The organism is Pseudoalteromonas sp. CF6-2 (assembly GCF_021729425.1).
GTDB classification, from domain to species: domain Bacteria; phylum Pseudomonadota; class Gammaproteobacteria; order Enterobacterales; family Alteromonadaceae; genus Pseudoalteromonas; species Pseudoalteromonas arabiensis.
This window is the reverse complement of record NZ_CP091442.1, coordinates 132,501-190,171: the sequence shown is the minus strand read 5'-3', so window position 1 is coordinate 190,171 and position 57,671 is coordinate 132,501. Positions and strand designations below refer to the sequence as shown.

Annotated in this window: 52 protein-coding genes, 3 tRNA genes and 2 rRNA genes (2 of these 57 cut by a window edge); 18 read left to right on the top strand and 39 right to left on the bottom strand. The window is 41.9% G+C overall.

What is annotated here, in order from left to right:
- The 3 genes from acnA to L3Q70_RS00940 all read left to right on the top strand — a co-directional run.
- Window positions 1-358, top strand: the 3' end of a protein-coding gene (gene acnA / locus L3Q70_RS00950; RefSeq protein ID WP_237114705.1) for an aconitate hydratase AcnA. It extends 2,393 nt beyond the left edge of the window; the window shows 358 of its 2,751 coding nt (coding positions 2,394-2,751); its start codon lies off the left edge, out of view; the stop codon is at window positions 356-358.
- A 188-nt stretch (window positions 359-546) separates the two neighbouring features.
- Complete coding sequence (locus L3Q70_RS00945) at window positions 547-1,434, top strand: DUF4097 domain-containing protein (protein ID WP_237114704.1); 888 nt, start codon at window positions 547-549, stop codon at window positions 1,432-1,434.
- Between the two features lie 81 nt (window positions 1,435-1,515).
- Window positions 1,516-1,761 (top strand): hypothetical protein, encoded by a 246-nt coding sequence (locus tag L3Q70_RS00940; RefSeq protein ID WP_062568212.1) that lies wholly within the window; start codon window positions 1,516-1,518, stop codon window positions 1,759-1,761.
- On the opposite strand, the gene L3Q70_RS00935 is transcribed toward L3Q70_RS00940, so the two are convergent.
- From L3Q70_RS00935 to L3Q70_RS00910, 6 genes are all read right to left on the bottom strand, one after another.
- Window positions 1,758-2,297 (bottom strand): DUF4124 domain-containing protein, encoded by a 540-nt coding sequence (locus L3Q70_RS00935; RefSeq protein ID WP_062568211.1) that lies wholly within the window; start codon window positions 2,295-2,297, stop codon window positions 1,758-1,760. The two genes, L3Q70_RS00940 and L3Q70_RS00935, sit on opposite strands and share 4 nt — an antisense overlap.
- Before the next feature lie 15 nt (window positions 2,298-2,312).
- The gene (locus L3Q70_RS00930; RefSeq protein WP_237114703.1) at window positions 2,313-3,035 is read right to left on the bottom strand and encodes an ABC transporter substrate-binding protein; all 723 of its coding nucleotides are present in this window, start codon (window positions 3,033-3,035) and stop codon (window positions 2,313-2,315) included.
- A gap of 102 nt (window positions 3,036-3,137) precedes the next feature.
- On the bottom strand, window positions 3,138-3,878 hold the full coding sequence (locus tag L3Q70_RS00925; RefSeq protein WP_062568209.1) for a phosphoadenylyl-sulfate reductase: 741 nt from the start codon (window positions 3,876-3,878) through the stop codon (window positions 3,138-3,140).
- Between the two features lie 38 nt (window positions 3,879-3,916).
- Window positions 3,917-5,614 (bottom strand): assimilatory sulfite reductase (NADPH) hemoprotein subunit, encoded by a 1,698-nt coding sequence (gene cysI / locus L3Q70_RS00920; RefSeq protein ID WP_237114702.1) that lies wholly within the window; start codon window positions 5,612-5,614, stop codon window positions 3,917-3,919.
- Window positions 5,615-5,662: 48 nt separating this feature from the next.
- Window positions 5,663-7,477: an assimilatory sulfite reductase (NADPH) flavoprotein subunit gene (locus tag L3Q70_RS00915; RefSeq protein ID WP_237114701.1), complete on the bottom strand. Its 1,815-nt coding sequence runs from the start codon at window positions 7,475-7,477 to the stop codon at window positions 5,663-5,665.
- A gap of 260 nt (window positions 7,478-7,737) precedes the next feature.
- On the bottom strand, window positions 7,738-10,668 hold the full coding sequence (locus tag L3Q70_RS00910; RefSeq protein ID WP_237114700.1) for a TonB-dependent receptor: 2,931 nt from the start codon (window positions 10,666-10,668) through the stop codon (window positions 7,738-7,740).
- Window positions 10,669-10,943: 275 nt separating this feature from the next.
- Between L3Q70_RS00910 and L3Q70_RS00905 the strand changes: the two genes are divergently transcribed.
- Entirely contained in the window at window positions 10,944-12,581 is a 1,638-nt protein-coding gene (locus L3Q70_RS00905) for an endonuclease (protein ID WP_062568205.1), read from the top strand.
- Between the two features lie 39 nt (window positions 12,582-12,620).
- Here L3Q70_RS00905 and L3Q70_RS00900 read toward each other — a convergent pair whose 3' ends face one another.
- From L3Q70_RS00900 to rpsJ, 16 genes are all read right to left on the bottom strand, one after another.
- The gene (locus L3Q70_RS00900; RefSeq protein WP_237114699.1) at window positions 12,621-12,938 is read right to left on the bottom strand and encodes a hypothetical protein; all 318 of its coding nucleotides are present in this window, start codon (window positions 12,936-12,938) and stop codon (window positions 12,621-12,623) included.
- Window positions 12,939-13,211 (bottom strand): hypothetical protein, encoded by a 273-nt coding sequence (locus tag L3Q70_RS00895; protein ID WP_237114698.1) that lies wholly within the window; start codon window positions 13,209-13,211, stop codon window positions 12,939-12,941.
- A gap of 68 nt (window positions 13,212-13,279) precedes the next feature.
- Window positions 13,280-13,570, bottom strand: a complete 291-nt coding sequence (locus L3Q70_RS00890) for a hypothetical protein (RefSeq protein ID WP_062568203.1) — start codon at window positions 13,568-13,570, stop codon at window positions 13,280-13,282.
- 39 nt (window positions 13,571-13,609) lie between these two features.
- Entirely contained in the window at window positions 13,610-14,371 is a 762-nt protein-coding gene (locus L3Q70_RS00885) for a hypothetical protein (protein WP_237114697.1), read from the bottom strand.
- A gap of 148 nt (window positions 14,372-14,519) precedes the next feature.
- Window positions 14,520-17,378: a TonB-dependent receptor gene (locus tag L3Q70_RS00880; RefSeq protein ID WP_237114696.1), complete on the bottom strand. Its 2,859-nt coding sequence runs from the start codon at window positions 17,376-17,378 to the stop codon at window positions 14,520-14,522.
- Window positions 17,379-18,028: 650 nt separating this feature from the next.
- A complete protein-coding gene (rpsQ, locus tag L3Q70_RS00875; RefSeq protein ID WP_054552372.1) occupies window positions 18,029-18,286 on the bottom strand; it encodes a 30S ribosomal protein S17 in 258 nt (85 codons plus the stop codon).
- A complete protein-coding gene (gene rpmC / locus L3Q70_RS00870; protein WP_004588692.1) occupies window positions 18,286-18,477 on the bottom strand; it encodes a 50S ribosomal protein L29 in 192 nt (63 codons plus the stop codon). The genes rpsQ and rpmC overlap by 1 nt, the downstream gene beginning before the upstream one ends.
- Entirely contained in the window at window positions 18,477-18,890 is a 414-nt protein-coding gene (gene rplP / locus L3Q70_RS00865) for a 50S ribosomal protein L16 (protein WP_036974208.1), read from the bottom strand. Before rplP ends, rpmC begins: the two co-directional genes overlap by 1 nt.
- Window positions 18,891-18,902: 12 nt before the next feature.
- Window positions 18,903-19,604 carry a 30S ribosomal protein S3 gene (rpsC, locus tag L3Q70_RS00860; protein WP_062568200.1) on the bottom strand — a complete coding sequence of 234 codons (702 nt, stop codon included), beginning with the start codon at window positions 19,602-19,604 and terminating at the stop codon, window positions 18,903-18,905.
- An 11-nt stretch (window positions 19,605-19,615) separates the two neighbouring features.
- Window positions 19,616-19,948, bottom strand: a complete 333-nt coding sequence (gene rplV, locus L3Q70_RS00855) for a 50S ribosomal protein L22 (protein ID WP_055016519.1) — start codon at window positions 19,946-19,948, stop codon at window positions 19,616-19,618.
- A gap of 14 nt (window positions 19,949-19,962) precedes the next feature.
- Entirely contained in the window at window positions 19,963-20,241 is a 279-nt protein-coding gene (gene rpsS, locus L3Q70_RS00850) for a 30S ribosomal protein S19 (RefSeq protein ID WP_010376377.1), read from the bottom strand.
- 16 nt (window positions 20,242-20,257) lie between these two features.
- On the bottom strand, window positions 20,258-21,082 hold the full coding sequence (gene rplB, locus L3Q70_RS00845; RefSeq protein WP_036974212.1) for a 50S ribosomal protein L2: 825 nt from the start codon (window positions 21,080-21,082) through the stop codon (window positions 20,258-20,260).
- Between the two features lie 17 nt (window positions 21,083-21,099).
- Entirely contained in the window at window positions 21,100-21,402 is a 303-nt protein-coding gene (rplW, locus tag L3Q70_RS00840; RefSeq protein ID WP_054552368.1) for a 50S ribosomal protein L23, read from the bottom strand.
- The gene (gene rplD / locus L3Q70_RS00835; protein ID WP_062568199.1) at window positions 21,399-22,004 is read right to left on the bottom strand and encodes a 50S ribosomal protein L4; all 606 of its coding nucleotides are present in this window, start codon (window positions 22,002-22,004) and stop codon (window positions 21,399-21,401) included. Before rplD ends, rplW begins: the two co-directional genes overlap by 4 nt.
- 17 nt (window positions 22,005-22,021) lie before the next feature.
- Complete coding sequence (gene rplC / locus L3Q70_RS00830) at window positions 22,022-22,657, bottom strand: 50S ribosomal protein L3 (RefSeq protein ID WP_036974218.1); 636 nt, start codon at window positions 22,655-22,657, stop codon at window positions 22,022-22,024.
- 27 nt (window positions 22,658-22,684) lie between these two features.
- Window positions 22,685-22,996 carry a 30S ribosomal protein S10 gene (gene rpsJ, locus L3Q70_RS00825; protein ID WP_002957900.1) on the bottom strand — a complete coding sequence of 104 codons (312 nt, stop codon included), beginning with the start codon at window positions 22,994-22,996 and terminating at the stop codon, window positions 22,685-22,687.
- Between the two features lie 420 nt (window positions 22,997-23,416).
- Between rpsJ and plsB the strand changes: the two genes are divergently transcribed.
- Complete coding sequence (gene plsB / locus L3Q70_RS00820) at window positions 23,417-25,867, top strand: glycerol-3-phosphate 1-O-acyltransferase PlsB (protein WP_062568198.1); 2,451 nt, start codon at window positions 23,417-23,419, stop codon at window positions 25,865-25,867.
- On the opposite strand, the gene tesB is transcribed toward plsB, so the two are convergent.
- On the bottom strand, window positions 25,864-26,721 hold the full coding sequence (tesB, locus tag L3Q70_RS00815; protein WP_062568197.1) for an acyl-CoA thioesterase II: 858 nt from the start codon (window positions 26,719-26,721) through the stop codon (window positions 25,864-25,866). The genes plsB and tesB overlap by 4 nt on opposite strands.
- Before the next feature lie 79 nt (window positions 26,722-26,800).
- On the opposite strand from tesB, the gene L3Q70_RS00810 reads away from it, so the two are divergent.
- Together L3Q70_RS00810 and L3Q70_RS00805 are read left to right on the top strand one after the other, a co-directional pair.
- Window positions 26,801-27,262, top strand: a complete 462-nt coding sequence (locus L3Q70_RS00810; protein WP_062568196.1) for an EVE domain-containing protein — start codon at window positions 26,801-26,803, stop codon at window positions 27,260-27,262.
- A 76-nt stretch (window positions 27,263-27,338) separates the two neighbouring features.
- Complete coding sequence (locus tag L3Q70_RS00805) at window positions 27,339-28,370, top strand: cytosolic protein (RefSeq protein WP_237114695.1); 1,032 nt, start codon at window positions 27,339-27,341, stop codon at window positions 28,368-28,370.
- A gap of 1 nt (window position 28,371) precedes the next feature.
- On the opposite strand, the gene L3Q70_RS00800 is transcribed toward L3Q70_RS00805, so the two are convergent.
- Both L3Q70_RS00800 and L3Q70_RS00795 read right to left on the bottom strand, forming a co-directional pair.
- Complete coding sequence (locus L3Q70_RS00800; RefSeq protein ID WP_062568194.1) at window positions 28,372-28,584, bottom strand: hypothetical protein; 213 nt, start codon at window positions 28,582-28,584, stop codon at window positions 28,372-28,374.
- Window positions 28,581-29,651 (bottom strand): potassium channel family protein, encoded by a 1,071-nt coding sequence (locus L3Q70_RS00795; RefSeq protein ID WP_237114694.1) that lies wholly within the window; start codon window positions 29,649-29,651, stop codon window positions 28,581-28,583. The genes L3Q70_RS00800 and L3Q70_RS00795 overlap by 4 nt, the downstream gene beginning before the upstream one ends.
- Window positions 29,652-29,797: 146 nt before the next feature.
- On the opposite strand from L3Q70_RS00795, the gene L3Q70_RS00790 reads away from it, so the two are divergent.
- Window positions 29,798-30,748 carry a chemotaxis protein CheV gene (locus L3Q70_RS00790; RefSeq protein ID WP_237114693.1) on the top strand — a complete coding sequence of 317 codons (951 nt, stop codon included), beginning with the start codon at window positions 29,798-29,800 and terminating at the stop codon, window positions 30,746-30,748.
- Window positions 30,749-30,902: 154 nt separating this feature from the next.
- Window positions 30,903-32,216 (top strand): TIGR00366 family protein, encoded by a 1,314-nt coding sequence (locus L3Q70_RS00785; protein WP_237114692.1) that lies wholly within the window; start codon window positions 30,903-30,905, stop codon window positions 32,214-32,216.
- A gap of 849 nt (window positions 32,217-33,065) precedes the next feature.
- On the opposite strand, the gene L3Q70_RS00780 is transcribed toward L3Q70_RS00785, so the two are convergent.
- Window positions 33,066-34,082 (bottom strand): site-2 protease family protein, encoded by a 1,017-nt coding sequence (locus L3Q70_RS00780; RefSeq protein ID WP_193988130.1) that lies wholly within the window; start codon window positions 34,080-34,082, stop codon window positions 33,066-33,068.
- A 171-nt stretch (window positions 34,083-34,253) separates the two neighbouring features.
- Here L3Q70_RS00780 and L3Q70_RS00775 point away from each other — a divergent pair, with 171 nt between their 5' ends.
- The gene (locus tag L3Q70_RS00775) at window positions 34,254-35,480 is read left to right on the top strand and encodes an EAL domain-containing response regulator (RefSeq protein WP_083515273.1); all 1,227 of its coding nucleotides are present in this window, start codon (window positions 34,254-34,256) and stop codon (window positions 35,478-35,480) included.
- On the opposite strand, the gene L3Q70_RS00770 is transcribed toward L3Q70_RS00775, so the two are convergent.
- Complete coding sequence (locus L3Q70_RS00770; protein WP_062568189.1) at window positions 35,477-36,541, bottom strand: hemolysin family protein; 1,065 nt, start codon at window positions 36,539-36,541, stop codon at window positions 35,477-35,479. The two genes, L3Q70_RS00775 and L3Q70_RS00770, sit on opposite strands and share 4 nt — an antisense overlap.
- 145 nt (window positions 36,542-36,686) lie before the next feature.
- Here L3Q70_RS00770 and L3Q70_RS00765 point away from each other — a divergent pair, with 145 nt between their 5' ends.
- Entirely contained in the window at window positions 36,687-39,182 is a 2,496-nt protein-coding gene (locus tag L3Q70_RS00765; RefSeq protein ID WP_237114691.1) for a S9 family peptidase, read from the top strand.
- A 164-nt stretch (window positions 39,183-39,346) separates the two neighbouring features.
- Entirely contained in the window at window positions 39,347-40,051 is a 705-nt protein-coding gene (locus L3Q70_RS00760) for a response regulator transcription factor (RefSeq protein ID WP_062568187.1), read from the top strand.
- 4 nt (window positions 40,052-40,055) lie between these two features.
- Here L3Q70_RS00760 and L3Q70_RS00755 read toward each other — a convergent pair whose 3' ends face one another.
- The 7 genes from L3Q70_RS00755 to nudE form a co-directional block, all read right to left on the bottom strand.
- Window positions 40,056-41,567, bottom strand: a complete 1,512-nt coding sequence (locus tag L3Q70_RS00755; protein ID WP_062568186.1) for a YifB family Mg chelatase-like AAA ATPase — start codon at window positions 41,565-41,567, stop codon at window positions 40,056-40,058.
- A 37-nt stretch (window positions 41,568-41,604) separates the two neighbouring features.
- Window positions 41,605-42,219 carry a trimeric intracellular cation channel family protein gene (locus L3Q70_RS00750; RefSeq protein ID WP_062568185.1) on the bottom strand — a complete coding sequence of 205 codons (615 nt, stop codon included), beginning with the start codon at window positions 42,217-42,219 and terminating at the stop codon, window positions 41,605-41,607.
- A 1,022-nt stretch (window positions 42,220-43,241) separates the two neighbouring features.
- A tRNA-Met gene (locus L3Q70_RS00745) sits at window positions 43,242-43,318 on the bottom strand.
- Between the two features lie 63 nt (window positions 43,319-43,381).
- Window positions 43,382-43,458: transfer RNA gene (locus L3Q70_RS00740), tRNA-Met, on the bottom strand.
- A 61-nt stretch (window positions 43,459-43,519) separates the two neighbouring features.
- A tRNA-Met gene (locus tag L3Q70_RS00735) sits at window positions 43,520-43,596 on the bottom strand.
- A gap of 240 nt (window positions 43,597-43,836) precedes the next feature.
- Window positions 43,837-44,634: a 3'(2'),5'-bisphosphate nucleotidase CysQ gene (gene cysQ / locus L3Q70_RS00730; RefSeq protein ID WP_062568266.1), complete on the bottom strand. Its 798-nt coding sequence runs from the start codon at window positions 44,632-44,634 to the stop codon at window positions 43,837-43,839.
- Complete coding sequence (gene nudE / locus L3Q70_RS00725) at window positions 44,627-45,199, bottom strand: ADP compounds hydrolase NudE (RefSeq protein ID WP_193989015.1); 573 nt, start codon at window positions 45,197-45,199, stop codon at window positions 44,627-44,629. The genes cysQ and nudE overlap by 8 nt, the downstream gene beginning before the upstream one ends.
- A gap of 61 nt (window positions 45,200-45,260) precedes the next feature.
- Between nudE and yrfG the strand changes: the two genes are divergently transcribed.
- Entirely contained in the window at window positions 45,261-45,944 is a 684-nt protein-coding gene (gene yrfG, locus L3Q70_RS00720; protein WP_237114690.1) for a GMP/IMP nucleotidase, read from the top strand.
- Here yrfG and L3Q70_RS00715 read toward each other — a convergent pair.
- Window positions 45,932-46,552 carry a dUTP diphosphatase gene (locus L3Q70_RS00715; protein WP_237114689.1) on the bottom strand — a complete coding sequence of 207 codons (621 nt, stop codon included), beginning with the start codon at window positions 46,550-46,552 and terminating at the stop codon, window positions 45,932-45,934. The two genes, yrfG and L3Q70_RS00715, sit on opposite strands and share 13 nt — an antisense overlap.
- A 122-nt stretch (window positions 46,553-46,674) precedes the next feature.
- On the opposite strand from L3Q70_RS00715, the gene L3Q70_RS00710 reads away from it, so the two are divergent.
- The gene (locus L3Q70_RS00710; RefSeq protein WP_237114688.1) at window positions 46,675-47,304 is read left to right on the top strand and encodes a peroxiredoxin-like family protein; all 630 of its coding nucleotides are present in this window, start codon (window positions 46,675-46,677) and stop codon (window positions 47,302-47,304) included.
- A 32-nt stretch (window positions 47,305-47,336) separates the two neighbouring features.
- Here the strand turns inward: L3Q70_RS00710 and L3Q70_RS00705 are convergent, their stop codons facing one another.
- The gene (locus L3Q70_RS00705) at window positions 47,337-47,705 is read right to left on the bottom strand and encodes a YacL family protein (RefSeq protein ID WP_193988125.1); all 369 of its coding nucleotides are present in this window, start codon (window positions 47,703-47,705) and stop codon (window positions 47,337-47,339) included.
- A 123-nt stretch (window positions 47,706-47,828) separates the two neighbouring features.
- Window positions 47,829-48,053, bottom strand: a complete 225-nt coding sequence (locus L3Q70_RS00700) for a hypothetical protein (RefSeq protein ID WP_062568272.1) — start codon at window positions 48,051-48,053, stop codon at window positions 47,829-47,831.
- Window positions 48,054-48,312: 259 nt separating this feature from the next.
- Between L3Q70_RS00700 and uvrD the strand changes: the two genes are divergently transcribed.
- The 4 genes from uvrD to L3Q70_RS00680 all read left to right on the top strand — a co-directional run bounded on the left by uvrD (window position 48,313) and on the right by L3Q70_RS00680 (window position 54,528).
- Complete coding sequence (gene uvrD, locus L3Q70_RS00695; RefSeq protein ID WP_062568273.1) at window positions 48,313-50,478, top strand: DNA helicase II; 2,166 nt, start codon at window positions 48,313-48,315, stop codon at window positions 50,476-50,478.
- Window positions 50,456-52,525, top strand: coding sequence for a GNAT family N-acetyltransferase (locus L3Q70_RS00690; protein WP_237114687.1), 2,070 nt, complete (start codon window positions 50,456-50,458; stop codon window positions 52,523-52,525). Before uvrD ends, L3Q70_RS00690 begins: the two co-directional genes overlap by 23 nt.
- A 7-nt stretch (window positions 52,526-52,532) precedes the next feature.
- Window positions 52,533-53,618: an ABC transporter substrate-binding protein gene (locus L3Q70_RS00685; RefSeq protein ID WP_237114686.1), complete on the top strand. Its 1,086-nt coding sequence runs from the start codon at window positions 52,533-52,535 to the stop codon at window positions 53,616-53,618.
- Between the two features lie 61 nt (window positions 53,619-53,679).
- Window positions 53,680-54,528 (top strand): CZB domain-containing protein, encoded by an 849-nt coding sequence (locus L3Q70_RS00680; protein WP_062568276.1) that lies wholly within the window; start codon window positions 53,680-53,682, stop codon window positions 54,526-54,528.
- A gap of 171 nt (window positions 54,529-54,699) precedes the next feature.
- Here L3Q70_RS00680 and rrf read toward each other — a convergent pair.
- Together rrf and L3Q70_RS00670 are read right to left on the bottom strand one after the other, a co-directional pair.
- Window positions 54,700-54,814: ribosomal RNA gene (gene rrf / locus L3Q70_RS00675) — 5S ribosomal RNA — on the bottom strand.
- 127 nt (window positions 54,815-54,941) lie between these two features.
- Window positions 54,942-57,671 (bottom strand): 23S ribosomal RNA (locus L3Q70_RS00670); it runs 155 nt beyond the window's last position.

Here is a 57,671-nt window from a genome sequence, read left to right as displayed (position 1 = left end):
CACAGGTTCTTCACGAGATTGGGCAGCCAAAGGTTCACTACTGCTTGGTGTTAAAGCCGTTATTGCACAAAGTTATGAGCGTATTCACCGTTCAAATCTAATTGGTATGGGTGTATTACCTTTACAATTTAAAGACGGTGAAAGCTATGAGTCACTCGGTCTAACTGGCCAAGAGTCATTCGACTTTGAAGGCCTGTATGACAAAACCAATGAAGTAAGCGTCATTGCCACTAACAGTGAAGGCAAACAAATTAGCTTTAGTGTTGATGTGCGTATAGATACACCTAAAGAGTGGGATTACTACAAACATGGCGGTATTTTACAGTATGTACTTCGTAATATGCTGGCTGAGCAGTAATCACTTTATAAGTTAACTAAGGGGCTGAATTTTCAGCCCCTTTTTTGTTTAAAACACCAATAATTTGTAGTTTAGACCAACACACTTATTTACAAAAAATGAAAAACACATAAAAATCAGCATGTTAAAATTGGACCATAGTTTGCAAATGCTAACCAGATAAAAATCACAATAATTTTGGAATCCATATGACAATTGCATCATTCAAACGCGCAATTTGCGCAACTGCCATCACATCTAGCTTATTATTAACTGGTTGTGTGATTCATGTATCTCCGGGTCAAATCGCAGAGCAAAAACAACAAGATTTAAGCGTGTCGGCTGCAAATTTAAGCACACTCAAAATCGATGCCGAAGCAGGCTCACTGACCATCAAAGGCGATAGTAACGCTTCAGCTATCACAGTAAATGCCAATATCTATGCGGCTAAAGGCGATGAAACCTATACCCTAACTATTGAAAAACACGGCGACACCGCAGAGCTTATCAGTAAGCTCAATAATGGTAGCTTATCGTTTTACAGAGGTTCATCACCTCACATTGATTTAATCGTATCTGTGCCCACCAACCTTAAACTTGATATCGATGATGGCTCAGGTGATATCGTTATACGTGCGATGCAAAACGACATTCGCATTGATGATGACTCAGGGTCAATTGTGATTGAAAACGGTCGCAATATTAATATTGATGATGACTCAGGCGATATTCGAATTAGCAATGTAAGCGGCAATATAAGCATTGAAGACGACTCTGGCTCGATTATGATAGAGCAAGGCCAAGGTCGCATTGATATTGAAGATGACTCTGGCGATATCCACATTGAGAACAGCCAAGGGCCTGCACGTATTATTGATGGTTCAGGTAGTATCAGCGTTAAAAAATTGGCTGGTTTGCTGGCTATCGAAGATGGCTCTGGTGATATAGATGTGAGACATATAAATGGACTCGTTACTATCACCGATGGCTCGGGCAGTATTTATGTGAATGATACACTAGGCCTGACAATTATCGAAGCGGGCTCTGGCGATTTAAGTATCGATAACATCAATGGCCCAGTTAAATTGGATAGATAATCGACAATTGCTTGATTTAGAACAATCCAGTTAATAACAACAGCACCTACACTTTAATTAAGGCAAAAGTGAGGTGCTTGTATGACTGAACAAACCATCATTCGAATATTAAAAACCTTCATCATTTTAGGTATTTGCTTAATCGTATTGGGGCATTCTTTATTAGCCGGCAATTACTTAAGTGAAAGCATGGGTGTGCATGGTATTATGTTCAGCGCAGCATGTATTGCTATCGGCGTACTGTTTTCACTGCCTACCAAAATTTACCTCACTATTTTGCTGATGAAAATGGAAAGTGATCTGACAGCACAAAACAGGCTGAATTAGTTACCGCTTTGCTCTTGTAGCTGCTTTTCAAGTTGCTTATTGCGTTGCTCCATAAGCTGTTTTACTTGCTCTGCTTCTTGCATCATCTTTTGCACATTTTTAGCATCGTACACCCCAAGTGCGGGCGGTGTTACGTCAGCTTTAACGGTTGATGATTGCTTTTCATCAGCTTGAAAAGTTTCTGCAGGTAATACAGTAATATCGTTCGGATCTAAGCTAACAACTGTACTCGAATAATTAGGGTGAGGTGTATCAGCATAGTGCCACTGACCATGCTCATCTTGCCATTTATACACGACAACAGGTGCATGTGCGTCTTTGCTAAAGCTCAATTTCTCAGTTAACTTTTTAGCTTGTGTGCTTAATGCATCGGCACCTTGCGAAGCAAAGTCACTCACATCACCACTCACTTTTTCAGAGTAATGTTCGAACATGCTCAGTTCTAAGTAAGGTTTACCATCTGGCTTTTTAATATAAAATAACAGCACAACACTGATCAGCAGCAACATGACGGCAAAATAACAAAAACGCTTCATCCTTCCATTTACCTACTATTGATAGCGACTCACAATCTTAGCAAATTCTCCTGAAGCTTTAAGACTTTTTATAAAGTCATTAAACTGCTCTTTGATTAAATATGTTTTTGCTGTTGCTGAAAACTGTAATTGGAGTGGCGCTTTTCCCACACTATAGGTGCTTACGGTTAATTTTTTGAATACTTCATCCCGGCTCACATACCAGTTTAATGCATCTAGAGAGATAGCGGCGATACGCTGATTATGATCCCAGTCCATTAATGCTAAGAGCATCTCTCGTTCTGAATAAAAATTCTCACGGTGCATCGCCCCGCTGTCAAAATAATGTTCAAATTTCGGATAAGTATAAGCATAACGACCCATAAATACATAGCCTGTTAGCTCATCTATGGGTGGTATATGACAGCCATGTGGCATGACTAACACATCCTCTACAAAGCTAATCGCCTCACTCCAATAGTACTGGTTACTCCCTGTATACCAATCTATAGATTCAATGCGCCCATCTAATAACCCATCATCAAGCATTTTTTGCGAGCGCTTTTCAGGCGCATACGAATACTGTACCTCAATTGCATATTGCTCACTAAAGCGTTGCAGTATGTCTTGAACAATACCGCCTTGTTCGGCATTCATAAAATGATAGGGAGGGTAATCGCTGTCTGGTAGCCCAACCCGCAATACTTCTGACTGGCAAAACGGTACTACAAAAAATAAGAAAACTACAAAACGACTCATCGACGACCCCATGCTACTACTAAGCCGCGAATTGTACACAAAAGACACAAAAAAAGCGCAACCTAAGTCGCGCTTTATGAATTTTCTGATAGGAAAATAGGATTAAATACCATCACCATCAATGTGCAAGCCACATTCACGGTTTAAACCGAAGAAACGTGTCTCTTCTTCTGTCATGCCTGGTTCAAGTTTACGGGTTGTATGAACATCGCCCATAGATACATAACCTTGCTCCCAAAGTGGGTGATACGGCAAATCATGCTTAGTTAGATACTGATAAATATCGCGGTTGTTCCACTCAATAAGTGGATACACTTTCACAGTACCACGGCTAATTTCAACAATTTGCTTGTCAGCACGACTAGATGATTGCCCGCGGCGCAAACCACTAAACCAGGTGCCTGCTTCCAGCTCGTTTAAAGCACGGGTCATTGGCTCAACTTTATTCAGTTGATTGTACTGCTTGATGCCAGCTTCACCTTGCTCCCAAAGTTTACCAAACTTCGCTTCTTGCCACGCTGGGCTAAGCTGGGCTTTATAAACCTTAAGATTAAGCGAAAGTCGCTCCGTCATTTGCTCGATGAACTGATAGGTTTCAGGGAACAAATAACCAGTGTCAGTCAGTACCACAGGAATATCAGGCTGCTGCGATGTCACTAAGTGCAACATCACCGCCGCTTGAATACCAAAACTAGACGACAAAAAGTGCGTGCTTGGTAAGTTTTCAAGAGCCCACGCAACACGCTCTTCAGCGCTTTTATCAGCCAGAAGACCATTAATATCAGCCAGCATAGCTGTTTGGTCTTCTTTGCTCATCGTTAAGATGTCTTTAAATTCACTCATGGTTAATTCCAAACCTTAAAGCGGTGTCGCTTATAAAATTATGCGTGAAAATCAGTTACTGAAACTTTAACTTCAGCAACAATGCCTTTGCGAATTACAAAATCACCAAAACACTCGCCTTCATTACGCTCACTTGCCCATTGGCCAATTAGCTTATCGAATGCGTCTAGGTATACGTCTTCGCCAACATTTTCTAAATACAACTTTGGAATACGCGTGCCTTCACGGTTACCACCTAAGTACACGTTGTATTTTCCTGGACCTTTACCAACCAGACCCGCTTCTGCCAACATTGCGCGGCCACAGCCATTCGGACAACCCACAACACGCATAATGATGTTGTCATCGCCAATACCATGTTTCGCTAATAGCGCTTCTGTTTTCTCAATTAAGCTTGGTAAATAACGCTCAGCTTCTGCCATCGCTAACGGACAGGTTGGTAATGCCACACACGCCATTGAGTTTTTACGCTGCTCTGTATGGCTGTCATCAATCAGGCCATGGTTACGAGCGATCTCTTCGATTACCGCTTTTTGATCAGCTGGAACACCTGCGATGATCAAGTTTTGGTTTGCCGTCATGCGGAAATCACCTTGGTGAATTTCAGCAATTTTACGGCAGCCTGTTTTAAGAGGTTGATTTGGGTAATCTAAAATACGGCCACTTTGAATAAACAGCGTTAAGTGGTGCTTACCATCAATACCTTCAACCCAACCGATACGGTCACCACGGTGAGTGAACTCATACGGGCGGCTTTGTTCAAATTGAACACCAGCACGTTTTTCAACTTCAGCTTTAAATACATCAGAACCTACACGGTCTAATGTGTATTTAGTTTTCGCATTTTTACGATTTGAGCGGTTGCCCCAATCACGCTGTACAGACACAACGTGCTCAGCAATTTTCAAGGTGTGCTCAAGTGGGATAAAACCAAAGTCATCTGCTTTACGAGGATACGTTGCTGTATCACCGTGAGTCATCGCAAGACCACCACCCACTAACACGTTAAAGCCAACTAACTTGCCGTTTTCTGCAATTGCCACGAAGTTTAAGTCGTTCGCATGCACATCCACTTCATTGTTCGGTGGAATTGTTACTGTGGTTTTAAACTTACGCGGTAAGTAAGTTGAACCTAAGATTGGCTCTTCAGTGGTTTCACTCTTTTCGCCATTTAGCCAAATTTCAGCGTACGCTTTGGTTTTTGGTAATAGGTGCTCAGAGATCTTCGCAGCCCACTCGTAAGCTTCTTGGTGAAGCTCAGACTCAACTGGGTTCGTCGTACATAATACGTTTCGGTTTACATCGCCCGCCGTTGCAATTGAGTCTATGCCCACGCTATTGAGCATTTGGTGCATACCTTTAATATTTGGCTTAAGCACACCATGGAACTGGAACGTTTGACGCGTGGTTAAACGAATACTGCCATAGCTAGTTTTCTCTTCAGCAAACTTATCAATCGCTAACCATTGCTCTGGCTTGATGATACCGCCAGGCATACGCGCACGTAACATAACGTTATGTAACGGCTCTAGTTTTTGCTTGGCACGCTCAGGGCGAATGTCACGGTCATCTTGCTGGTACATGCCGTGGAAACGGATCAGTTGGAAGTTATCAGCAGTGAAACCACCGGTGATCTCGTCTTTTAAATCTTGCTCAATTGTGCCACGTAAAAAATTACTTTCTCTTTTCAAACGCTCGTTATCAGAAAGCTTTACGTTTTTGTCTTGTTCGCTCATGGTATTTCCTAAATTTGTTACAGTGACGGCTGTTAGCTTTAAACGTGATTAGTACACGTCTTTCTGATAGCGGTTTGCGCTACGTAAATCTTTTAAATATTGCTCAGCTTGTTCATCATCTTTGCCGCTATTTTCTTTGATAATGTCTACAAGCGCCTGATGAACATCTTTCGCCATACGGTTTGCATCACCACAGATATAGAAATGAGCACCCGCTTCTAACCAAGCAAATACTTCTTGGCTGTTTTTGCGAAGTTTGTCTTGAACATATACTTTTTCCGCTTGGTCACGGCTAAACGCCACATCCACTTTAGTCAGTAAGCCTGACTTCAAGTAACCTTGAATTTCAACTTGATATAAGAAGTCTTGAGTAAAGTGTGGGTTACCAAAAAATAACCAGTTTTTACCACTTGCTTCACGAGCATCACGCTCTTGTAAAAACGCACGGAATGGTGCAATACCTGTACCTGGACCAACCATGATAATTGGCGTTTCATCATTAGCCGGTAAACGGAAATTATCGTTATGCTCGCTGAATACTTTTACTTTGCAGCCTTCTTGTGCACGACGTGCTAAATAGCCAGAACAACCACCTAAGTGTTCGCTTCCGAATGCATCAAACTCAACCAGCCCCACCGTTAAGTGAACTTCTTCTTCAACTTCAGCTTGGCTAGATGCAATCGAATATAAACGTGCTTGTAGTTTACGTAAGCAATCTACTAAGGTTTGCGCTTCCAATTGAGCTGGGTTTTGACGAATAATATCGAAGATTTGGCGAGGCTCGATGTACTCACGCATTGCTGCTTTATCTTCAACTAACTTTAATAATTCAGGGTTGCCCGTTGCTGTTGCGTATTTTTCAACAAAGCCTGGGTATGACTGAGTTAATTCTAATTTTTCGATTAATGCATCACGAATACTTAGCTCGTCGTCGCCGAGTTTAACCGTGCTAGATGCATCGATTTGTGTAAGCGTGAGCACTTCATCAACAAGTGCTTCGTCATTTAAAAAGTAGACGCCTAACGAATCACCCGGTGTATAGGTGATGTCTGAACCTTCCAATGAAATTTCAACATGACGCACATCTTTGGTTGAATCACGACCCGTAATTTTTTGCACAACGCTTAGCTCTGCAGCAAATGGGTTTTGCTTGGTGTATTGGCTTGCCGCAGGTGCCGCTGCACCAAATGGCATCGCCACAACTTGACCACCACTTGCTTGTTGCTGCGCTTTAAGATCAGGTTCAAACGCATCAAGTGCACCATCAATCCACTTAGCAGCTTCATCATCGTAATCAACATCTAAGTCAGCACGCTGGAAAATAGTTTCTGCGCCAAGCTTGTTAAAACGCGCTTCGAAATCTTTTGCTGTTTGGCAGAAGAACTCGTAGCTTGAGTCACCTAAGCCAATCACAGCCACTTTAACACCATCTAGTTTTGGTGCTTTTTTAGTCGTTAAGAATTCATGCAGGCTTTCAGCGTCTTCTGGTGGCTCGCCCTCACCATAGGTTGAAACAACAACCGTGATGAACTTTTCTTTTTTCAGGGCAGTTGGTTTGTAGTCAGCCATGTTGACTAGCTTAACGGTAAGACCACGCGACTGGGCTTGTTCTTTTAACTTAGTCGCAACGCCTTTTGCGTTACCCGTTTGCGAGCCGTATAAAATAGTTAAGGGTGCAGCATCACCCGTAGCTGGAGCGGCAGCAACACCACCCGTTATTACACCTGCGTTGGCATTAGCAGCTAAGTAACCACTGACCCACGCTTGCTGAATTGGATTAAGTTCAGCCACTAAGCCTTGCAGCTTTTGTACTTGCTCTTGCGATAGCGGGCTCGCCGCTGCATTTAGTTGACTTAACAACATGAATTTATTCCTCGTAACCCTGAAAAGTTAACTGCGAAACGAACTTGCTACCGTCATTTCGCGAACAATTTTTTTCGACTTTAAAGACTAAATAAAAACGCTTTAAAGGTTTATCTGAGCGTGAAGAATAACGAGGTCTCGCGCGATTAAAAAAGAATAGAATCTGCTTTGATATTCCATTTAGTTATTAATTTTATAAATAACTAAAAAAAAGACACTAACATATAAGTCAGTGTCTTTTTGTTTAAACGGATTTTTAGTTAAAAATCAATAACAACATTTGCAAAGAAACGACGACCGATAGCATCGTAAATTGCATCATTAGCTCCACTGGCTGCAATATAAGCCGGTGGTAATTTATCGGTTAAGTTACGAATACCTAAACCAACTCGGGTGTTTTGAAATAACTGGTAGCTAGCGGACAAGTCATGGGTCACAATAGTTCCCACAAAGGCAGGGCTCAAATCTTCAGGTATATCTCCGTCAGGCGATAGGTCGATACGAGCTGAACGATCTATTAAACGTGATGACCAGTTTACAACTAAATCGTTAATAGCATAGGTTGCGGAAAAGCGAGCTTGCCACTCAGGATCCCCCACTTCACCATCTTCCACATTTACTTTATCAGGTCGACTTTGGAACTCAAAAGCCTCTAGCTCTAAAAGATGATTTACAAATAAGTTTAAATTTAAATCCCCTGCCAAACCATAATCAGACAGCTTCATACTGTAATCAAAATCAGCTTCAAGGCCTCTAGTTGTCAAAGCTGCTGCATTTAAAAAGCCAGAGCGAACTAAAGTCACATTATTCGTTGTAGGGTCTCGCTCAACCTGCGAGCAAAAACTTTCGTCTGGGCCTCCTGGGGCATCCACACAATTATCAGCAATACTTTGTGTCGCGATAAATGAAATTGCGTCTTCTATTTCAATATCATAGTAATCAAGGGTCATTGAAAAGTTTTCAAAAAAGCTCGGTGTCCAAACAATGCCTGCCGTAAATGAGGTTGAGGTTTCAGATTCAAGTTCAGAGTTGCCACCACTAATAGTATCTATACTCGCATTATCATTTGCCTCAAACCCTGCTGGTATGCCGATTGCTGCACAATTAGCAACGCGATTAGGATTATCGAGAATACTATCAGCATCACATGGATCGGCTACACGGCCAAAGCCTGGAGAAATGGGTGAAAAGGCTTCGGCTATATTCGGGGCACGTACCGCTTGACCATAAGTGCCTCGCAAACGAATATCCTCAATAGGCTGATACAACACACCAACCTTCCACGCGTCAGTTTCGCCAGCATGCGAGTAATCAGCATAACGATATGCGGCATCTAAGGTAAGTTCTTTTGCGTAAGCAAGGTTTGCAAGCAGAGGCAAGCTCACCTCTATAAAACCCTCAGTTACATCATACTCACCAAATGCATCGGGTGTAGCTGCCTGTGCTAAAACACCTGATTTTGTCAGCTCATCGGTGCGTGTTTCTGATGTTTCTTCACGGTATTCAAAACCAGCAGCTAAACCGATTGGCCCGCCAAGTAGTTCAAAAAACTCCCCAGTATCAAATGTTATATTAGCGCCAATTAATTCTTGCGTTATTTCATCTGTACGCGATACATCGGCTGTTACCCAGTCTTTTGCAGCCTCTGATGCTTGGTCAAAACCAAACGCATTGTAAGGAACACAATCTGCGGGATTTAAAGTGGCAGGGTTAACATACTCATTTCCATCCTCATCTGGTAGTTGTAAGTCGGGTACTTGATTTCGACATACTATTTCGCCCGTATCTGGGTTAATAACAGCATCAAGCGCAGCATCAAGATTGCCTGAAATTAAATCGTTTAATGAGTTCCGGCGGTTATCTGTTTGCCCATATACATAGTAAACATCATAGTTAAAATCAGTTTGGCTTAAAGTAAATAAGCCTTGAACCCCACCAACGAATCGAAATAGCTCACGGCGGTTATCAGCACTTCGATTACCGAATTCAGCAAAAAACTTAGACATTTCTATTGTTGTAATGCCTTGGTTAAGGTAGGACTGGCGTAGCGTTTCATCAAGGTAGGGGTTGTCTGCTACGTTAATAAATATATCACCAAAGCGAAAAGATGGCTGAAACTGTTGTTTAATGTCTGAACGAACGAACTTAAAGTCACTGTAAAATGTATGGTTGTCAGTAATATTATAATTAAGTGTTGATGCGATGGTTATTTTATCCTGCTCAGGTAATACATTTTCATAGTCTTGAAGTTTAAAGCAGTGCTCACATCCATCAGGGAAATTACCGAATGCAAAGCTATTTGTGAACTCACGAATCGGCATTAATTCAGGTGTGCCATTATCTGAAAACGTGGTAATTTCACCAAATGCACCAAATGGGTTTAGCACACCATTTTCACTTATACGATCCGAAAAAACACGAGGCCTTGTTAAACGATCAGGAATACCATCTTCCTCACCTTGGCTGAGCGGATTATCAACTGTTCCCCAGTTATCCGACTGGCGTAAGTCATTTGCCATCACTTCATTGATATGGTCTTTGCCAGCAAAGAAAGTGATATTACCTCGACCGCCGGCAATATCTGTCCCCGCTAGAATACTTAGTGAGGTATTTTTAGAGCCGACTCCTTCGGTTGAATTACCAACTGATGCCTTTAATTGTAAGCCATCGAAATTGTCTTTTAGAATCACGTTTACAACACCGGAAACCGCATCAGAGCCATACACTGCCGATGCACCTCCTGTTATTACTTCAATTCTGTCAATAAGTGCAGCTGGAATTGTTGATAAGTCTACCTGAGATGACCCTGGCGCCCCTGCGACATGGCGCTTGCCATTCACTAAAACAAGTGTACGCGTGGATCCTAGGCGTCTTAAATCAGCAGAGCTGATACCTGCATCAGCATTGTCATCATTATTACCAAAGAGGGTATCGGTCGCGCCTATAGACGGAAACTCAGCTAGAATACTCCCTAAATCTGGTGTACCTGCTTTGGCTATTTCAGCCGCACCAATTGTTACTATTGGTGTGGGTTGAGAAAGCTTTGGTTTTGCAATACGAGACCCTGTAACTTGAATTCGCTCAACTTCATCAACTCCCTCTTCAGCTGCGACTGAATAACCCACAGTAGAAAGTGCAGTTAACGACAAAGCAAACTTAACGCTATGCGCCAATAAATTATATTTCTTCATTTTGACCCCTAAACAAGCTGTTATTATTTGATTATTGCTGTTGAAGTCGGGTGATCTTTACACCACAAAACTATAACAGTGCTTTTAGAAGTAACACGACAAACCCAAAATAGGAACAAAACTAAAAAGTGTGCAAAATATAAACAATGCAGAAATGTAAATTTTAATTAACAAATGCGTATATAAAATAATCCAAAAATTATCAATTCTGTAAAAAACCTGTCATTGTTATCATCTATTGTCCACCATTTGAAAACACATAATAGGGAAAATCTATGCCATACGGGATTAAGAAAAAGCTCATACTTACTAGCAGCTTACTTTTTTTAAGCAACACAGCGTTTGCAAATATTAATAATGCAGACTTTGAAACTTGGTCAGCAAACACACCAACAGCTTGGAGCACGATTGATAGTGGTATCAGCATTAGTGCTAACAACAGTGTGGTTTACTCTGGCGAATATTCTGCACAAGTCACTGTTAACACTGGCACACAAAGCAATACTGATTTACAGCAGCTCGTTGATGTTGTTGCGGGCGAAAGCTACGAGTTTTCTGCTTGGGTTTACCATACCGAAGGTGGTGTGAAAGCACGCTTAGTGGTTGATGGCTATCAGGACTATTCAAATTCAGCATTAACCAATCAATGGCAACAAATTAGCTATCAGTACACAGCTCCAACAACAACCGCTATCAATGTTGGCTTACGCTTTTACGACGTAACGGGTTTTGATGGCAGCGAAGTGGTTTATGTCGATAATTTTGCACCCAGCACAGGCACAACCCCACCACCGACAGGTAGTTGCACAGATAATCAAGTATCGTTAGTGCTCACCACTGACAACTATGGTGAAGAAACAAGTTGGCAAATAACAAATGCCCAAGGCAGTACAGTGGCATCTGGCGGCAGCTATGCAGCGAATACTCAGTATAGTGAGCAAGCCTGTTTAATTGATGGTGACTACACATTCACTATTTTTGATAGTTACGGTGATGGCATGTGTTGCTCGTTCGGTAATGGCAGCTACAACCTCTCTCTAGGCCAAACGGTGCTTGCCAGTGGCGCAAACTTCCAAAGCTCAGAGGCGACACCGTTTACATTAGGTGATAGCGCTGGCGGTGATGATGGCGGTACAACACCACCTGATCCGACAGGCTATTATGTGACTACACAAGGCCTCACAGGCTATGCTCTAAAAACAGAGTTGTACAACATTATTAAAGATCACAACTCGCAAGGTTACTCTGCTATTTGGAGTTTTTATGACATTGCCTCACGCGATAAGTATTTTGAAAACGATAACTCAATTCTAGACCGCTACTCAGAAAACCCGACAGGTCAAGATAGCTACAACTATGTAGCCGTAAGCGATCAATGTGGTACTTATAACAGTGAAGCTGATTGCTACAACCGTGAACACTCTTTTCCGAAAAGCTGGTTTGGCGGCACTGTTGAGCCTATGAACTCTGATGTACACCACATTTTCGCAACCGATGGTTATGTAAACTCTAAACGCAGTAACTACCCATTTGGTGAAGTAGGAAGCGCAAGCTATACCTCTAGTAATGGTAGTAAATTGGGCAGCGCAGCGAGTTCTTTAAATTACTCAGGTACTGTATTTGAACCTATTGATGAGTTTAAAGGCGATTTTGCAAGAGCCTATTTCTATATGGCAACACGCTATCAAAATGTCATTGCAAGTTGGCAAAATAAAACTACTTACAGTAACGCTGTACTTAACGGCACCTCAAATCAAGTATTTGAGAATTGGGTTGTCGCAATGCTACTAAAATGGCACAACGAGGACCCTGTCAGCCAATTAGAACTTGATCGCAACCAAGCGGCATATGAGCACCAAGGTAACCGTAATCCATTTGTCGATCACCCTGAGTTTGTTGGGATGATTTGGTAATATCATAAGCCAGGCGCTTAGCTCAGCTAGGTGTCTGGTTTAACTGTCCAACAATATAACTCGTTTTTCGGCGACGAGTTGCTCCACAAATTGTTTTTCGAGGTTCCAAGGGTGACGCTTCCAACCTTGAAAACCAAAACCTGCAATATGTACGTATTTAAACCGCACTAAAAAGTAAGCAATTGCCAAAGTACCAGAACTAACACAACGAGGCCGATGCATCGGTGAGCCAAGGGCTAATAATTCATTTAATAATGATTGGCGAAACTGTGCTGTTAAACGCTCTACTTGGCACTTTTGCGCATAGGCTGAGATTAGAGCCTCCCCGAAATCTACCTTACCTTTACGTTGTATCAATTAAAAAAAACATTGCGCTACAGAATTAGGAGTTGGATCGGTGATCATAACCTGGCTCAGCCCTTCGAGAGACATTTGTGGTGTGTTTAATAAACTCAGGGCTTGTCGGCCACGCCCAACCAACCACAAGTCAGTACAACGTTGGCCTAAATAATCAGGCATTGCTGCACAATGGTTAAACCTAACCACTCGTGGGCAATGATTTACTTGCTCAGTAAGATCTGTATTGATAGGACCATTACCTAAGATAATGATTTTTGGCTGCTCTTGCATAAACTAAGCGACTTTTCTTTCTTAAAGCAGCTTATTTGACGCTAGCAGTGTGACTGGTTAATGACAATTCAAGATAAATTTAACCAATGAGTGAGTCGTTTATGTTCTATCAACAGCATGTTGTCGTGTTGTTGTTTGGTCTGATAACCAAGTAGCGGCAGCACGTGCTTTAATAACTCATGGTGTTGCTGTTGTAGTGAATAATGCGTGACCTTTAATGTTTCTAACAACTCCCGAGCATAAAGCGATCTCGATTGCAGCGACTGCCAAGTACGAATCTGTATTTCGACGATTTGTGAAATTGAAGTGTTATAGTTATTAAGTTGCAAACTTAACAAGTAGTTTTCTAATGAGTTCATAATAGCGTCCTTTTAAAAACGCCACTTTAAAAGCTCAAGTTAAGTTGAGGTAAAGTATTTTGTTATTTTTTTGCGCCATTTATTCATTATTTCCTTAAATAATTTAGCCTCTTTATCTTCACAGGGTCTGGGCGATCCGCTTGGTACTCCTGACTTGCCAAATACGGTATTAAAATCGATGTCGTAACATAGCCCATTGAGCATTTCTGTTCGCTTGCTGCCATTGCCATTTTGCCAAAGTATTGTTGCTTTATCAGAGACAGTTAATTGTGCAGGCACTGTAACCCCGCCTACAGGCGAATTATTATTTGCAGCATCAATCTGACCAAGTGCTGAAGCATTAGAAAAGCCATTTTCAAACTTAAGCTCTGGGATTGGTGCATAAGGATTCAGCTTTTTAAATGGTTTTTCAGCTGTTTCTTCACTATTCGTTTTAGGCTCAGCAGTTAAAGTTTCTACCTCTTTACTGGATTTAGCGACTACAGCTTGAACTTCTTTAGGCTCTTTCAAAGAGCGATTAGCCGCTTTTGTATCAGCTGACTGTCCTAAATGACTGGGTTCAGCCTCTTTTGTTTGCGGTTTCAGTCTTGAGTCATTCTGCTTTTCTTTTGAGGTTATTTTTTCACTTTTTTTTATACTAGGTAAAGCCGTGAGATCAACACTAACGTATGCGTGTATTACATTCACAGAATCAGAGACAGGTGATACAGATACAGACCGCATATGCTGCGCAAATAGAAACAAGATTACAGCATGCAGCGCAATTGAAATCATCCATGCTTTGTAGCTTCCCTTTAACACCTAAACTCCTCACTTTTTATTTTAAGAGTGTTAAAAAAACGAAATAGTTCAGTGCCCAGAGCTTTAACAGATACAAAAAAGCAGCATCTTTTAGAATATACAATCAAAAAGCCCCAGCATGTGCTGGGGCTATCAAAACACTTAAGGATTAAAACTTATAGTTAACACCTAGTGTGAAGGTGCGACCGTTCAAATCAAAGTATTCACCGTCATCATAAAGACTTGGGTGTCTTGGTGGAGTGCGGTCAAATACATTTAACATACCACCACGCACTTGTAGGCCATCAGTAATATTATAACGCGCTGTTAAATCCCACTTCGTATAAGATGAGATATCGTTATAGTTATTATCTTCAGCTACCCAGTCGTTTGACCAAACAGTACTGTGGCGATAGGCACCGATTAAATTTACCTGTAAGTTTTCATAGGTATAGTTCGTTGTGAAACGTGCCTTCCAGCGTGGATCTGTATACTCACCTGCAGCATTACGTTTATCAGCTTCTTTACCTGTTAAGTTTTCATCGTTTTTAGACATGTAAGTGGCAAGCATATTCATTCTGAATGAGCCAAATGTTGTATCAAATGAATATGTTACTTCCATATCCGTACCCGCAATACTGTTACTTGCAGAGTTAATAGGTTTCAGATCATACGAATCAATTTCAAAGGTATCTTTATTACGATAGATAAGTGGGCAATATGGATTATCTGTACTCTCAAATTCATAACAGCTTTCAATCACTGTTTTTGCTTTAGGTGTACGGATCATATCTTCAAGATCGAACTCCCAATAATCAAGAGTAATACTTAAACCATCAACAAATGAAGGTGTGTATATAACACCAACAGTTAAATCGTGCGCACTTTCATTTTCAAGATTAATATTACCTAAATTGAAACCAGAGTGGTTAGTACGCTTCCAGTCTTCACTTGGAACCCAACCTTCAGGAATGCCTTGCGAGCGACAGTTATTGGTGATGTTTTCTTTATACTCACCTGCATTATCAATTTGGCCTTGTTCACATGGGTCATCAAAGCTTTTAAAAGTCTCTGAACGGGCTTGATAAAGCTCATTTATGTTCGGTGCACGAACTGATTTAGACTTATTAATACGGAAACGAATATCATCATTAAGTACATAGTTAAAACTTAACTTCCATGCGTCATCAGTGCCTGTTGATGAGTAATCCATGTAACGATATGCCGCTTCAAGGAAAATTTCATCGGCAAATGATGCATCTACAACAAGCGGAATAGAGAACTCTGCAGCGGCCTCACTGACATCAAATGAACCTGATAATGCCTCAGATTGATTGTTAAAAATCAATCCTTTACGCATAGCGGGATCAGGTAAAGTTGATGATGCTTCTTTACGATGCTCAATGGTAAATGCTGTAGCAATTGGTCCCGCTTCTAGCTCAAATAAATCACCGCTAAACGTTACACCATAAGTTGTTTGATCAACTGTTGCACGGCGAGTTGCATCTGTCTTTACATAATCAAGCGCTTCTTGCGAGGCAAGACCTGTTCCCCAAATATTAAGAGGCACACAGCCTTCACGGGCAGTTACTTCATCTCTAGAACGATCGGCACAGACAATATCGCCATCAATTTCAACGGCATCTAATGACTTATTAAAATTGTCGACAAGCATTTCACCGTGCCAAGTTGTATCCGCTTGTACTGAGCCACGTTGTACATAAGCTGAGTAAAACCAGTTATCGGTTATTTCACCTTCAAAGCTTAAAACACCTTGAATAAGCTGACGCTTTTGATCGTATACGCGGTTACCTAGTGCGTCTGTAGTAATATACGCTGTATATGTGTCCATATCACGATCAGAGAAAAACTGTTTTGTCTCATCACTAAAGAACGCATTATCTGTACGCATACCACTTAAAGTATGGAATGCAGGCGAGCTTTCACCATAGGCATGCGTATTTGAATACGTAAGCTCAAATGCCATTGAGTGAGCATCACTAAACGCATAGTTCACATTCGATGATAAATTTAAACGCTCAAGTGGTGTACGCACATATTTATGATTTAAGAAATGATAGCCATCGCCTTCATTACCAACATAATATTGCGTATTACGGCTACCTGGCGTTGAACTTGCTGGTAAATATTCACCACTTGCAAATGGACGAATTGAACCGTCATCAGCAAAGATATAATGACCATCAGATGTGAAGAAATCACCTGTTGGACTATAAAAGCCAAGCGTTGTGCTACCTGTTTGATCATAAATGATTCGACGAGGAATGCCATCTTCATCATTTAAGTTATCAGGGTGGTCTAAAGAAATAACACCGTTACGAATAAAGTCTCGTTGATCACCACGTAATTGTTTTGAATCCGAATAAGAGATATTCGTTACAAAGCTTGCTTTTTCACCTTCGTTACCAAAAGTGAATGATACATAAGACTCTTCACCGCCGTCTTGTTGAGGCTGCGATGTTGATGCATCAAATTCAAAGCCTTGGAATGATTTCTTAGTAATAATATTGACCACACCAGCAACCGCATCTGAACCATACACAGCTGAAGCGCCGCCGGTTGAGATTTCCATACGCTCAATCATTGCGGTTGGAATATTATTTAAGTCGACGGCGCTACTGCCCGGAGCACCCGCAATAAAGCGGCGTCCATTAACAAGTACGAGCGTACGTTCTGCACCTAAACCTCGTAAGTCTGTATTACTCAAGCCATTAGCAAAAACGTTATCGTTTGTTGTCTCAGGTGATAAACCAACTGTAGCCGATGGCATCTCGCTTAATAGTTCAGCGGCATTAGTAATACCCGCATTAACCATCGCATCGCCCGTAATAACAGTAACAGGAGTTGGAGACAAATCACCAATACGCTTTATTTTTGAACCCGTAACTTGAATACGCTCAACTTGCTCATTACCTTCATCTGCAGCAGTGGCAAAATGTGATAAACCAAGCCCTGTTATACACAGGGCAGCCTTTATATTAAATGATAATGTGTTTAACTTGCTCATTTTCCCTTCCAAATGATTATTTTATTTTTTATTTGCGTTTTACATCAATACACCTATATCAATAACCAATAAAGGTACATAAACGCAAAACTCATTATAAATTTAAAAAGGAACAATTAAATAAAACTATTGATACATATGTAAATATATGTAAATCAAATAAATAACCAATACAATCAGTAACTTGAGATAAAAATAATTTCCACACCTCACATTATTAATTATAATATTACATATAAACAATAAATTTACAAAAGCATAAATCTGGATAAAAAACACATATAAAATTAAAAACAAAACAACAAAGTAACAATATAGCTCAAAAATAAACCTATTATTTAAGGTTGATTCTGAAAAAGTATTTCATCACTTATTTTTGACAATAATAAATTTTGAGCCAGCTTATAAAAAATGATTAAATATCTCTTTCTTAAAACGACACGGTTAACTTTATTACTTCAATCGTTATTTTCTATTTAATTAAGTGGTCTGTTTTTTGAACACTTGCGAATTACTGTAAATCAAATTACGCAAGCTTTTTCATACAAAGATGAATGACAGTAAACACTAACTGAAATGGCTGTTTAGAGTTTGAAAACAAAAAGCCCCAGCAAGTGCCGGGGCTTTTTAAAAGTAAACTTAATTAAAAATTAAGCTTTCTTTGGACGCTCAACAACGTCTACTAAAGTCCAAGACTTAGTCTTAGAAATAGGAGCACACTCAGAGATAGTAACTACGTCACCAGTTTGAGCTGTGTTGTTTTCGTCATGTACGTGTAGTTTAGTCGTACGTTTGATGAATTTCCCATATACTGGGTGCTTCACGTAACGTGCGATAGCAACAGTGAAAGACTTATCCATCTTGTCGCTGATTACACGGCCTTGAAGAGTACGGATTTTATCGCTCATTATTGACCTGCCTTCTGGTTAATAATTGTTTTTACACGCGCGATATCGCGACGTACTGTTCTTAGCGTGTGTGTCTGAGCTAACTGACCAGTGCTTGCTTGCATGCGCAGGTTGAACTGCTCACGAAGAAGTCCTAGAAGTTCAGCGTTTAGCTCTTCTACGCTTTTGTCTTTTAGTTCGCTAGCTTTCATTACATCACCGTCCGAGTTACGAAAGTTGTTGTGAATGGTAATTTACGCGCTGCAAGGTTAAATGCTTCACGAGCAAGCTCTTCAGAAACACCTTCCATTTCGTAAAGTACTTTACCAGGTTGAATTTCAGCAACCCAATATTCAACAGAACCTTTACCTTTACCCATACGAACTTCTAATGGTTTGTTCGTAATTGGCTTATCTGGGAATACACGGATCCAGATTTTACCTTGACGCTTTACGTGACGTGTCATAGCACGACGAGCTGCTTCGATTTGACGAGCAGTCATACGGCCACGACCAGTAGCTTTCAAACCGAAAGTACCGAAGCTTACTTTGTTACCGTTTTGCGCTAAACCGCGGTTGCGGCCTTTGTGCATTTTACGGAATTTTGTACGTTTTGGCTGTAACATTACTCGCTACCTCTACTTAGCACTTTTTTTGGCTTTCTTTGGCGCGCGTTTAGCTGGCTTCTCTTGCTCTTGTACTAGTGGTAAACCACCAATAACTTCGCCTTTGAAGATCCAAACTTTAACACCAATGATACCATAAGTGGTTAAGGCTTCAGAAGTTGCGTAGTCGATATCAGCACGTAAAGTATGTAGAGGTACACGACCTTCACGATACCATTCTGAACGTGCGATCTCAGCACCGCCAAGACGACCGCTAACTTCAACTTTGATACCCTTTGCACCAATACGCATTGCGTTTTGTACCGAACGCTTCATAGCGCGACGGAACATAACACGACGCTCTAGCTGTGACGCAATACCGTCAGCTACTAGTTGTGCATCAAGTTCAGGCTTACGAACTTCAGAAATATTGATCTGAGCCGGAACACCTGCAATCTTAGTTACTGCTTGACGTAGTTTTTCAACGTCTTCGCCTTTTTTACCGATAACAACACCAGGACGAGCTGTGTGAATTGTTACACGGATAGATTTAGCTGGACGCTCAATAACGATTTTAGACACAGAAGCCGCTTTTAATTCCTTAGTAAGGAATTTACGTACTTTGTGATCGCCAAAAAGCTGATCAGAGAAATCTTTTGAATTCGCGTACCAGGTAGAAACCCAAGGTTTAGAGATACCTAGGCGAATACCAGTAGGATGAACTTTTTGTCCCATTACTTATACTCCTAGCTATCTGAAACCACAACAGTGATGTGGCTTGTACGCTTAAGGATGCGATCTGCGCGTCCTTTAGCACGTGGCATAATACGCTTCATTGTAGGACCATCGTCCACAAAGATCGTAGCTACACGTAGCTCATCAATGTCAGCACCTTCGTTATGCTCTGCGTTAGCAATAGCAGACTCAAGTACTTTCTTAACTAATACAGCCGCTTTTTTAGGGCTGTACGCCAGGATTTCTAGAGCGCGATCAACCGGAAGTCCGCGGATCTGATCTGCAACTAGACGAGCTTTTTGCGCCGAACCAGAGGCGAATTTATGTTTAGCTAATGCTTGCATTTATCATTCCCCTCTTAACGTTTCTTCGCTTTCTTATCCGCAGCGTGACCGCGGTAAGTACGAGTTGGTGCAAATTCGCCCAGTTTGTGACCGATCATTTCGTCTGTGATAAACACAGGAACGTGCTGACGACCATTATGGACAGCGATGGTCAATCCGATCATGTTAGGTATGATCATTGAACGACGGCTCCAAGTTTTAATTGGCTTCTTGTCACCGCTTTCCAACGCTTTCTCTACCTTCTTCAGCAAGTGTAGGTCAATAAAAGGACCTTTCTTGAGAGAACGTGGCATGGCTATTCCTCAACTATTATTTAGTACGACGACGTACGATAAACTTATCAGTACGCTTGTTCTTACGTGTCTTAGCACCTTTAGTCGGTTTACCCCATGGAGACACAGGATGACGACCACCAGATGTACGACCTTCACCACCACCGTGCGGGTGATCTACCGGGTTCATGGCAACACCACGAACTGTCGGACGGATACCACGCCAGCGATTTGCACCAGCTTTACCTAGTGAACGAAGCATATGCTCAGCATTACCTACTTCACCAAGTGTTGCGCGACAGTCAGCTGGAACTTTACGAACTTCGCCAGAACGAAGACGTAGAGTCACGTATTGACCTTCACGTGCAAGGATTTGAACGTATGCACCAGCAGAACGTGCGATTTGCGCGCCTTTACCTGGTTTTAATTCTACGTTGTGAACAGTCGAACCTACAGGCATGTTACGCATTGGTAATGTGTTACCAGCTTTGATTGGTGCATCAACACCAGACTGGATTGAATCACCAGCTTTTAAGCCTTTAGGTGCAATAATGTAACGACGCTCACCGTCTGCATATAATACAAGAGCGATGTTTGCGCTACGGTTTGGATCATACTCTAGACGCTCAACAACAGCTGGAATGCCATCTTTAGTGCGTTTAAAGTCGATTACACGGTAATGATGCTTGTGACCACCACCGATGTGACGAACCGTGATACGACCTTTGTTATTACGACCACCAGACTTAGAGTTTTTCTCTAGTAGTGGTGCGTAAGGTTTACCCTTATGTAAATCTGGGTTAACCACTTTAACCAGGTGACGACGACCCGCAGAAGTTGGTTTACACTTTTGAAGTGCCATAATTCTAACTCCCCTTATTACTCGGCGCCGCCGACAAAGTCTAGCTCGCTACCTTCTTTAAGAGTAACGTAAGCTTTCTTCCAGTCTGAACGACGACCGAAACGCATGCCAGTACGTTTTGTTTTACCCTTAACGTTTAGTGTGCGAACACCAGTTACTTCTACTTCAAAAAGCTTTTCTGCTGCAGCTTTGATTTCAGCTTTAGTTGCATCAGAAGCTACTTTGAAAACAATCGTGTTGTTCTCTTCAGCAGCGATAGTGCTTTTTTCAGAGATGTGTGGAGCAAGGATCACTTTTAAAAGACGTTCTTCACGGATCATGCTAGCGCCTCCTCAAGTTGCTTAACAGCAGCAGCTGTAATAAGTACCTTATCGAAAGCGATTAGGCTTACAGGATCGATACCAGCTACATCACGCGTGTCAACCTTGTATAGGTTACGTGCCGATAAGAAAAGATTCTCATCTACTTCTTCAGTCACGATTAGAACATCTTTAAGCTCAAGTTCTTTAAGCTTAGCAACTAGTTCTTTAGTTTTTGGTGCTTCAAGACCAAACTGTTCAACAACGATTAAACGCTCTTGACGAACTAATTCAGATAAGATGCTTTTGATCGCACCGCGGTACATTTTACGGTTTACTTTTTGGCTGTGATCTTGTGGTTTAGCTGCGAAGCTAACGCCACCTGAACGCCAAATTGGGCTACGAATTGTACCAGCACGTGCACGGCCAGTACCTTTTTGAGACCATGGTTTTTTACCACCACCGCTTACTTCAGAACGTGTCTTCTGAGCACGAGTACCTTGACGAGCACCTGCTGCGTAAGCAACAACTACTTGGTGTACTAATGCTTCGTTAAACTCACGTCCAAAAGTAGCTTCAGAAACTTCAAGAGCGCCAGAAGCGTCTTTAATTGCTAATTCCATCACTAAATCTCCAGGACTTATGCTTTAACAGCTGGTTTAACGATAACGTCACCGCCGATAGCGCCAGGTACTGCACCTTTAACTAAAAGCAAGTTACGCTCAGCGTCAACGCGAACTAGTTCTAAGTTTTGAGTCGTTACACGCTCAGCACCCATGTGACCGGCCATTTTTTTACCTTTAAACACCTTACCAGGTGATTGGTTTTGACCGATTGAACCAGGAGCACGGTGAGATAGAGAGTTACCGTGAGTCGCGTCTTGCATGCTGAAATTCCAGCGCTTAACACCACCTTGGAAACCTTTACCTTTAGAAGTACCGGTTACGTCAACTTTGTTGATTTCGTTGAATAATTCAACAGTAAGCTCAGCGCCTACTTCAAAATCGCCTTCACCACCATTTAGGCGGAATTCCCACAGACCGCGACCCGCTTCAACACCAGCTTTAGCGAAGTGACCCGCTGCTGCTTTGTTTACACGGCTTGCTTTTTTAGTGCCTGCGGTTACTTGAAGCGCGTTATAACCGTCAGTTGCTTCAGATTTGATCTGAGCAATACGGTTAGGAGTCGCTTCGATAACTGTCACAGGGATAGATACACCATCTTCAGTGAAGATACGTGTCATACCCACTTTACGACCGACTAGACCTAATGCCATTTTCCTAAAACCTCTCTAATCTTCCGATTAACCCAGGCTGATTTGAACATCAACACCAGCAGCAAGATCTAAACGCATAAGAGCGTCAACAGTCTTGTCAGTTGGTTCTACGATGTCGATCAGACGTTTATGGGTGCGGATTTCGTACTGATCACGCGCGTCTTTGTTAACGTGCGGTGAAGTTAGTACAGTAAAACGTTCAAAGCGTGTAGGTAGTGGGATTGGACCACGTACTTGTGCGCCAGTGCGTTTCGCAGTTTCCACGATTTCCGCCGTTGATTGGTCAATCAAACGGTGGTCAAAAGCTTTTAGGCGAATACGAATGCGTTGATTTGACATTCTTAAACCTCAATATAAAGAGCATTTAAAAAGAGCATAAAAAAACGACCGAAACAATCTTACTAACTAAGATGTCGGCTGCTTTCTTATATCTACGTTGAACTCCAAATCGGAGTTCCTGTTTTATTAGCTTGAAATCCAAGCTTAATCTTTCCTTCCAAGTTCCCGAGGGAATTTTGAAAGCCTGCGTATTATAGTGATATTGGTGATAAATGCAACAACAATTTTGAAAAAATCCACAGCCCCAATTAAAATTTGTTTAATTTTCGAACTTTATCAATAACATTGCCGTCTTTACTTTATACTTGTGCAGTCTGAGGCGCGCAAGCATCGCTTTTAAATGGTCAGTCCAGTTAATAATTGCTATTCTATTGCGCTTATTTTTGCCTCTATTACTACTTTATTTACTTTGGTGAGTTGATGCGTATCATTAATCGTTGTTTGAATTTTATGTCAGCAGGTATGAACCGCTTGTTTGTAAGAAGCAAGGTACTGCCTGACAACCCGATTGAACAATATAACCTAAACCCAGCTAACCCGACTTTCTATATAGTTAAGCTTAATGCACGCTCAGATTTGGCTGCACTCGCACGCGTGTGTAAAAAATATGGTCTACCAGACCCAACACAAGAGCAGCTTTTAGGGCATGCTGAACTTAATCGCTTTATTGGTATTCAAAACCCTCCGCCATTATTTGGGGACAAAAGTAAACCCAGTAATGCGCTGCAACAAGGCAAGCAAATCATTGATCATTTGATGCGCACGGGAGAAAAAAACGTGCAAGTGATCCCCGTGACTATTTTATGGGGTCGTAACCCAGGTAAAGAAAAACCTGGCTTAGGGACGTTAGTATCGCACTCGCTCACACCAAGTTGGTTCCGCAAGTTTTTTGTATTGCTATTCTCTGGGCGCGATAATTTTATTCGTTTTAGTCAGCCCCTGGACTTATCACTGCTAGTGAACGAAAAAGCAGACGTGGATGAGCTACCACACAAACTACTGCGTGTTGCACGCGTTCACTTCAAACGTCAAAAACTGGCTGCAACTGGCCCTAAAATGCCATCGCGAGAGCAGCTATTCAATTCGCTACTTGCTTCACCAACAATTAAAAAAGCCATTCAAATTGAAGCCAAAGAAAAGAACATCAGCCAACAGCAAGCACGCCAAAATGCGCTGAAACTTCTTGATGAAATAGCGGCAAATTACAGTGATGCAACCATTCGTGTTGCTGATCGCGTGTTAACTTGGTTATGGAATAAGCTTTACAACGGTATTGATATTAAGTTTTCTGAACAAGTCAATGAGCTGACTGATAAAGGCCACGAGATTATTTATATGCCGTGTCACCGCTCTCATATGGACTACTTATTACTGACCTACTCTATTTACCATTTAGGTTTGGTACCGCCGCATATCGCGGCAGGTATTAACTTAAACTTCTTCCCAGCCGGTGGTGTATTCCGCCGTAGCGGTGCGTTCTTTATTCGCCGCTCATTCGCGGGCAATAAACTGTATTCATCAGTATTCAAAGAATACCTGAGTCAGCTGTTTATCAAAGGTTATTCAGTAAAGTTTTACACTGAAGGTGGCCGTAGCCGAACTGGTCGTTTGTTACCGCCAAAAACAGGTATGCTCGCTATGACGTTGCAAGCCATGCTACGAGGTATTGATCGCCCTATTTCGATTGTGCCTGTATACATAGGTTATGAGCACGTAATGGAAATTAATACCTACTTAAAAGAGCTTGCCGGTAACGATAAAAAAGGTGAGTCGATATTAGGTATCTTTAAAGCGATTAAAAACCTGAAAAACTATGGGCGTGGTTACTTAAACTTTGGCGACCCTATTTCGATAAACCAATACCTGAATGAGCAGCAACCTGATTGGCGTGAATCTATTCACCCAACCGATGTACAAAAACCACAATGGCTTGGGCCGCAGGTCGCCAACCTTGCTGATAAAGTCATGGTTAATATTAATAGCGCCGCGGCACTCAATGCGGTGAATCTACTGGCCATGATTTTATTAGTTAATGATAAACATGCGTTAAGTAAGCCTAAATTGATTGCTCAGCTTGAGTTTTATCTACATTTACAACGCAGCGCGAGTTATAGCGACAAAGTAACAACACCAGACGAAACGGCTGAGCAGCTATTAGAGCATGCGCTTAAGCTTAATAAATTTGATGTTATCAGCGATGAGTTTGGTGAAATTATCGCGATTAACGACAAAGAGAAAACGTTATTCAACTATTACCGTAATAACGTATTGCACTTGTTTGCTGTGCCAAGCTTGCTTGCACTGCATTTATTTAAAGCGCATAAAACGACGATGGCAGATTGCCACGCTTTGATTGCACGCTTTTACCCACTATTTGCCAAAGAGTGGTTCTTACATGAGTTAGATGAAAACTACATTACGCGTGTTCTTGCCAGCTTTGTTGATCAAGACCTCATTGAAATTGACGGTGATAATATAAAAATCACCAACAGCAGTGATTGCTTAGCAAAACTAGAAATACTCGGTCGCGCTTTAAGCTTAACTTTACAACGTTATGCAATCGTTATTGGTTTTATCCAAACCAGTCATGGCATTGAGCGTGCTGAACTTGAGCATGAAAGCCAAGTATTGGCAGAGCGTTTAGGGACGTTACACGGCATTAAAACCCCTGAATTCTTTGATAAGAAAGTACTCATTGGTTTTATTACAAGTTTACGTGAGCAGAAGCTGATCACTGAAACAGAACAAGGCTTAACGGGTAGCAGTGAGCTGTGTGAGGTGTATATATACCTTAAGGCATTGCTGCCAGCACGCGTCTGGCAGTCAATTGACGACATAGTGCAAAGCCAAGCTAAGCACTCAAAAGGTTAACGCTGACGCATGACCCCTTCTTGGATCGTTGAGGCAACCAAGTTGCCTTGACGGTCAAAGAATTGGCCTCGCACCAAACCACGTCCAGAGCTCGCACTTGGGCTATCAATCGAATATAAAATCCAATCATCAAGTCTAAACGGACGATGGAACCACATTGCATGGTCAATCGTCGCAACCTGCATATTCGGCTGCATAAACGATACACCGTGGGGCTGTAAGGCCGTTGGTAAGAACTCAAAATCCGATGCATACGCAAGTAAATAATTATGAATGCGCTGGTCGTCAGGCATCTCGCCATTGGCTTTAAACCAAATATGTTTCACTGGCTCCATAACTTGTGGCTTAAATGGGTTATGAAAAGTCACAGGGCGCATTTCAATCGGCACTTCGCGAATGAACTTATTGCGTATAGGTTCAGGAATAAGCTCGGCATTCGCTTGATAGAATTCAAGAGACGACTTTAGCTCTTCAGGCTGTGGCACACTTGGCATTTGCGCTTGATGCGATAACCCCTCTTCATCGCCTTGGAATGACGCCGTCATATAAAAAATAGGTTTACCGTATTGAATGGCTTTCACACGGCGGGTGCTAAAACTTCTACCATCACGAATGTTTTCTACATCATAAACAATCGGTTTTGCAGCATCCCCTGGGCGTAAGAAGTAAGAATGCAGAGAGTGAACGATGCGCCCCTCGGGTAACGTTTCTTTAGCGGCCGATAAAGCTTGGCCCATAACTTGGCCGCCAAAAACAGCTCTAAACCCTAAATCTTGGCTTTGGCCACGATATAAGCCTTGTTCAATTTCTTCTAGCGCCATTAATGACAGCAAATCATCTAATACTTGGCTCATTTATTTATCCTCAATCCCGACAAGCGTTTAATGATACTATAGACTAATTGGAAGTAAATCTTTGTAAGAGCACCTCATTATGGCTTATTGGCTTTTTAAAACCGAACCCGATGCATTTTCAATTGATGATCTAAAAAACACACCTGAGCAAACCTCTATGTGGGATGGCGTACGTAATTATCAAGCCCGTAATTTCATGCGTGATGACATGAAGCAAGGTGATTTGGTGATGATTTACCACTCCAGTTGCAAAGCAGTTGGTGTGGTAGGCATTGCAACGATAACGCGTGATGCCTACCCTGACCCAACACAATTCGATTTAAATAGCGACTACTATGACGCCAAAGCAACAACAGACAACCCTCGCTGGTTTGTGGTCGATGTGAAATATCAATCACACCTTAAAAAGCCAGTGAGCTTACAAGCAATTAAAGCCAATGAGTCAATTACCGAAATCGCCCTTAAAAAAGGCGGCCGACTGTCAGTCATGCCCGTGACTGAACATGACTGGCAGCAAATAATGACAATGAGTGAGACATAAAATCACTGTCATTTAAATGAGCCCCCAAATTTGCTAAAATACGTCACCTTTGTTTCAAGGGTAAGATGGGGTATGTATGAAATTATTGTATTGGTTAGATGAGTGGACCAAGCTACCCCGCGACGAACAGCAAAATCAACTACCATTTATTGGCGGCGACTTGCTTGGTGATGTGTATATGAAATATCACATCAGCGATGCTAATAAGCCACTGCTATTTACCTTCTCTCCTGCTGGTACCAATTATCAAGAACATGACTTAACCGACGACTTTACTCCTTGGGGCTATAAGCTCGCCAAAAAGCAGGGAATAAATATAATTGCGTTTCAACATTTAGGGAAAAGCAATTGGTTTAGACATCGGAATCTGATTTTCTTTATTGAGCAATTGGCACCTTTAGTTAGTTGCTTTACCGAGCGATTAGGTTACGGCTTGAGTCGTGGTGGCTTTGCAGTAGGTGCATTCGCTAACTTATTAAAACTCGACAAAGTACTATTATTTCACCCTGTCAGCACCAAAAATAAAGATAAAGTGCCATGGGATGATCGCTCAAGCACAGATATCGCACAAAATTTTGATTGGCACGGTGATTACCATGACTTAGATTTAGGCCACGCTAAAGGCTACATTATTTACGACCCAACAAATCGCATCGACCGTGCCCACGCTAAGCGCTACCCACAGCTTAATCATCTAAGAGTGTTCGGAATGGGACACAGTGTACATGCCACTTACCTCAGTAAGTTTGGATTTTATAAAGATGTTGCCGTTGACTTTATGCGCCACCAGCAAGTCGATATTGCACAATTTCGCCAGCAAACACGTACACTGCGTTTTAAAGAAGACTACTATCGCCGCCTTAACAAAGCGAATGCGAGTTCCGCACACCGCTTGGCACTATTGAGTACAGCCCATAACATTTTAATTGATGAAAAAGCGGAGCATGTAAAAGAAGAGCAAGAAAACGTTGATGTGCAACCTTTGTTAGATGTTGCTCTAAAACACCAAGAGCAACACCCTAAAGATGCCGTAAAATTGCTTAAAGTGGCGCAACAACTGGCTCCTGACGATCCGGTTATTGAACACAAACTAAAACAGTTAAAATAACTTAGTGTTTACTTTTCGCCTTTTTATTTTTTTTAACGTGCCCATGCTTGGGCACGATGGTTAAGTACATGATAAGTGCTAACCACGAAAACAAGATAATCCCTATTAACCATGCATTTTTTTCATGCCCCTGAGTGCGTTTGCTATTTAAAACAATCACCACAGGCAAAATATACGCACTCAATACAATAATTAAAAACGCAACTTCATTCATTCGCTCACCAATGAAGACCAATCAACTTCATTACTAAGTACACGTTCAACGGCGATGTAGTGCAAAATATCCCCCTCACTGACGGTATAATCCAGAGGTGGGTTTAAATCCATATTCTGAGCACTTAAGTTATGCGCCACACCAAGCAAAATCGCATCATGACTTTGTTTAAAGTGATGAAATAAATTACCAAACGTCATGGCTTTTACACCCTTAGGTATTGGCAAGCTAAATTGCGTGTCACCGTGTAGCGTAGATAATAATTCTTCTTGCACACGGCTTGAACCTGGGTCTTGCATCGAACGTACAAGAATTTCTGCAGACTTAGAACTACTGCATTCAACATTATTACAATGCTCAAGTAGCATCTCAATTTTAGTTTCATCATCAAAATGAGCACTAATATGGCACTGCTCATTGACCAATTTACTGATGCGTAATGCCGTTGTGAATGTTTGGTCATCGTCTTGACCATCAATAATAATTTTATCTGCCCGCTCTATAGCCACACGTTTTAACTCATCAATATCGGTAAAACTACTTAAGCGAGCAAAATCAACATGTGTATTGGCTAGAAATGGATGTTCCATTTGCTCGGTCACTGCTAATAATATGCGTCGATCAAGACGCTTGTTATCTGCCAAAATATAGTCAATCATCTTTTTTGTCCGCGTATCATGCCAACCGAAGATAATTATATGATTGTTAATATGTGAGAAGCTTTTATCACCCGTCATAGCGCGCCTAATCAAGTAAGTAACTGTTTGCCCTGTTTTTCCTAACAGAACACCAAATAATGCCAAACCAAAAGGAATTTGTAGCAGTGCAACGATCCAGCGTCCTAGCTCTGTACTGGCACTAAAGTCGCCATAACCGACTGTAGAAGTCGTGACAACATAATAGTAAAAGTAGGTGCTAATTGGCGTGAGATCCTGCTCCCCTGCAAGCACGAGTAACCACCAAATAAGCAACATATGGAAAAGTGTTGTTATTACCACAGCCTGCCAGCTAACCTGATCAATATGACTGCGTATAAGTACCACTAAGCGGTTAAAAATATGATGCATAATCCTTGCAATGTATCTTAGAAGAAATTAACCGATACGGTACTGTAATGCATAGGTTTTAGCAACTGGTGGAAAATTCTTAATGTCTGTCGATGAAAAATAATAGTAGACTATACTTTCTCTGTATTAAGTCTTAAGGGTGCAATATGTCTGGTGTTCTAGCTTCAGTCGATCAACGTACACAATTAGTTGGTGAAAATCGTTTAGAGCTCTTGCTGTTTTATCTACACAGCCGCCACTTATTTGCGCTCAATGTATTCAAAGTCAAAGAGGTTGTTAAACTTCCCCACTTAAGCAAAATACCCAATTCACATCCTAAAGTATCTGGTGTTGTCGATATCCGTGGTGAATCTATTCCTGTGATCGATTTACGTAAAGCGATTAACATGCCTGAGGCGAAACACATTGAAGATACTAACTTAGTAATTACTGAGTACAATCGCACCGTACAGGGCTTTTTAATTGGCAAAGTCGATCAGATTATCAATATGACATGGTCTGACATTATGCCACCACCCACCGCTATTGGTAAAAACCATTACCTAACTGCACTGACAAAAATTAAACGTGATAATCAAGAGCACCTAGTTGAGATTATCGATGTTGAAAAAGTCTTGGCTGAAATTATCGAATACGAAGTGCAAATCAGCGATGACATTTTAGATCAAAATATAGTCAACGAGTTCACAGGTCGTAAAATTTTACATGCCGATGACTCCCCGACTGCGCGCAAACAAGTAAGTGATACACTAACTCAATTAGGTATAGAAATAATTCCTGCACGTAATGGCCTTGAAGCATTAGAGATGCTAAAAGGCTGGGCAGACGAGGGCAAGGATGTTGAAAAAGAATTACTGATGGTAATTACCGATGCTGAAATGCCGGCAATGGATGGTTATAGGCTCACCCATGAAATTCGCCAAGATAGCCGCCTAAAAAACCTACATATCGTTTTAAATACCTCTTTGAGTGGTAGTTTTAACCAAGCAATGGTTGAAAAGGTAGGGTGTAATGCCTTCTTGTCTAAGTTTCAACCTATTTTACTTGTCGAGGAAGTACAATCGCGTTTAAGAGCTGTACTCGAGCAACAAAAATAGCCTTATAAATAATTGCCCTTTTAAATAACGCAAAAAAATCCTGATGAGCACTTTTTGAGATGCCCAATGTAAACCCACCACAGAATGTCGATTTGCCAATTAGTTATTTTCATGATTAATTGGCACAATCAATTTACTGACAACAATAAAAATTATGCTAAATCATGTTGCAAAGCCATTCACAAAACTGGTTGAGCGTTACCTACCAGATCCATTTATTTTTGTAATTTTATTAACTTTTTTAAGCTTTATCGTTGCTGGTATTTTCACACCATCGACACCGATACAAATTTTAACGGCTTGGGGAAGCGGCTTTTGGAACTTATTGCAATTTGCCATGCAAATGCTGTTAGTATTACTAACCGGTTATATGCTGGCAAGTACGCCTGTCATGCGACATCTATTAACCAAGCTGGCGGCCTTGGCTAGTACACCTGCCAAGGCAATTATACTGGTTACGTTCGTTTCATTATTAGCAAGCTGGCTCAACTGGGGCTTTGGTTTAGTAATAGGAGCTTTGTTTGCAAAAGCGATTGCCAAACAAGTTCGCGTTGATTACAGGTTACTCGTTGCCAGTGCTTATTCAGGCTTTATTGTCTGGCATGGTGGCTTGGCAGGCTCAGTACCACTGACTATCGCAACAGAGGGGCACTTTTCAGAGCAAAGTATCGGCGTAATAGGTACGGACAGTACTATTTTTTCAGGGTTTAATATCGCAATTGTCATTGGCTTATTTATTGTCATGCCACTTGTAAACCGCTACATGTTGCCAAGCAACAAAGACAGTATATATATTGACCCTGCAAAGCTAGATGATGAACCGACTCAGTCGGTAACCCCTAGCCGTCCTGCTGAAGTCATTGAGCATAGCCGCATACTGGGTATAGGGATGGGACTCATCGGCCTTGGCTATCTAGTTTATTACTTTGTACTGAGTAACGGTGGCTTAAATTTAAATAGTGTTATCGCCATTTTCTTATTCAGCGCTATTTTACTGCACCAAACACCTCATAACTTACTCACAAGCCTACAGCAAGCAATCCCAAGCGGTGCTGGAATCGTAGTGCAATTTCCATTTTACGCAGGCATTATGGCTATCATGGTTAACACCGGCCTAGCTCAGCAAATTTCCGAAGGCTTCATCGCAATAGCCACAGCCGAAACACTGCCATTTTGGAGTTTTTTAAGCGCTGGTTTTGTGAATATATTTGTGCCATCGGGTGGAGGCCAATGGGCTGTTCAGGCACCTATCGTCATACCTGCGGCACAAACACTCGGTGCCGACATACCCCGTGTTGCTATGGCCGTTGCTTGGGGTGATGCATGGACAAACCTCATTCAGCCTTTTTGGGCCCTACCTGTACTTGCGATAGCAGGACTAAAAGCAAAAGATATTATGGGCTTTTGTTTAGTGCAACTGGTGATCACCGGTGTGTTTATTGCGCTAATGCTGAGTTTTTATCCTTAAAATAAGGCTAAAGTATATAAACCCGTTTTACTAAGCCAATAAAAATATCGCAATGGATACATAGCGAGGCTTAGGGAATAGCTCTGAGATTAGCTTTTAGTGTTCGAAACAAGGTTGTTTATTTAACCGTTTCGTACTGGTTCAGTTTATATACCAAAAGCTTACTTATTCGTCCCATAATTTTTATCTGTATATTTTATAAAGTCGGATTCGTGTGTCCTAACCTTTCCTAAAAAGTCCATAAAAAGTAACATGTTTAAGTTTTTGAGAGCAAACAAGTGTTTACTTTCACGCTGTATCATTCGCTATACCAGCGTCCATTAAACTAGCTTTTTTCATATCTACCTACATAGAAACCGATAGAAAAACTTAAAAAGATTATACAAACTAATGATAGTGTTTCCGGTATGCTCTTATTTAGCTTAAATTCAATGCCTATATATGTAATCACTCCTGTAGATATTAGTAAAAATAATACGCGGTAGAGATGCTTCATTTCATACCTCCAAAACGGATAGAGTGATAAGGCGCCCTAAATGTAGTAAGGAATCATAATGATTTAAACTTTAAACGAGCACTCCAATCAATGTGCCTTGTTCTCACATAATTTCAGCCTTAAACAGCTTTCCATTGGCGTGACTCGTAAGTGGTGCTCATGCAATTGCAAAGTAATCGGAAAGCACAGATATTTAACTTAAATTTCTACCCTACTTTATGTAAATAGGATAACTCCTAAAATAAGTACGGAATATAGAGGGTTCATGTCAGTAAATTCGAATAAATGGCTCAGGAACATTCCGATTAATTTTATAGTGCTATTTCAAATTAACTCAGCGCGAAAACAATAAACTAACTTGATAAAATTTTCATTGGTAGGCTTAAGATTGCGCTTTGTGAATCAGCAAAGTGCATCATCACGGCTACATGGCCTGCGACCACCAGCGCATACATCACAGTTGAGAAGGTTTGCCCATAAGTATCTAATGGTACAAGGTGTGAATTATGGCGTTCACGCCACTCAAAAAGTATTTCCAGCGCACCAATAAACAAGAAAAACACTAACAACGTCAGTCCGAAAGTGTAGCTAAGCCAAAGGCCTAATAACACACCCACTAAACACATTGTTAGGCCAATCCACGAGCGCATTGAGAAACTAATACTTTTCAGCACATGCCCCCCATCTAGAGGGAGAATTGGTAATAAATTGAAGAGATTAAGTAGTGCACTTAATACTGCTACACCCGCGAATATTTCCATCTCAGTTGCGTAATAAAGCACCACTCCCAGTACTGATGTGATCAAACCAAATGCTGGCCCCATCAATGAGATAACAACATCTTGCCAACGGGTCGTAATTTTATCGTCTGAAACAGCAAGCCCGCCGACAAATGGAATTAAGTAAATACCTTTGGTTTTTATACCAAAATACTTCATCGCTCTGACATGCCCATATTCATGCACAACCAAGCACCCTATTAGCATCAACGCAAACTCTATCGAGAATAGCCATGCATAACCCGCTACGGATGCTCCAGCAAGTGCTGCTTTAACAACTTTTGCACTTTTAAATAATTTAAACGCTAAAGCGACAAGGCCAATAACGCTTCTTTTGGGTTTAGTAGGTGTCATCGTGGGTATCACTAATCGGTGAGCAAACTGCTGATTTATGTAAATAGCTAAGCAGCGGTTATCAACATTACACGTATCTAAGCCAACTCGCTCACCTCGAAAGTCAAACTCATACATATACTGCTTGGGCGACTCAAAGGTAATAGCTTGTTGATGATGAAAAAGTCCTACTAATTGCGAACCTTTAAGGTGCAAGGTAAAAATTTCATCTGCTAGACTTAGCTGTATCGTTATCATAATGATTTTAAACGCTATTGTTGTATTAAGCTATTACATTTAGAAAAAGCAAAATTCCGGATTATTGACAATATTTCTAAAGTAGCGTTTTTTTTCATCACTGACCAGTTATAAAACATGACGAACTCCTTTTTTCCTACTACTTTTAAAGAAGATTAATTTATTCATGGAGTGAATAAGGTGAAATCAAACCGACATATACTTGTAGTAGATGACTCCAAAGCAATTTTAATTGTTATGCAAGCCATACTAAATGAGCTCGAGATAACAAATATCACAACCTGCTTAAGTGCAACTGATGCGTTGGAGAAAATCAAAAAAGCACCCCATTACTTTGATGCCGTATTTACAGATTTAAATATGCCAGATATGGATGGGATGGAGCTTATTCGACACTTAGGTGAAATGAAATACAATGGTGCGATAGCCATTATTTCTGAAATGGATCCAAAAGTCATTGATTTAGCGGCAGATTTGGCACGTAAGCATAACGCCCACTTGATTGGCAACATTTCGAAACCTGTACAATTGAATCAGGTTTATTTATTGCTGCAAAAACTTGAGCATTTTTCTGTTCACATTGAACGTACAAAATCACCTATTTCAGAGTCGCTGCTCCTGCATGCGATAAGTCACAATGAAGTGCTTCCTTATTATCAGCCCAAAATCAATCGCCATGATAATCGGGTAGAAAGCATTGAGGTATTGGCGCGTATAAACACCAGTAAAGAAGATGAAGTCGTCTTGCCAGATCGATTTATCTGCATTGCTGAAGACTTAGACCTCATTAACCTCATCACTTTTCAGTTATTCGAAAAAGCAACCAATGACTTTAATGAGATAAAAGAGCATTTTGATCCTAACTTAAAGCTGGCATTCAATTTATCACCTTCCCAGTTAGAAGACTTAAGCTGCCCTGATAAGTTAGCCCTGATCCTACACCTTAATAAACTCACTCCCAGTGAAGTGATATTAGAAATAACAGAACAATATGCTTTACGAAGTGCTGCACAGCTAGAAACGCTTAACCGCTTACGCATGAGGGGCTTTGGCATATCCCTTGATGATTTCGGTACAGGTTTTACAAACGTACAGCAACTAAAAACGCTGCCTTTTACTGAAATAAAAATTGATAGAACCTTGATCAGCAATATTGAAACCGATCAATTTTCACAAGTTATCGTCAGTAGTTTAGTAAATATTGCCATACAAGAGGACTTAGCGATTGTTGCAGAGGGCATCGAGCGCGTTGAAGAGCTTGATTACCTTGATAGGTATAAAGAGTTCATTCTTATGCAAGGTTTTTTACTATGCCGACCAAAATCCAAAGACGACTTTTTAAATTGGTCTTTATCATGGCGGCAAATGGTTAAAACGGCGGCTGGCTATAGGCGTTAGGGCTTACGCTTATCATCACTAACAATCGTATTGCTACTTTCTAGGCGCTGTCGCCAACGCTGCTTGGCAACATGCTGCATATTAGCTGACTGATCATGTTCATCAACTATTTCGAGGCCCATCAACGCTTCAATGAGATCTTCAAGGGTGACAATTCCTTGCACATCCCCGTACTCATCCACAACTAGGCAAATATGAGTACGTTCTGTCAACAGTGTTTCAAGCAAGGTTGGCACGTGTAATGTTTCTGGCACAGTATAGATAGGTTTTACTAACTTACTGATTTTATAGTCTTCGCCTAATCGGTGATAAGCAAGCATAATATCGTTCTTATGCACAAAGCCAATAATATCATCGCCATTTTGATCATACACCAGTACACGAGAAAATGACGAAGAGCCATATTCAGACAAGTACTGATTAACGGTTAAATCTTTATGTACTTTGAACAATACAGTACGTGGTGTCATGATGGTATCGAGCTTAGCGTGGCGAAAGTGCAATAAGCTTCTTATTATTTCAGATTCATCCTGACCAAGCGCTCCCGATTCCGTTCCAATATCCGCCATAGCTTCAATTTCTTGACGAATATAATAAGCTTCATCGTAATTTCGACCTAAGAAACGAGTAAGAATATCTGCAAACCAGACAAAGGGTTTTAACATAAACACCAAGCCAACTAAGCCAAGGCTGACAATAGGCGTCAGAGCGCGCCAATAATTAGCGCCTAATGTTTTAGGGATGATCTCAGACAGCACCAACACTAATAACGTCATAATAGCTGATGCAACGCCCACGGCAGCATCAGAAAAAACCACGGCTGCTTGAGCCCCAACCCCCGCAGCACCTGCGGTATGAGCAATGGTATTGAGAGTTAAAATAGCGGCAAGCGGCTGATCTATATTATCTTTAAGTTTGGAGACACGTTTAGCTAAATGAGGCTGTTGTTTACGTATTAATGCAACATAGCTGGGCGTAATGCTTAATAACACCGCCTCCATCACAGAACACAAAAACGAAATCGTAATGGCGACGACCATGTAAACAAGTAAAAGTGTCACTATCTATCCTCACTTTGGGGTAACTTGCTCACCTTAACAAGTGTATGACTTAACCTCAAACCCTGATTGCATTCTAACGCAGAGCACTTTTTGGCTTTTTTAGCGCGTGCTATATTAGCTCAAATTACCGACTATAGGCTCAATTATGACGTTTAGAAGAACTTGGCAGAGTAAGTCTACCCATTTAAAAATAACACTGGGTGCATTCGTACTCAGTGCCCTAAGCACAACCTCTTTGGCAGACCCAATCGACAAATCAGCCATTCAGTTTATTGGCCCACTTGCAGAAGATATGCAACTGAAGCCGTATCAAACCGATCATCGCGATGCCATCATCGCAAACTTATTGCCAAGCTTACAAACAAGCAGTGACAGTATACATTTGTTTGGTAATGACGTTGACTGGCAAGCATTCGACAAAGTCAGTGCGTTAACCCTTGGAGGGTTACAAGCACTTAAATTCACAGCGTCAACAGATCGATTCAGTGAAGGCACATTGACCTTAAAAGGCATTGAAAACGCTCAGCTATTTATTGATGGCGAAAAACAAACAGAAAAAAATCAAGCCTACGAATTAGCCTTAAGCCAAGGCGATCATCAAATTGTTATCGTTACGGAGCAAGTCGCAAACTGGAATCAGGTGGAGCTTGATTTTACAGCTAAATCTGAACTAGACGCTATACAATTTAGCGCTAAACAGCAACATGGTTTATCGGCTAAGCAATTATTCGATGCGCCGACAATTAGCTTTGTGTCAATGGCACCCAGTGGCGATTATTTTATCACGAGCAAACGTCATTACGAAGATGCAACCGCCAACCAAGCTCAATATGTTACAGAGCTTAAAGACGCCAAGAACAATACTCTGTATCGTTTCGAGTCAGCTCAGCCAAGTAGTATAACTTGGAGCCCTGACAGCAAACGTTTAGTGTATCTATTAAATGATGAGCTTAAGCGCTTAAATCTAAAAACCATGCAGCTGAGTGTCATCGCTAAAAACCTCTCTGGAGCGAACGGCTTTCAATTTTATGACCAAAACAGCTTGATCTTTAGCTGGTCAAAATCACCTGAAGATAATGGTAAGCTCACTAAGCACTATCAAGGTCTACAAGATCGCTGGTCGTATGCTCGTACGACATCACAAGTCTATTTACTTGATATTGCCACAGGTCTTAGCAAAATAGTAAGCCAAGGCCCACTTAGCCACTCACTTGAAGACTTTGATGCCAAACGTGGCAGCATATTAATGAGTCGCTCAGCACAAGCAATGCAACTATCACCCGAGCCAGCAACTGAGCTGGTTGAATTAAACCTGGCGACATCAGCGCTCAATGTACTTGGTCAATTTAAAACCTTTAATCAGGCTAAATACACAAACGAAGGGATTTATGTAACGGCAGGCCCTGACTTTAACAATGGTTTAGGGCGTAACCTACCACAAGGCATGCTTGCTAATAACTACGATGGGCAACTTTACCTTTTAAGTCGTGATGGTAAAAAAGCCACAGCGTTAAGCAAAGAATTTAATCCTGCAATTGGCCAACTCAATGTACTTGAAAATGGTGATGCACTTATAAAAGTTACAGAACAAGATACAGTACAACTTTACCAGTATGACCTCAGTAAAAAGCGCTTTAATAAGGTGAACGCCGGCTTTGATGTTGTTGAGCAATTTAGTTATTCAAAAGAACGCAACCCCAGCATTTTGCTCACTGGCACTACAGCTTCAACACCTCAGCAACTGAAACAACTAAGCCTAGGTAACAGCCGCGCGAAAATATTGTGGGATTCAAAACCGATCGCCTATAAAGATACTGCCATTGCCTCACTTGAAGAGTTTAACTTTACCAATAAAGACGGTATTGAAATTAAAGGCCGCGTTTACTTGCCGCACAACGTAGATAAAAGCAAAAAATACCCTGCACTGGTCTATTATTATGGCGGTACATCACCCGTTACTCGTGGTTTTACAGGTCGTTATCCATTTAACTTGTGGGCTGAGCATGGCTATGTTGTTTATGTTGTGCAACCAACGGGCGCAACAGGCTTTGGCCAAGAGTTCTCAGCTAAACACGTAAATGCATGGGGTGAGTACACAGCGAACGATATCATCGATGGCACAAAGGCGTTTTTAAACCAGTATCACTTCGTAGATAGCAAACGTGTTGGCAACTTAGGTGCGTCCTATGGTGGCTTTATGACTATGCTACTGGCTACCAAAACAGATATGTTTAGTGCCTCAATCGCCCATGCTGGCATTTCTAATATTACGTCGTATTGGGGACAAGGCTGGTGGGGGTACTTATACTCTAACGAGGCGTCTAAAAATAGCTTTCCTTGGAATAACCCAGCCCTTTACAGCCAACATAGTCCTGTTTTTCATGCCGACAAGGTGACCACTCCATTATTATTACTGCATGGTGATTCGGATACGAATGTACCGGTTGGGGAAAGTCACAATATGTACACGGCATTAAAGTTACTAGGAAAAGATGTCGAACTCATTGAGTACAAAGGCGCAGACCATCAGATATTTGCACGCGACAAACGCTTTGATTGGTGGGACACCATGCTCGCTTATTTCGATAAAAATCTAAAAGAGCAGCCACAATGGTGGCAATACCTTTACGCTGAAAAGTAGATTTTTATATAGTTGAGTACTACAAAAGTACTCAACTTTTCTTTCACTTTACGACACCTAACTAATTAAATTGTAAGAAATAGTTATAAACCTATCCATTACACTTCTCACTCTTTGTCATACAGTGCTAACATAACAACAAATCAAGTGTGAAATAGAAGCTAATGACTATTCAAGTTTTATTGGTTGAAGATGACGAGCTACTCGTCAAACGTATTCTCAACCATTTTAAAGAGACTGAATTTGAGATTGAGGTAGACTCAACAGGTGCCGATGCACTGGGCATTGTGCAATCCCGCGCCCCTTCACAAAATGCAATCTCTTTAGCTGTCATCGATATAGTACTACCCAAACGTGATGGTCTGCTATTAGCAAAAGAACTCAACGCGCTCACAGAAATTGGCGTAATTATGCTATCAAGCAGAGACTCTCAAGCCGATCGCATTGCAGGGCTTGCCCAAGGTGCAGATGACTACATATGTAAGCCCGTAGACTTACTTGAGCTCGAACTTAGAATGCGTGCCCTTCACAAACGTCTAAAGAGCTCTCAAAACGATGATGAAAGCGAAGAGTTTATTGAATATGCCGACTTCAAGCTACACCCTGATAATCGAACCTTGATTACCCCCAACGGTGAAGAGTCGCGCCTAACAGAAGCTGAACACAAAGTACTTATTTGCTTAATTGCAAATGCGGGTAAAGCAACATCACGTGAAAAGATATCTGAAGAGATTGGTCAACCAGATTGGAGCCCAAGTGATCGCACCGTCGATGTATTGATTGGTCGACTACGTAAAAAATTAAGTGATGAAAAGGATCAGAAGCGTATTGTTACAGTACGTGGTAAAGGTTACATGTTATCGATTTAAACTTTTAGAGTTGCGTTAGCTGACTAATTAGCCGCTCAAATGCCCGATAATTTAATGCTTCTTTTAGCTCACTTAAGGTTATATTTGGCTGCGCTTTTAAATCGCTGATGGTGCGTGCCACTTTAATTACCCGATGATAAGAGCGAGGCGATAAAGCCAGTTTTTCACTGGCTTTAGCTAAAAACTGAAGCTCTGCGGCTGCTAAAATACAGTAACGATTCATTTCTTTATTATTCAAACGCGCATTCACTTTGCCTTGTCTTTCAAGCTGAATTGCGTAGGCACGCTCAACACGTGAGCGAACTTGCTCACTGCTTTCTTCTATTTCAGTACTTTGTAGTTGGCTACTGGTTAATCTTGGCAACTCAATTTGTAAATCAATACGATCGATAAATGGCCCTGACACCCGAGATAAGTAACGTAGCACTTGATCGGGCGTCGCTCGCTTATCTGTGTGGCTACCTGTTGGGCTTGGGTTAAGGGCTGCAATCAACTGAAATTGCGAAGGGAACTCCATTTGCCTCGCGGCTCTTGATATCGTTACTACGCCCGTTTCCATAGGTTCACGCAATGAGTCGAGTACTTTTCTCTCAAATTCAGGCAGCTCATCCAAAAAAAGCACTCCATTGTGGGCTAATGAAATTTCCCCTGGCTTTGGGTTTGACGAACCACCAACAAGTGCGACTGCTGAACACGTATGATGAGGATTGCGAAAGGGACGCTCACGCCAATTCGCTAAATCGACTGATTGACCAATAATTGAATAAAGCGCTGCGGTACTAATCGCTTCATCGTCAGACATGGCGGGCATAATTGTCGGCATACGCTGTGCGAGCATAGATTTGCCTGTACCCGGAGGGCCTAAAAATAACAAATTATGCCCACCAGCAGCGGCAATTTCTAATACGCGTTTCGCGCCTGGTTGCCCTTTAACATCGCTTAAATCGAGGAGAGATTCCCTATCTAATTCCTGCTCTGGGTATTCAATATTCAAAGGAAGGGGTTGCTGGTTAAGTAAGTCGTTCCAGACATCCTGAATAGAATATACTGCTTTTCGTGCGACCCCAGAAACAAGACTCGCCAAGGAGTCATTATCGGCAGGAAGAAAGCAACAACGGCCTTTCTCTTTAGCACCGAGCACGGAGGGCAAAATCGCATTCACACCTCTAACTTCCCCATTTAAGGCAAGCTCACCATAAAATTCATAACGATGAATATCGGGACAACTAATCTGCCCTGATGCCACCAAGATGCCTACGGCGATGGCTAAATCAAAGCGCCCTCCCTCTTTAGGCAAGTCTGCGGGTGCTAAATTAACCGTGATCCGCTGATCAGGAAAGCCAAACTGTGAGTTTTCAAGTGCGCTTCTTACGCGATCTTTCGCTTCCTTCACAGATGTTTCGGGCAGACCAACTATATGAAAAGCCGGTAAACCATTACCTAAATGCACTTCAACTATGACTTCTGGTGCTTGTACGCCTATTTGTGCACGAGAAAAAATACGAGCTAATGACACGTTTAATCTGTCCCTATAACAAGTCCTAAGTTATAGTTTAATCAGAATATTTAAAAATATGCAACGTTAGCCGCCATTTCATCGCCGCCAGTCGTAAAACAAGCGTCACTAGCATTGCAATCACCATAGCAAGCTCTGTTACAAAACCAAAAGAAATACCCAGCGTATAAGCGACTCCGCCTGCAATACAGGTAATTGCGTATAACTCACCTTTTAATAGCATAGGCATATTACCTGCGAGCACATCACGGATCATGCCGCCGAAGCAACCTGTAATAACGCCCATAATAATAGCCGTTGTGTCAGGCATACCTGCCAACATTGCTTTTTGAGCGCCCATAACAGCAAAAAACGCCAGACCAAATGCATCTGCTATCTGTAGCGTATTAAATTCAATCGAACGCTGCTTATTAATTAAACGTGTAGTAACAAATACCGAAAATAAAATAGCCCAAAAATAGCTTTGATCATGTAACCAAAAAACAGGAACATCTAGGATTAAGTCACGCAACGTACCACCACCAATTGCCGTTACGGTGGCAAGTACAACAACCCCAAACCCATCCATTTTTTTATCATAGGCCAGCAGCGTACCTGATACAGCAAATACAGCCACGCCAATTAAGTCAAACCAGTGGTAAAGTTCAGTCATACTTGTAACTAAAAAGTAATTTTACCTACCTTGTAACATAAACGTTTCAATCTTTTAAGAGAAGATTATGCAAGTCACTAAACGTAGCAGAAGGAAAATATCAATCCGTTTAATCAAGAGAGCTATTTTGAAGCAAGAAACCATATTATTAATAGGCAATGATTTCGTATTATTACCTATTAGTACAAACATTATGATGAGATAAAAAGATTTTTTCGATACTCAAGAGCACCTTCACTTTCTTATAGGCATAAAAAACACGCTTTCGCGTGTCTAGTATTACATATTCATTTTTAATTTCAGCTGGTTGCGGGAGCTGTGAATTTTGAGGGCGAACCGACGACCTTTGGGTTTTGAGCCTGAGCAGCTGAATTTCAGGCATAAAAAAACACGCTTTCGCGTGTCTAGTATTACAGATTAATTTTTAATTTCAGTTGGTTGCGGGAGCTGTGAATTTTGAGGGCGAACCGACGATCTTTGGGCTATGAACCTGAAGTTCAGGTATAAAAAAACACGCTTTCGCGTGCCTAATGTTACGTATTAATTTCAGTTGGTTGCGGGAGCTGTGAACTTTGAGGGCGAACCGACGATCTTTGGGCTATGAACCTGAATTCCAGGCATAAAAAAACACGCTTTAGCGTGTCTAGTATTACAGATTAATTTTTAATTTCAGTTGGTTGCGGGAGCTGTGAACTTTGAGGGCGAACCGACGATCTTTGGGCTATGAACCTGAAGTTCAGGCATAAAAAAACACGCTTTCGCGTGCCTAATGTTACGTATTAATTTCAGTTGGTTGCGGGAGCTGTGAACTTTGAGGGCGAACCGACGATCTTTGAGCTATGAACCTGAAGTTCAGGTATAAAAAAACACGCTTTCGCGTGCCTAATGTTACGTATTAATTTCAGTTGGTTGCGGGAGCTGTGAACTTTGAGGGCGAACCGACGATCTTTGGGCTATGAACCTGAAGTTCAGGCATAAAAAAACACGCTTTCGCGTGCCTAATGTTACGTATTAATTTCAGTTGGTTGCGGGAGCCGGATTTGAACCGACGACCTTCGGGTTATGAGCCCGACGAGCTACCAGGCTGCTCCATCCCGCGCCTGAAATTATTAAGTTTATTTTACTTCTCACTTAATTTAAGAAGTCAGCCAATTCAAAGAATTGGTTGCGGGAGCCGGATTTGAACCGACGACCTTCGGGTTATGAGCCCGACGAGCTACCAGGCTGCTCCATCCCGCGCCTGAATATTAAGTTTATTTTACTTCTCACTTAATTTAAGAAGTCAGCCAATTCAAAGAATTGGTTGCGGGAGCCGGATTTGAACCGACGACCTTCGGGTTATGAGCCCGACGAGCTACCAGGCTGCTCCATCCCGCGCCTGTATGTTTAAAGTCCCAGAAGCCGGATTTGAACCGACGACCTTCGACTTCAGGTATTTGCGAGTCCGACGAATGATTTATCATTCTGCTCTATCACGCACCTGTAATCTCTCAGTAACAACAGCATGTTATTGATGCCTTGTTTCGAAGAGAGCGCTATCATATAGCAATAAGATTAGAAATCAAGAGTTATAGTAATAAAACACCACCAAACGAACAAAAAGCACACAAAGTGCCGTTAAAAAGCTCGTTGGTGAGGACTTATCATTTTTTGCCACTCCCAATCAGGGTGGCCCATAACGATAAAATCTGGGTTTTCTGTGCTTTCTCGTTGATTGTAAGTTAAAGGATTAAATTCAGCATCTGTAATGCAGCCACCCGCTTCTTCAACAATCACTTGAGATGCGCCTGTATCCCACTCTCCTGTTGGCCCTATGCGTAAAAAACAATCCGCTTTACCTTCTGCAATAATACAGGCTTTTAATGAGCATGAGCCTAATGCGACCGTTGCAAACTGGGTATTTAAATACTGACTTACCGCTTCAATTTTTTGTCGACGACTTACAGCTAAAGTTAAATTATCAGGTGTTGCAACCGAAATTTTCTGATCTTGGCCATTTTCACGCTTAAACGCGCCTTGCTGATAAGTTGCAAAATAAGTAACGTGCCTCGCTGGCCAATGGATAACACCTAATACTGGACGATTATTTTCAATCAGTGCGATATTAACTGCAAAATCACCACTTTCTAAAATAAACTCCCCAGTCCCATCCATGGGATCTAGCAACCAGTATTGCTGCCAATGCTTTCTGTCAGCAAGTGCAGGGATTGGCGTTTCCTCTGACATAATAGGAATATCTGGTGCCAACGCTTTTAATCCTGCCATCAATACTTCATTTGACGCTAAATCAGCTTTAGTTACGGGCGTATGATCGGACTTTTGCTCGGCACCAATATCATCTTGCTGATAAATAGCCATAATGGCATCACCTGCTTGTTCAGCTAGACGAATGCAAGGCTCTAAAAAATCACTCATTGGTAGCTCCCGACTCTAAGTACTTTGTTAATAATAGCAAAGCTGCAACACTTCGTGCTTCTGTAAAGTCCTCTTGTTGTAATAAAGACGGCCAATCATTCATCGGCCACTTCACAACAACAAGTGGCTCTGGTTCATCCCCTGGTAAGGTTTCAGAGTAGAGATCTTCGGCATACAAAATATGCATAGTGGCATTAAAGTAACTAGGTGCCATGCTGACTTTTTTAAGGGCGGCAAAATGGTTAGCACCAAAGCCGACTTCTTCTTTAAGCTCACGATTTGCAGCTTGTTCAGGAGTTTCACCCGGATCAATTAAGCCTTTAGGAAAGCCCAGTTGATAATCATTAGTGCCGGCACAATATTCTCGCACCAATAACAGCTCATTATCAGCCGTTACAGGCACAATCATGACGGCACCTCTTCCGCCACCACGAATTCGTTCGTATTGCCTTTGCTCGTCATTTGAGAACTTCAATTCGAGAGATTCAACAGTAAACAGTCGACTTTTAGCGACAACTTCATTAGACAAAATTTGCGGTGGTGTAGGATGCTTTTTCTGTGTCATTGGCATTAATTTGCTATCATGGCAGTTATGCTCATCATAAATCTTTTAAAGTGAATTGCCTATGTTAAATTGGTCAAAAATCGATACTGTGTTGTTAGATATGGATGGCACCCTACTCGATTTGCATTTTGATAATTATTTCTGGCTTACTGTTATTCCCGAGCAATATGCGCGTAAGCATAAAATGAGTTTAGACGAAGCAAAAGCAGACATTCTGCACCGCTATCAACAAGTGCATGGGCAAATTAATTGGTATTGTTTAGATTATTGGCAACAGCAACTTGATTTACCCATCATGGCGCTTAAACGCGACATTCAACATTTAATAAAAGTGCGTGATGACGTACCGCCGTTTCTAACGGAGCTTAGAAAAGCAGGCAAGCAATTGATCATGCTTACTAACGCGCACCCAGATTGTGCCATGTTAAAGTTTGAACACACTGCTATTGATAATTACTTAGATGGGGTAATTTCAACTCACCAATATGGCGTGAGTAAAGAGCATCAACCATTATGGCAACAAGTGCACCAAGAATGGCAATTTGATAAGAAACGGACTTTATTTGTCGATGACAGCCCTGCCGTGCTCGATGCAGCAAAAGAGTTTGGTATTGGCCATATTCTTGCGGTTGCCAACCCAGATAGTCAACAACCGCACAAGCAGTTCGATGGCTTTTTATCGACCATCGATTTTCGCGAGTTTATGCCCGTTATAAATGAGCATAAACACGTTTATTTAGGGTAACGCTGCTCTAAGCCTTGATAAACAAGCTTTGCAAAATCTACATGCTCTGTATCTAGGCTTTTAACAACTTCCACTAAGTGTTCATTGTCTTCTTGGCCGTTCCATACTTTGATATAGCTACCATCTTTGTAGCCATGATCTTGGCGGAAGAAGTTTAAGGTGTTTTTACCAACGTAGCCGCGGTATAAATCATCGATATCCATACCGATTTGCGCCATACAACCTGCAAATGCAGCTGCATTAAAGCGCTTTTCAGCGACTGCTGACGCAGCTAACTGCTCTAGTGTTTGTTTAAAGTCATCCGCTTGCACTGGCGCACTTAATTCCGCTTCAAGTTGCGCGGCTAATTGCTCATAGCTGGTTTCACCATCAATGCGCAAAGATAAACCAAAATGGAAAATATCAACTAACTCTAAAATAACTTGTTCAGTATCTGGAGTTTGTTTTTTCCACCACTTCCAACCATAGTGATCAAGCATTTCAGCACACTCAACCCAAATTGCACGATACCACTCAAAACCTTGGCTAAACCATTGCTCATGAACTTTGGTATTCATCGCATTTTGCATTTCGAGCATAACAACGAGTTTTTGTAAATTAGCAGACATTCTTTATCCCAACTTGCATTTTTTATTTGCCTATATACTACAGTTAAATTTGGCATTGATGAAATAAAAACACCTATAAACTGGTCGTTTGTAAAATCGAGAAAGAATCATTAAGGAACCTAATGTTTAGATCACTACTTATTACTGCATTGCTTGCACTATCTAGCCAAGCAATTGCAGCTACCGCAACGAATATTGCAAACTCAGCTGAACAAGTTAGTCCATTACTGCCAGGCTTGACTATACAAAATGTTGACTTAAAAGATCAGTTTGGAAAAAGCGTTTCTTTAGGTGAACGTTTTAAAGAAAAAACCACGGTATTGATTGTTTATCGGGGCGGTTGGTGCCCATATTGTTCAAGACAATTAGCCAGTGTGCAAAAAATTGAAAAGCAATTAGCAGACCTCAATGCACAAATTATCGCGATATCGCCAGATAGCCCAGAGAAGCTAGCTGAAAGCAAAATATCCTCTCCAAATTATCAACTTTTATCTGATGATAGCTTGGCATTGAGCCAGCAATTAGGCTTGGCATTTTATCTAGACGCTAAAACCGCTAAAATCTATCGCAATAAGCTTGGCGTTAACTTTGTGTCACTAGATGGCGAAGCAAAGGTGGCTTTACCTGTACCGGCTGTTTTTGTGGTTAACACAAAAGGATTAATTCACTTTCAGTATGCTAATCCAAATTATAAAGTACGTTTAACTGAAGACTTATTGCTTGCGGCTGTTAAATCAGTCAATGAACAATAAACTAGCCACAGATAAGCAGAATCTGTTTCTGCTTATCGCCCTTGGGTAAACTCTTGCCAAGACTCAATTAAATCAACAAAGTCTTCAAAACCACAGCCACTGCATAAGCCCTCTTCTTCGAGCATTAAATCATCATCTTGATAGGCGACTAAGTCTTCGTTGTCTTGATGTAGTGCATGGGCTTCAAATAACGCTTCATCTTTACTTAAAATCAAATCAATTTCTTGGCCTTGTAAGGTTAAAGGCTCATGGCTACACTTAACTGCAGCAATTAAAGCTTGCACCATTGCGACTTTTTCTTTTCCGATTTCTTCATTCAGCCAACGACCAATAACGCCGTGTTCAGAAGAGATTTTAATGCGTAAACCGCTAATTGGGTCACGGATAAATTGATATTCCATGAAGGGGACTCGTAATACGTTAATACGCTGATTATACCGTTTGCAGCTATACGTGGCGAGTTTTGCAGCCCTAAAAACAACACGAGCGCCAATGTGGCGCCCGTATTTAAGCTATTCAAACAGCTAGAGTCGTGATCTAAAGCGTGCGGCATCAATGATTGCCCATAAATAAACAATCGGCAGTAACACAAAGCCGATCGCGACATAAATTAGTGCGCCACTGATAACCCAAGCTAAAAAGAATGCAATCGCCGCCATTAAACGACCTTGTACCAACTGCCCTAAGCCAGGGAAAAAGATATTACAAATTGCTGCGATTACATTACCACCAGAACCTTGCTCTGCCATACTAACCTCTGTAGTTTTTAATGATTATACTTTTAATAAACACACTTTATGCCAACTTATTATAGCTTACAAATCAAAGTGTTAAAAAATAGCGTTATTTTGGTTTTAGTTCTTTTTGCTAAAAATAAGTCAAATTCACAATTTTTATACTCCAATTTTAATGACTTGCCAAAATAGCTGTTTATAAAAACAGTATTTTATTTAGCCTTGCATAAACACCTGTTATACTCCCTTCATTATAGATTGAAAAGGCGTAACGATGGACGTTTCTGAATTACTCGATGGCTTAAATGATAAACAACGGGATGCAGTCGCAGCCCCATTGCAAAACATGCTAGTGCTTGCAGGCGCAGGTTCTGGCAAAACTCGAGTACTCGTTCATCGCATCGCATGGCTCATGCAAGTTGAACAAGCTTCTGCATACAGCATTTTTGCGGTCACGTTCACCAACAAAGCCGCCAAAGAAATGCGTACCCGTGTAGAAGAAACGCTTAAAGCACCAGTTGGTGGTATGTGGATTGGTACTTTCCATGGTTTATCTCACCGTATTTTGCGCGCCCATCACCGTGAAGCGAACTTACCAGAAAGCTTTCAAATCTTAGATTCTGACGATCAACAACGTATGATCAAACGCTTACTTAAAGCGATGAACATCGATGACAAAAAGTGGCCTGCAAAACAGTTTGGTTGGTATATCAGCGCGAAAAAAGACGAAGGCCTACGCCCGAAAGACATTCAAGCTTACGATATCAATGAGCAGATGATGCTAAAAGTCTATGCTGCATATCAAGAAGCGTGCGATCGTGCTGGTTTAATCGACTTTGCTGAAATACTACTGCGCTGCTACGAAGTGCTTAAAAATCACCCGACACTTTTACGTCATTATCAGCAACGCTTTGCTCACATGTTGGTAGACGAGTTCCAGGATACCAATACAATCCAGTACGCTTGGTTAAAGTTACTCGCAGGTAATACGAATAGTATTATGATCGTAGGTGATGATGACCAAAGTATCTATGGCTGGCGTGGCGCAAAAATTGAGAATATCAAACGCTTTTTAACTGACTTCGAAGCCGAAACGATTCGCCTTGAACAAAATTACCGCTCAACAGCAACCATCTTGAAAGCATCAAATGCACTGATCAAAAATAATGCTGAACGCATGGGTAAAAGCCTTTGGACAGACGGCAATGACGGTGAGCCTATTTCTGTTTACGCTGCTTTTAATGAATTAGACGAAGCCCGCTTTGTTAGCAGCAAACTACGTAGCTGGCTAAATGCGGGTAATGCATTACAAGATGCCGCCATTTTATACCGTAATAACGCGCAATCTCGTGTACTTGAGGAAGCGATGCTGCAAGAAGGTTTAAAATACCGTATTTATGGCGGTATGCGCTTCTTCGAACGCCAAGAGATCAAAGATGCTCTTTCGTACTTACGTTTGGTGGGTAATCGCCAAGATGATGCCGCTTTCGAGCGCGTTATTAATACCCCTGCCCGTGGTATTGGTGATAAAACACTAAGCCATATCCGTGATTGTGCACGGAATGAGTCTCTGCCACTTTGGTATGCTGCAAAAGCAATTATCGAGCAACAACACTTATCTGGCCGTGCAGCAAGTGCAGTGACTAAATTCTTAGAGCTTGTTGAACATATCGAAGATAAGATCAGCGACCTCACCTTAGAGGAGCAAGCTAAATACGCCATTCAAACCTCGGGGTTAATGGCTATGTATCAAGCTGAAAAAGGCGAAAAAGGCCGTGCTCGCGTAGAAAACTTAGAAGAACTTATTAGTGCATGTGGTCAATATGAGCTCCCTGAAGATGAAGAGTTCAGCTCACCACTACAGGGCTTTTTGGCCTATACCTCACTAGAGTCTGGTGAAGGTCAAGCCGATGAGCACGAAGATGCTGTGCAAATGATGACACTACACTCAGCAAAAGGCCTAGAATTTCCACTGGTATTTATGGTTGGTGTTGAAGAGGGCATGTTCCCATCACAGCAAAGTAACGAAGAGTCTGGCCGTTTAGAAGAAGAGCGTCGTTTATGCTATGTTGGCATGACCCGTGCGATGGAGAAATTATACATTAGTCACGCAGAAAGCCGTCGTTTATATGGGCAAGAAAAATACCACAGCCCATCACGCTTTTTACGCGAAATGCCTGAAGATTGCATCGAAGAAATTCGTATTAAAACACAGGTTTCTAGACCACCTGCGGCAGGTCGCTTTAGCCCATCAGTAACCCATGCGGCATTTGAAGACAGCGGCTTTAACTTAGGTCAACGCGTATTACACGCCAAATTTGGCGCAGGTACCGTACTCAATTACGAAGGTAGTGGCGCACAATCACGTATTCAAGTGAACTTTGATGACCTAGGCAGCAAATGGCTTGTAACACAGTATGCAAGACTTCAAGCCTTATAATGAATACATAGCAGCACTGTGTAACGAGCTGACGCTTGCAAAGCATCGCCAGCTCGTTATCGTGCAAGGCAGCGAAACTTGGTGCTACCAGTTCGCAAGCCAACTAGCGCTTAACAATACCTATATTTTAAGCGCTAGCTCACGATTAGCAAATAGTGAGTTTCCAAAACATGCTCACCAAATTCTTGGCCAAGAGTTTCAACACGCAATTTTCGATGGTTTTAGCGGCTTATATGTGGATAAACTGGCCGCGCTTGCAGGTACCGTAAAAGCAGGTGGTGTACTGATCTTATTGCTACCAGAGGACAATCATTGGCAAGACCCTGCACTCACAAGTATTACTTCTTATGGCGAAGAAATTACGCATAGCTTTTTTAATCAACGCTTTTTTACAAAGTTGAAGCTACAGCGACATTATTTTACTGAGCACTCAGTCCCAGCCTACCAATCAGTATCGCCAGCAACCGCTGAGATAAATTATCAGCAACAACAGGCGTGTGTTGAGCAAATAATTAAAACTGCGACAGGACGCGCTAATAGGCCCTTAGTTATCAGTGCAGATCGGGGCCGTGGTAAGTCAGCCGCTTTAGGACTTGCAGCTGCTAATCTGCAAGATAAAAAAATCCTGATTTGTACAACGCAAGCCAAAGCTGTGCAAACTAGCTTTAAACATTTAGCATCTGAGCTTGGTATAACTAAAGAGCAAAACTGTAAGCAACTGGCTAACCTTAGCTATATTGCGCCAGATTCACTGTTAGATGAAAAGCCTGACTGCGATCTGTTATTTGTCGACGAAGCTGCGGCTATCCCGGTTTCTATACTACTGCAAATTCTGAAAAGTTATCCGCGAATTGTGTTTGCTAGCACTATGGTTGGTTATGAGGGAAATGGGCGAGGTTATACGCTACGCTTTTTACATTACTTACGTAGCCAATTTAAATCGCTAAAAACAATTACGCTTGAGGAACCAATTCGTTTTGCAAAGCGCGATCCGCTAGAAAATAGTATACGCGAACTATTATTACTCGATGCAAAGTACCTAGACACGCATAGTAGTAAGCAGTACCAATTTGAAAACATCAGCAAAGAGCAACTTGTTGATGATGAGCAGCTACTTAGCCAAATAATGGCACTACTCGCGCTGGCTCATTACCAAACCACAGTGAATGATTTGCGCCAACTGCTTGATGCGCCCGAGTTACAGCTCTCTATCTGTAAGCAAGAAAATACATTAAAAGCAGTGTGTTTGGTGGCTGTTGAGGGAGGGTTAACGACTGAAATCGCAGAGCAAGTAAAAACAGGTAAGCGCAGACCACATGGCCATTTAATGGCACAAACCATTACTCAACTGAGCCAGAATACAGAAGATTTATGTAAACGCTCTGCAAGAGTTGTGCGAATCGCTGTCGCACCAGAGTGCCATCAGCAAGGTGTAGGTTCAAGCCTCTTAAATTACTGCGAAAAACAGCTAGATAATTGCGACTATTTCGGTGCGAGCTTTGGCGCAAATGCATCTCTGGTTAAGTTTTGGCAAAGTAATGGTTTTAAGGTCATTAAGTTGGGGTTTGGCCACGATAAAGCAACTGCGGAACATTCGGCTTTAGTAATAAAGCCACTTACCCGCCAAGCTAGGCACTCAGTAACTCAACTCAATAATGAGTTTAAACACGACTTTTCTTTACAGCTTTTAGGCCACTTTAGCCACTTACCGTGGCAGCTGATTGCTGAGTTACTACCTCATTTTTCACAAAGTGAATGCCCGGCTGCATTACTAACTAGAGCTGAGCGCCTTTTAAACACTGAATTCACGTTATTTTCTGCTCAACCGCTACTGTGGCAACTGTTCTGGCATACACCAATTAGTCTACACTTGCTTAATAAAGATACAAAACGCATACTTATTCGGCTAATATTACAGCAAACTGGTATCGAACACTTCATTAATGAAGCGAGTTTGTCAGGAAAAAAAGCATTAAACACACAATTCAAAACCGCAGTGCAAGGTTGGTATGCTCACTTTAAATTACTCCATAATATCGACAATTAAGAGCATATTGTTTTCTCTTTCACTTTTATCTACTTTGGGTCATGCCGAAGACACTCTTCCCCCTATTAAATTAGGTATGTCTACAGCACTATCAGGGCCTGCAAAAGAAATTGGCGAGCAATTAGCTTTCGGCAGTAATATTTATTTCGATAAGATAAATGCTGATAGCGGTATTGATGGTCAAAATATCCACCTCATCATTGCTGACGACGGGTACGAGCCCAAAAATACGGTTGTAAACACACGGCAATTTTTATTTAGTGATAACATCCACGCTATTTTTGGTTCGATGGGAACACCGACTGCACATGCAATTAAACCTTTACTCGACAGGCATCGCGTCCCCTTTTTGATGCCTTTCACGGGTGCTGACTTTCTTCATAATAATTCAATGCCAAATGTATTTAACTTACGTGCCAGCTATCAAGATGAAGCGTCTGAACAAATCGACTACTTGGTAAAAGAACGCCAACATGAAAAAATTGCATTAATGATTCAAGCTGATGAATTTGGTTATGTTGTTGAAAGTAATTTAATTTTAGCTTTAGAAAAATATGGAATAAAACCTATTGAAGTTGCCCGCTTTAAACGCAATAGCGAAGATGTTGCAAAGGCACTTACGCAACTTAAACAAAGTAAAGCGACTGCAATCTGTATGGTAGGCACATACAAACCGTTAGCTGAGTTTATCAATACAGGCTACCAGCAAGGCTTCACACCCGACTACACCGCCGTTTCGTTTGCATCAAGCCATGAACTATACAAGCGAATTAACCATCCAAGCAATATTATGGTCACGGAAGTCGTCCCCGATCCTAATCTGTGCGATAACGCTTGGTGCGTGCAATTTAATGAAGATATTAAACCCTACCAAAGAAAGCCAAATCGCATAATTTTTGAAGGTTACTTGAATGCTGTGGCACTGGTTAGTGCTGCCCAAAAGTGCTCTCCCCCTTTAAATAACCAATGCTTACTTTCCAAGTTAAATGCACTATTTGATGAAGATACTGACTTTGCAAGGTTATTCAGTGAACAGACTGGCAATAGTGATAAAAAAATTTATCGCTCATATTTTAAAAGTAATCAAGATTAACTACTGCTAAATCAGAATAATGTTCTATGCTTTAAAGACTTAATAAGGCTTTGAGGGAAATATGGATCTGATTAATTTTCGTGTTGGCCATAAGACCATTTCACTTAAAATACTCGATATTCTTCTAACAGAACGTTATGAAGATAACCTAACGTCTCTACCCAATGAAAATAAAAGCTTTATTGGTGTTAAAGACTACATGGATACACCCACTCCTATATTTGACTTAGGCATTGTACTTAACAACCAATCGACCCATAAAACAAATGCTGCGTTAACAGATTTATTAGCTGAGAAAGAAAAAGAGCACCAACTCTGGTTAAACGCCTTAGAAGAAAGCTTACTAACTGGTGTTGCTTTTACACAATCAACTGATCCAGAAAAATGTGCTTTTGGCCGTTGGTATAGTAGCTTCAAAACAGACAATGAAGATTTGCAAAACATTCTTAACAAATTTGATACGCCTCACAGAGCACTACATGCCATGGCTGGAGAGTTACTCGAACTACAAAAAACTCTATCTAAGGATAAGTTAATCCATATATTTGAAGAGAAAAAGAGACATATTTTTAACCAACTAATACGTTTATTTGAGTCTGCTAGAGAGCAAATAATCCTCGACTACAAACCTATTATTATCTTCACCACTAAAGATGGCATCACACCACACATAGGATTACTGGTTGATAAAGTAGAAGACAACATCAACGTTAAAAAAGAAGATATTAAACCCTTAGATAAGTTAACCTCCGTCGGCTTTGATGTAGACCCACAAACAAAAAATATGATGCGCGGCTTAATCAAAATGAAAAATAAGCATACGTTACTGATTGATCCAAGCGCTATATTCCGCCCAGAACATCTTGCAAACCAAGAAGAGGAAGAAACCGAGGCCTACGGGTTGTTTTAGTGACCATAGTGGCATAGGTGTACATGCCGTTTCACTATCAAAATACTAGCGCGTAGCAGCAGGTTCATCCCGCGTCATGGAGTGTCTATTCGTAGATAGCGCGCGATGTAAAATCGCCACCACATACGAAAAAACCCGTTGCATTGCTGCAACGGGCTTCTCTAATTAGGATCCTGGCGATGTCCTACTTTCACATGGCAAATGCCACACTATCATCGGCGCTGTTTCGTTTCACTACTGAGTTCGGCATGGGGTCAGGTGGGTCCAAAACGCTATTGTCACCAAGCATATTCTGGTCGTTAATCGCACTCGCAATTAACTAAAATTCGGAAATCTGATAATCGTAAATCTACTTTAGTATCTTAACTTCTGCTTTGCGTTGTTACGCTGCCACAAAACGCGTTTGGCGTTGTATGGTTAAGCCTCACGGGTAATTAGTACAGGTTAGCTTAATGGCTCACACCACTTCCACACCCTGCCTATCAACGTTGTAGTCTTCAACGGCCCTTCAGAGACTTTAAAAGTCTAGTGAGAACTCATCTCGAGGCCTGCTTCGCGCTTAGATGCTTTCAGCGCTTATCAGTTCCGAACGTAGCTACCGGGCAGTGCCATTGGCATGACAACCCGAACACCAGCGGTTCGTTCACTCCGGTCCTCTCGTACTAGGAGCAACCCCTCTCAATTCTCAAACGCCCACGGCAGATAGGGACCGAACTGTCTCACGACGTTCTAAACCCAGCTCGCGTACCACTTTAAATGGCGAACAGCCATACCCTTGGGACCGACTTCAGCCCCAGGATGTGATGAGCCGACATCGAGGTGCCAAACACCGCCGTCGATATGAACTCTTGGGCGGTATCAGCCTGTTATCCCCGGAGTACCTTTTATCCGTTGAGCGATGGCCCTTCCATTCAGAACCACCGGATCACTATGACCTACTTTCGTACCTGCTCGACGTGTCTGTCTCGCAGTTAAGCTGGCTTCTACCATTACACTAACCGTACGATGTCCGACCGTACTTAGCCAACCTTCGTGCTCCTCCGTTACTCTTTGGGAGGAGACCGCCCCAGTCAAACTACCCACCAGGCACTGTCCGTAATCCCGATCAGGGACCAACGTTAGAACATCAAAACTACAAGGGTGGTATTTCAAGGACGGCTCCACAAAGACTAGCGTCTCTGCTTCAAAGCCTCCCACCTATCCTACACATGTAGGTTCAATGTTCAGTGCCAAGCTGTAGTAAAGGTTCACGGGGTCTTTCCGTCTAGCCGCGGGTACACAGCATCTTCACTGCGATTTCAATTTCACTGAGTCTCGGGTGGAGACAGCGTGGCCATGGTTACACCATTCGTGCAGGTCGGAACTTACCCGACAAGGAATTTCGCTACCTTAGGACCGTTATAGTTACGGCCGCCGTTTACCGGGGCTTCGATCAAGAGCTTCGTCCGAAAACTAACCCCATCAATTAACCTTCCGGCACCGGGCAGGTGTCACACCGTATACGTCATCTTGCGATTTTGCACAGTGCTGTGTTTTTAATAAACAGTCCCAGCCACCTGGTCACTGCGGCTCCCGTCCGCTTAGAGAGCAAGTCTCATCACAGATAGGAGCGTACCTTCTCCCGAAGTTACGGTACGATTTTGCCTAGTTCCTTCACCCGAGTTCTCTCAAGCGCCTTAGTATTCTCTACCTGACCACCTGTGTCGGTTTGGGGTACGATTCGGTATAATCTGAAGCTTAGAGGCTTTTCCTGGAAGTATGGCATCAACAACTTCACACCCTTGGGTGCTCGTCTCGTGTCTCAGTCTTAAGAGTCCGGATTTTCCTAAACTCTCAACCTACTCACTTTCACATGGACAACCAACGCCATGCTTGTTTAGCCTGCTCCGTCCCCCCATCGCAATTATACCAAGTACGGGAATATTAACCCGTTTCCCATCGACTACGCCTTTCGGCCTCGCCTTAGGGGTCGACTTACCCTACCCTGATTAACATGGGATAGGAACCCTTGGTCTTCCGGCGTGCGGGTTTTTCACCCGCATTATCGTTACTCATGTCAGCATTCGCACTTCTGATACCTCCAGCATACCTCCCGGTACACCTTCAACGGCTTACAGAACGCTCCCCTACCACTCAAACAAAGTTTGAATCCGCAGCTTCGGTGCATAGTTTAGCCCCGTTACATCTTCCGCGCAGACCGACTCGACCAGTGAGCTATTACGCTTTCTTTAAAGGATGGCTGCTTCTAAGCCAACCTCCTGGCTGTCTGGGCCTTTCCACATCGTTTCCCACTTAACTATGACTTTGGGACCTTAGCTGGCGGTCTGGGTTGTTTCCCTCTTCACGACGGACGTTAGCACCCGCCGTGTGTCTCCCGGATAGTACTTTACGGTATTCGGAGTTTGCAAAGGGTTGGTAAGTCGGGATGACCCCCTAGCCTTAACAGTGCTCTACCCCCGTAAGTATTCGTCCGAGGCTCTACCTAAATAGATTTCGGGGAGAACCAGCTATCTCCCGGTTTGATTAGCCTTTCACTCCTAGCCACAGGTCATCCCCTAACTTTTCAACGTTAGTGGGTTCGGTCCTCCAGTTGATGTTACTCAACCTTCAACCTGCCCATGGCTAGATCACCGGGTTTCGGGTCTATACCTTGCAACTCAACGCGCAGTTAACGCTCGCTTTCACTACGGCTACCCTAATCGGTTAACCTCGCTACAAAATATAAGTCGCTGACCCATTATACAAAAGGTACGCAGTCACATAACAAGTATGCTCCTACTGCTTGTACGTACACGGTTTCAGGTTCTATTTCACTCCCCTCACAGGGGTTCTTTTCGCCTTTCCCTCACGGTACTGGTTCACTATCGGTCAGTTGGGAGTATTTAGCCTTAGATGATGGTCCACCTATATTCAGTCAAAGTTTCACGTGCTCCGACCTACTCGATTTCACTTAGATTGCATTTTCGTGTACGGGACTATCACCCTGTATCGTCAAACTTTCCAGAATGTTTCACTAACACAAAATAAGCTTAAGGGCTGGTCCGGTTTCGCTCGCCGCTACTTCCGGAATCTCGGTTGATTTCTGTTCCTACGGGTACTTAGATGTTTCAGTTCTCCGCGTTCGCCTCTTACACCTATGTATT

Bases quoted from the DNA above. Each gene is read 5' to 3' on its own strand.
- L3Q70_RS00945 (WP_237114704.1), top strand. From the start codon at position 547: ATGACAATTGCATCATTCAAACGCGCAATTTGCGCAACTGCCATCACA.
- L3Q70_RS00940 (WP_062568212.1), top strand. From the start codon at position 1,516: ATGACTGAACAAACCATCATTCGAATATTAAAAACCTTCATCATTTTA.
- L3Q70_RS00935 (WP_062568211.1), bottom strand. From the start codon at position 2,297: ATGAAGCGTTTTTGTTATTTTGCCGTCATGTTGCTGCTGATCAGTGTT.
- L3Q70_RS00930 (WP_237114703.1), bottom strand. From the start codon at position 3,035: ATGAGTCGTTTTGTAGTTTTCTTATTTTTTGTAGTACCGTTTTGCCAG.
- L3Q70_RS00925 (WP_062568209.1), bottom strand. From the start codon at position 3,878: ATGAGTGAATTTAAAGACATCTTAACGATGAGCAAAGAAGACCAAACA.
- cysI (WP_237114702.1), bottom strand. From the start codon at position 5,614: ATGAGCGAACAAGACAAAAACGTAAAGCTTTCTGATAACGAGCGTTTG.
- L3Q70_RS00915 (WP_237114701.1), bottom strand. From the start codon at position 7,477: ATGTTGTTAAGTCAACTAAATGCAGCGGCGAGCCCGCTATCGCAAGAG.
- L3Q70_RS00910 (WP_237114700.1), bottom strand. From the start codon at position 10,668: ATGAAGAAATATAATTTATTGGCGCATAGCGTTAAGTTTGCTTTGTCG.
- L3Q70_RS00905 (WP_062568205.1), top strand. From the start codon at position 10,944: ATGCCATACGGGATTAAGAAAAAGCTCATACTTACTAGCAGCTTACTT.
- L3Q70_RS00895 (WP_237114698.1), bottom strand. From the start codon at position 13,211: ATGCAAGAGCAGCCAAAAATCATTATCTTAGGTAATGGTCCTATCAAT.
- L3Q70_RS00890 (WP_062568203.1), bottom strand. From the start codon at position 13,570: ATGAACTCATTAGAAAACTACTTGTTAAGTTTGCAACTTAATAACTAT.
- L3Q70_RS00880 (WP_237114696.1), bottom strand. From the start codon at position 17,378: ATGAGCAAGTTAAACACATTATCATTTAATATAAAGGCTGCCCTGTGT.
- rpsQ (WP_054552372.1), bottom strand. From the start codon at position 18,286: ATGAGCGATAAAATCCGTACTCTTCAAGGCCGTGTAATCAGCGACAAG.
- rpmC (WP_004588692.1), bottom strand. From the start codon at position 18,477: ATGAAAGCTAGCGAACTAAAAGACAAAAGCGTAGAAGAGCTAAACGCT.
- rplP (WP_036974208.1), bottom strand. From the start codon at position 18,890: ATGTTACAGCCAAAACGTACAAAATTCCGTAAAATGCACAAAGGCCGC.
- rpsC (WP_062568200.1), bottom strand. From the start codon at position 19,604: ATGGGACAAAAAGTTCATCCTACTGGTATTCGCCTAGGTATCTCTAAA.
- rplV (WP_055016519.1), bottom strand. From the start codon at position 19,948: ATGCAAGCATTAGCTAAACATAAATTCGCCTCTGGTTCGGCGCAAAAA.
- rpsS (WP_010376377.1), bottom strand. From the start codon at position 20,241: ATGCCACGTTCTCTCAAGAAAGGTCCTTTTATTGACCTACACTTGCTG.
- rplB (WP_036974212.1), bottom strand. From the start codon at position 21,082: ATGGCACTTCAAAAGTGTAAACCAACTTCTGCGGGTCGTCGTCACCTG.
- rplW (WP_054552368.1), bottom strand. From the start codon at position 21,402: ATGATCCGTGAAGAACGTCTTTTAAAAGTGATCCTTGCTCCACACATC.
- rplD (WP_062568199.1), bottom strand. From the start codon at position 22,004: ATGGAATTAGCAATTAAAGACGCTTCTGGCGCTCTTGAAGTTTCTGAA.
- rplC (WP_036974218.1), bottom strand. From the start codon at position 22,657: ATGGCATTAGGTCTAGTCGGTCGTAAAGTGGGTATGACACGTATCTTC.
- rpsJ (WP_002957900.1), bottom strand. From the start codon at position 22,996: ATGTCAAATCAACGCATTCGTATTCGCCTAAAAGCTTTTGACCACCGT.
- plsB (WP_062568198.1), top strand. From the start codon at position 23,417: ATGCGTATCATTAATCGTTGTTTGAATTTTATGTCAGCAGGTATGAAC.
- tesB (WP_062568197.1), bottom strand. From the start codon at position 26,721: ATGAGCCAAGTATTAGATGATTTGCTGTCATTAATGGCGCTAGAAGAA.
- L3Q70_RS00810 (WP_062568196.1), top strand. From the start codon at position 26,801: ATGGCTTATTGGCTTTTTAAAACCGAACCCGATGCATTTTCAATTGAT.
- L3Q70_RS00805 (WP_237114695.1), top strand. From the start codon at position 27,339: ATGAAATTATTGTATTGGTTAGATGAGTGGACCAAGCTACCCCGCGAC.
- L3Q70_RS00800 (WP_062568194.1), bottom strand. From the start codon at position 28,584: ATGAATGAAGTTGCGTTTTTAATTATTGTATTGAGTGCGTATATTTTG.
- L3Q70_RS00795 (WP_237114694.1), bottom strand. From the start codon at position 29,651: ATGCATCATATTTTTAACCGCTTAGTGGTACTTATACGCAGTCATATT.
- L3Q70_RS00790 (WP_237114693.1), top strand. From the start codon at position 29,798: ATGTCTGGTGTTCTAGCTTCAGTCGATCAACGTACACAATTAGTTGGT.
- L3Q70_RS00785 (WP_237114692.1), top strand. From the start codon at position 30,903: ATGCTAAATCATGTTGCAAAGCCATTCACAAAACTGGTTGAGCGTTAC.
- L3Q70_RS00780 (WP_193988130.1), bottom strand. From the start codon at position 34,082: ATGATAACGATACAGCTAAGTCTAGCAGATGAAATTTTTACCTTGCAC.
- L3Q70_RS00765 (WP_237114691.1), top strand. From the start codon at position 36,687: ATGACGTTTAGAAGAACTTGGCAGAGTAAGTCTACCCATTTAAAAATA.
- L3Q70_RS00760 (WP_062568187.1), top strand. From the start codon at position 39,347: ATGACTATTCAAGTTTTATTGGTTGAAGATGACGAGCTACTCGTCAAA.
- L3Q70_RS00750 (WP_062568185.1), bottom strand. From the start codon at position 42,219: ATGACTGAACTTTACCACTGGTTTGACTTAATTGGCGTGGCTGTATTT.
- cysQ (WP_062568266.1), bottom strand. From the start codon at position 44,634: ATGAGTGATTTTTTAGAGCCTTGCATTCGTCTAGCTGAACAAGCAGGT.
- nudE (WP_193989015.1), bottom strand. From the start codon at position 45,199: ATGACACAGAAAAAGCATCCTACACCACCGCAAATTTTGTCTAATGAA.
- yrfG (WP_237114690.1), top strand. From the start codon at position 45,261: ATGTTAAATTGGTCAAAAATCGATACTGTGTTGTTAGATATGGATGGC.
- L3Q70_RS00715 (WP_237114689.1), bottom strand. From the start codon at position 46,552: ATGTCTGCTAATTTACAAAAACTCGTTGTTATGCTCGAAATGCAAAAT.
- L3Q70_RS00710 (WP_237114688.1), top strand. From the start codon at position 46,675: ATGTTTAGATCACTACTTATTACTGCATTGCTTGCACTATCTAGCCAA.
- L3Q70_RS00705 (WP_193988125.1), bottom strand. From the start codon at position 47,705: ATGGAATATCAATTTATCCGTGACCCAATTAGCGGTTTACGCATTAAA.
- L3Q70_RS00700 (WP_062568272.1), bottom strand. From the start codon at position 48,053: ATGGCAGAGCAAGGTTCTGGTGGTAATGTAATCGCAGCAATTTGTAAT.
- uvrD (WP_062568273.1), top strand. From the start codon at position 48,313: ATGGACGTTTCTGAATTACTCGATGGCTTAAATGATAAACAACGGGAT.
- L3Q70_RS00690 (WP_237114687.1), top strand. From the start codon at position 50,456: ATGCAAGACTTCAAGCCTTATAATGAATACATAGCAGCACTGTGTAAC.
- L3Q70_RS00680 (WP_062568276.1), top strand. From the start codon at position 53,680: ATGGATCTGATTAATTTTCGTGTTGGCCATAAGACCATTTCACTTAAA.